The sequence below is a fragment of the Timaviella obliquedivisa GSE-PSE-MK23-08B genome, from assembly GCA_019358855.1.
GTDB lineage: Bacteria > Cyanobacteriota > Cyanobacteriia > Elainellales > Elainellaceae > Timaviella > Timaviella obliquedivisa.
Map to the genome: position 1 here is coordinate 630,233 of JAHHII010000001.1, position 47,121 is coordinate 677,353.

Annotated in this window: 48 protein-coding genes and 3 tRNA genes (1 of these 51 running past the window's edge); 31 read left to right on the forward strand and 20 right to left on the reverse strand. The window is 49.0% G+C overall.

Translation table 11 applies throughout. The features are described 5' to 3' along the window. Positions 1 to 78, forward strand: the 3' end of a protein-coding gene (locus KME11_03170) for a hypothetical protein (protein MBW4514209.1). The gene continues 609 nt to the left of window position 1, outside the view; 78 of the gene's 687 nt are visible here — the last part of the coding sequence; its start codon lies beyond the left edge, outside the window; it ends in the stop codon at positions 76 to 78. A gap of 90 nt (positions 79 to 168) precedes the next feature. Here KME11_03170 and KME11_03175 read toward each other — a convergent pair. Continuing rightward, a tRNA-Leu gene (locus KME11_03175) sits at positions 169 to 251 on the reverse strand. Positions 252 to 341: 90 nt separating this feature from the next. Beyond that, a complete protein-coding gene (locus KME11_03180; protein ID MBW4514210.1) occupies positions 342 to 869 on the reverse strand; it encodes a porin family protein in 528 nt (175 codons plus the stop codon). Positions 870 to 1,272: 403 nt separating this feature from the next. Between KME11_03180 and KME11_03185 the strand changes: the two genes are divergently transcribed. Together KME11_03185 and KME11_03190 are read left to right on the forward strand one after the other, a co-directional pair. Continuing rightward, positions 1,273 to 1,842: a hypothetical protein gene (locus KME11_03185; protein ID MBW4514211.1), complete on the forward strand. Its 570-nt coding sequence runs from the start codon at positions 1,273 to 1,275 to the stop codon at positions 1,840 to 1,842. 100 nt (positions 1,843 to 1,942) lie between these two features. After that, positions 1,943 to 2,779: a hypothetical protein gene (locus tag KME11_03190; protein ID MBW4514212.1), complete on the forward strand. Its 837-nt coding sequence runs from the start codon at positions 1,943 to 1,945 to the stop codon at positions 2,777 to 2,779. Between the two features lie 106 nt (positions 2,780 to 2,885). Here the strand turns inward: KME11_03190 and KME11_03195 are convergent, their stop codons facing one another. Further along, positions 2,886 to 3,632, reverse strand: coding sequence for a hypothetical protein (locus KME11_03195; GenBank protein MBW4514213.1), 747 nt, complete (start codon positions 3,630 to 3,632; stop codon positions 2,886 to 2,888). A gap of 261 nt (positions 3,633 to 3,893) precedes the next feature. Between KME11_03195 and KME11_03200 the strand changes: the two genes are divergently transcribed. Beyond that, a complete protein-coding gene (locus tag KME11_03200) occupies positions 3,894 to 4,757 on the forward strand; it encodes a DNA-formamidopyrimidine glycosylase (GenBank protein MBW4514214.1) in 864 nt (287 codons plus the stop codon). 13 nt (positions 4,758 to 4,770) lie between these two features. Here KME11_03200 and KME11_03205 read toward each other — a convergent pair whose 3' ends face one another. Then, positions 4,771 to 5,667: a LysR family transcriptional regulator gene (locus KME11_03205; protein MBW4514215.1), complete on the reverse strand. Its 897-nt coding sequence runs from the start codon at positions 5,665 to 5,667 to the stop codon at positions 4,771 to 4,773. A 311-nt stretch (positions 5,668 to 5,978) separates the two neighbouring features. Between KME11_03205 and KME11_03210 the strand changes: the two genes are divergently transcribed. Next, the gene (locus tag KME11_03210; GenBank protein MBW4514216.1) at positions 5,979 to 7,127 is read left to right on the forward strand and encodes a hypothetical protein; all 1,149 of its coding nucleotides are present in this window, start codon (positions 5,979 to 5,981) and stop codon (positions 7,125 to 7,127) included. A 110-nt stretch (positions 7,128 to 7,237) separates the two neighbouring features. Here the strand turns inward: KME11_03210 and KME11_03215 are convergent, their stop codons facing one another. Beyond that, positions 7,238 to 7,396, reverse strand: coding sequence for a PCP reductase family protein (locus tag KME11_03215; protein ID MBW4514217.1), 159 nt, complete (start codon positions 7,394 to 7,396; stop codon positions 7,238 to 7,240). A 167-nt stretch (positions 7,397 to 7,563) separates the two neighbouring features. On the opposite strand from KME11_03215, the gene KME11_03220 reads away from it, so the two are divergent. Together KME11_03220 and KME11_03225 are read left to right on the forward strand one after the other, a co-directional pair. Further along, a complete protein-coding gene (locus KME11_03220) occupies positions 7,564 to 8,694 on the forward strand; it encodes a UDP-N-acetylglucosamine--LPS N-acetylglucosamine transferase (protein ID MBW4514218.1) in 1,131 nt (376 codons plus the stop codon). 72 nt (positions 8,695 to 8,766) lie between these two features. Further along, on the forward strand, positions 8,767 to 10,299 hold the full coding sequence (locus tag KME11_03225; protein ID MBW4514219.1) for a family 1 glycosylhydrolase: 1,533 nt from the start codon (positions 8,767 to 8,769) through the stop codon (positions 10,297 to 10,299). Here the strand turns inward: KME11_03225 and KME11_03230 are convergent. The 3 genes from KME11_03230 to KME11_03240 form a co-directional block, all read right to left on the reverse strand. Continuing rightward, entirely contained in the window at positions 10,296 to 11,051 is a 756-nt protein-coding gene (locus KME11_03230) for a phosphoadenylyl-sulfate reductase (protein ID MBW4514220.1), read from the reverse strand. The two genes, KME11_03225 and KME11_03230, sit on opposite strands and share 4 nt — an antisense overlap. 267 nt (positions 11,052 to 11,318) lie before the next feature. Then, positions 11,319 to 11,462: a hypothetical protein gene (locus KME11_03235; GenBank protein MBW4514221.1), complete on the reverse strand. Its 144-nt coding sequence runs from the start codon at positions 11,460 to 11,462 to the stop codon at positions 11,319 to 11,321. A gap of 32 nt (positions 11,463 to 11,494) precedes the next feature. After that, positions 11,495 to 12,901 carry a Rieske 2Fe-2S domain-containing protein gene (locus KME11_03240; GenBank protein ID MBW4514222.1) on the reverse strand — a complete coding sequence of 469 codons (1,407 nt, stop codon included), beginning with the start codon at positions 12,899 to 12,901 and terminating at the stop codon, positions 11,495 to 11,497. A 221-nt stretch (positions 12,902 to 13,122) separates the two neighbouring features. Between KME11_03240 and rfbC the strand changes: the two genes are divergently transcribed. The 6 genes from rfbC (at position 13,123) to KME11_03270 (ending at position 18,608) form a co-directional block, all read left to right on the forward strand. After that, positions 13,123 to 13,668, forward strand: a complete 546-nt coding sequence (gene rfbC, locus KME11_03245; protein MBW4514223.1) for a dTDP-4-dehydrorhamnose 3,5-epimerase — start codon at positions 13,123 to 13,125, stop codon at positions 13,666 to 13,668. 157 nt (positions 13,669 to 13,825) lie between these two features. Beyond that, positions 13,826 to 15,169 carry a nicotinate phosphoribosyltransferase gene (locus tag KME11_03250; GenBank protein MBW4514224.1) on the forward strand — a complete coding sequence of 448 codons (1,344 nt, stop codon included), beginning with the start codon at positions 13,826 to 13,828 and terminating at the stop codon, positions 15,167 to 15,169. A 64-nt stretch (positions 15,170 to 15,233) separates the two neighbouring features. Continuing rightward, positions 15,234 to 15,830 carry a nicotinate-nucleotide adenylyltransferase gene (locus KME11_03255; protein MBW4514225.1) on the forward strand — a complete coding sequence of 199 codons (597 nt, stop codon included), beginning with the start codon at positions 15,234 to 15,236 and terminating at the stop codon, positions 15,828 to 15,830. Beyond that, complete coding sequence (locus KME11_03260) at positions 15,788 to 16,522, forward strand: NUDIX hydrolase (protein MBW4514226.1); 735 nt, start codon at positions 15,788 to 15,790, stop codon at positions 16,520 to 16,522. Before KME11_03255 ends, KME11_03260 begins: the two co-directional genes overlap by 43 nt. 9 nt (positions 16,523 to 16,531) lie before the next feature. Continuing rightward, on the forward strand, positions 16,532 to 16,846 hold the full coding sequence (locus KME11_03265; GenBank protein MBW4514227.1) for a nucleotidyltransferase family protein: 315 nt from the start codon (positions 16,532 to 16,534) through the stop codon (positions 16,844 to 16,846). Positions 16,847 to 16,934: 88 nt separating this feature from the next. Continuing rightward, complete coding sequence (locus KME11_03270; protein ID MBW4514228.1) at positions 16,935 to 18,608, forward strand: NAD+ synthase; 1,674 nt, start codon at positions 16,935 to 16,937, stop codon at positions 18,606 to 18,608. A 340-nt stretch (positions 18,609 to 18,948) separates the two neighbouring features. Here KME11_03270 and KME11_03275 read toward each other — a convergent pair whose 3' ends face one another. From KME11_03275 to KME11_03285, 3 genes are all read right to left on the reverse strand, one after another. Continuing rightward, positions 18,949 to 19,293 carry a carbon dioxide-concentrating mechanism protein CcmK gene (locus KME11_03275; GenBank protein ID MBW4514229.1) on the reverse strand — a complete coding sequence of 115 codons (345 nt, stop codon included), beginning with the start codon at positions 19,291 to 19,293 and terminating at the stop codon, positions 18,949 to 18,951. Positions 19,294 to 19,424: 131 nt separating this feature from the next. After that, positions 19,425 to 19,736 carry a BMC domain-containing protein gene (locus tag KME11_03280; GenBank protein ID MBW4514230.1) on the reverse strand — a complete coding sequence of 104 codons (312 nt, stop codon included), beginning with the start codon at positions 19,734 to 19,736 and terminating at the stop codon, positions 19,425 to 19,427. 75 nt (positions 19,737 to 19,811) lie between these two features. Next, entirely contained in the window at positions 19,812 to 20,234 is a 423-nt protein-coding gene (locus tag KME11_03285) for a DUF1232 domain-containing protein (GenBank protein ID MBW4514231.1), read from the reverse strand. A gap of 254 nt (positions 20,235 to 20,488) precedes the next feature. Between KME11_03285 and KME11_03290 the strand changes: the two genes are divergently transcribed. The 4 genes from KME11_03290 to KME11_03305 all read left to right on the forward strand — a co-directional run bounded on the left by KME11_03290 (position 20,489) and on the right by KME11_03305 (position 22,457). Then, positions 20,489 to 20,836 (forward strand): hypothetical protein, encoded by a 348-nt coding sequence (locus KME11_03290; protein MBW4514232.1) that lies wholly within the window; start codon positions 20,489 to 20,491, stop codon positions 20,834 to 20,836. A gap of 180 nt (positions 20,837 to 21,016) precedes the next feature. Next, positions 21,017 to 21,157 (forward strand): hypothetical protein, encoded by a 141-nt coding sequence (locus tag KME11_03295; GenBank protein MBW4514233.1) that lies wholly within the window; start codon positions 21,017 to 21,019, stop codon positions 21,155 to 21,157. 35 nt (positions 21,158 to 21,192) lie between these two features. Continuing rightward, the gene (locus KME11_03300) at positions 21,193 to 21,582 is read left to right on the forward strand and encodes a tetratricopeptide repeat protein (protein MBW4514234.1); all 390 of its coding nucleotides are present in this window, start codon (positions 21,193 to 21,195) and stop codon (positions 21,580 to 21,582) included. A 95-nt stretch (positions 21,583 to 21,677) separates the two neighbouring features. Beyond that, entirely contained in the window at positions 21,678 to 22,457 is a 780-nt protein-coding gene (locus KME11_03305; protein MBW4514235.1) for a sulfite exporter TauE/SafE family protein, read from the forward strand. 7 nt (positions 22,458 to 22,464) lie between these two features. Here the strand turns inward: KME11_03305 and def are convergent, their stop codons facing one another. Further along, positions 22,465 to 23,004 (reverse strand): peptide deformylase, encoded by a 540-nt coding sequence (gene def / locus KME11_03310; protein ID MBW4514236.1) that lies wholly within the window; start codon positions 23,002 to 23,004, stop codon positions 22,465 to 22,467. Positions 23,005 to 23,101: 97 nt separating this feature from the next. Here def and KME11_03315 point away from each other — a divergent pair, with 97 nt between their 5' ends. Next, a complete protein-coding gene (locus KME11_03315; GenBank protein MBW4514237.1) occupies positions 23,102 to 23,749 on the forward strand; it encodes a molybdenum cofactor guanylyltransferase in 648 nt (215 codons plus the stop codon). A gap of 5 nt (positions 23,750 to 23,754) precedes the next feature. Here the strand turns inward: KME11_03315 and KME11_03320 are convergent, their stop codons facing one another. Together KME11_03320 and KME11_03325 are read right to left on the reverse strand one after the other, a co-directional pair. Further along, on the reverse strand, positions 23,755 to 24,264 hold the full coding sequence (locus tag KME11_03320; protein MBW4514238.1) for a hypothetical protein: 510 nt from the start codon (positions 24,262 to 24,264) through the stop codon (positions 23,755 to 23,757). Positions 24,265 to 24,305: 41 nt separating this feature from the next. Further along, a complete protein-coding gene (locus KME11_03325) occupies positions 24,306 to 25,058 on the reverse strand; it encodes a hypothetical protein (GenBank protein MBW4514239.1) in 753 nt (250 codons plus the stop codon). 192 nt (positions 25,059 to 25,250) lie between these two features. Between KME11_03325 and KME11_03330 the strand changes: the two genes are divergently transcribed. The 9 genes from KME11_03330 to KME11_03370 all read left to right on the forward strand — a co-directional run bounded on the left by KME11_03330 (position 25,251) and on the right by KME11_03370 (position 32,896). Continuing rightward, positions 25,251 to 26,504, forward strand: a complete 1,254-nt coding sequence (locus tag KME11_03330; protein MBW4514240.1) for a 4-hydroxy-3-methylbut-2-enyl diphosphate reductase — start codon at positions 25,251 to 25,253, stop codon at positions 26,502 to 26,504. Positions 26,505 to 26,818: 314 nt separating this feature from the next. After that, positions 26,819 to 27,937: an NADH-quinone oxidoreductase subunit NuoH gene (gene nuoH / locus KME11_03335; GenBank protein ID MBW4514241.1), complete on the forward strand. Its 1,119-nt coding sequence runs from the start codon at positions 26,819 to 26,821 to the stop codon at positions 27,935 to 27,937. Positions 27,938 to 28,020: 83 nt separating this feature from the next. Then, positions 28,021 to 28,620 carry an NAD(P)H-quinone oxidoreductase subunit I gene (gene ndhI, locus KME11_03340; GenBank protein ID MBW4514242.1) on the forward strand — a complete coding sequence of 200 codons (600 nt, stop codon included), beginning with the start codon at positions 28,021 to 28,023 and terminating at the stop codon, positions 28,618 to 28,620. A gap of 75 nt (positions 28,621 to 28,695) precedes the next feature. After that, the gene (locus KME11_03345) at positions 28,696 to 29,292 is read left to right on the forward strand and encodes an NADH-quinone oxidoreductase subunit J (protein MBW4514243.1); all 597 of its coding nucleotides are present in this window, start codon (positions 28,696 to 28,698) and stop codon (positions 29,290 to 29,292) included. 31 nt (positions 29,293 to 29,323) lie between these two features. After that, complete coding sequence (gene nuoK, locus KME11_03350) at positions 29,324 to 29,629, forward strand: NADH-quinone oxidoreductase subunit NuoK (GenBank protein MBW4514244.1); 306 nt, start codon at positions 29,324 to 29,326, stop codon at positions 29,627 to 29,629. 76 nt (positions 29,630 to 29,705) lie between these two features. Continuing rightward, a complete protein-coding gene (locus KME11_03355; GenBank protein MBW4514245.1) occupies positions 29,706 to 30,623 on the forward strand; it encodes an NAD(+) kinase in 918 nt (305 codons plus the stop codon). Between the two features lie 64 nt (positions 30,624 to 30,687). Beyond that, positions 30,688 to 30,759 (forward strand) — tRNA-Lys (locus KME11_03360). A gap of 104 nt (positions 30,760 to 30,863) precedes the next feature. Further along, positions 30,864 to 32,318: a glutamate--tRNA ligase gene (locus KME11_03365; GenBank protein ID MBW4514246.1), complete on the forward strand. Its 1,455-nt coding sequence runs from the start codon at positions 30,864 to 30,866 to the stop codon at positions 32,316 to 32,318. A 134-nt stretch (positions 32,319 to 32,452) separates the two neighbouring features. Next, on the forward strand, positions 32,453 to 32,896 hold the full coding sequence (locus KME11_03370) for a hypothetical protein (GenBank protein ID MBW4514247.1): 444 nt from the start codon (positions 32,453 to 32,455) through the stop codon (positions 32,894 to 32,896). Positions 32,897 to 32,912: 16 nt separating this feature from the next. Here the strand turns inward: KME11_03370 and KME11_03375 are convergent, their stop codons facing one another. Beyond that, on the reverse strand, positions 32,913 to 33,281 hold the full coding sequence (locus KME11_03375) for a hypothetical protein (protein MBW4514248.1): 369 nt from the start codon (positions 33,279 to 33,281) through the stop codon (positions 32,913 to 32,915). After that, positions 33,278 to 34,345: a ParM/StbA family protein gene (locus KME11_03380; GenBank protein MBW4514249.1), complete on the reverse strand. Its 1,068-nt coding sequence runs from the start codon at positions 34,343 to 34,345 to the stop codon at positions 33,278 to 33,280. The genes KME11_03375 and KME11_03380 overlap by 4 nt, the downstream gene beginning before the upstream one ends. 517 nt (positions 34,346 to 34,862) lie before the next feature. Between KME11_03380 and ftsH2 the strand changes: the two genes are divergently transcribed. After that, positions 34,863 to 36,755: an ATP-dependent zinc metalloprotease FtsH2 gene (gene ftsH2, locus KME11_03385; protein ID MBW4514250.1), complete on the forward strand. Its 1,893-nt coding sequence runs from the start codon at positions 34,863 to 34,865 to the stop codon at positions 36,753 to 36,755. A 174-nt stretch (positions 36,756 to 36,929) separates the two neighbouring features. Here ftsH2 and KME11_03390 read toward each other — a convergent pair whose 3' ends face one another. After that, positions 36,930 to 37,397 carry a GNAT family N-acetyltransferase gene (locus KME11_03390; protein ID MBW4514251.1) on the reverse strand — a complete coding sequence of 156 codons (468 nt, stop codon included), beginning with the start codon at positions 37,395 to 37,397 and terminating at the stop codon, positions 36,930 to 36,932. 291 nt (positions 37,398 to 37,688) lie between these two features. Here KME11_03390 and KME11_03395 point away from each other — a divergent pair, with 291 nt between their 5' ends. Next, positions 37,689 to 39,971 carry a DUF4347 domain-containing protein gene (locus KME11_03395; GenBank protein ID MBW4514252.1) on the forward strand — a complete coding sequence of 761 codons (2,283 nt, stop codon included), beginning with the start codon at positions 37,689 to 37,691 and terminating at the stop codon, positions 39,969 to 39,971. An 11-nt stretch (positions 39,972 to 39,982) separates the two neighbouring features. Here KME11_03395 and KME11_03400 read toward each other — a convergent pair whose 3' ends face one another. Beyond that, positions 39,983 to 41,452, reverse strand: a complete 1,470-nt coding sequence (locus tag KME11_03400) for an aminotransferase class I/II-fold pyridoxal phosphate-dependent enzyme (GenBank protein MBW4514253.1) — start codon at positions 41,450 to 41,452, stop codon at positions 39,983 to 39,985. Positions 41,453 to 41,624: 172 nt separating this feature from the next. Here KME11_03400 and KME11_03405 point away from each other — a divergent pair, with 172 nt between their 5' ends. Both KME11_03405 and KME11_03410 read left to right on the forward strand, forming a co-directional pair. Further along, the gene (locus tag KME11_03405; protein ID MBW4514254.1) at positions 41,625 to 45,236 is read left to right on the forward strand and encodes a HEAT repeat domain-containing protein; all 3,612 of its coding nucleotides are present in this window, start codon (positions 41,625 to 41,627) and stop codon (positions 45,234 to 45,236) included. A 124-nt stretch (positions 45,237 to 45,360) separates the two neighbouring features. After that, positions 45,361 to 45,434 (forward strand) — tRNA-Asp (locus KME11_03410). A 166-nt stretch (positions 45,435 to 45,600) separates the two neighbouring features. Here KME11_03410 and psbC read toward each other — a convergent pair. Then, positions 45,601 to 46,986, reverse strand: a complete 1,386-nt coding sequence (gene psbC / locus KME11_03415; GenBank protein MBW4514255.1) for a photosystem II reaction center protein CP43 — start codon at positions 46,984 to 46,986, stop codon at positions 45,601 to 45,603. Continuing rightward, on the reverse strand, positions 46,970 to 47,121 hold a 152-nt coding region (locus KME11_03420; protein MBW4514256.1), incomplete at its 5' end, for a photosystem II D2 protein (photosystem q(a) protein). The genes KME11_03420 and psbC, both read right to left, overlap by 17 nt.

Sequence of the window (47,121 nt, forward strand, 5' to 3'; positions counted from 1 at the left end):
CGTGATCATCTACGCAGTGCCTACAGTCGCGTCATGTTGCACCCCGATCGCCCCAAGCCACCCAAGCCACTTGCCTAAATTTTGCCTAAAAATGGGCGTTGATTCTAAAGCCTTTCTGGGCAAGGGTTACAGCGGTACTGCTACACCCTAAAACCCTCAATTGACCAATGGGGGCGGAGAGACTCGAACTCTCACGACCTTGCGGTCAACGGATTTTAAGTCCGTTGCGTCTACCATTCCGCCACGCCCCCGTCATTGGGCTGCCTCTATTAAGCTGCAGCCTTAACTATTCCATCACTTAATTGCATCATTAGTTGACTCTTAATGCAACCCCGGCAGCATTAACGCTGACCAAAGTTCCATCCGAGACCACCTTGAATAGCGGCAGCAGTACCTCCACTGTCGCGGTAAGCATCAAAAGCAATTACAGCATTGCCAAACACCACGAGGTCACTATTGGGAACTACATAGTCAATGCCAGGTTGAATAGCAAAGCTCGTTTTGTTGCCGACAGGAGAACTCGAAGTATCACTATTTTGAATAGCAACACCTGCCCCAATGTAAGCGGTTGTTTGCCAATTCAGGGGAATATCGTAAGAAACAGTCGGGACGATCGCCGTTACATCACTAACCAGAGCCTGTGCCCGCAAAGAGATAGGCAGTTCTAAAATGTTATATCGAACCGCCACGACCCCACCACCCCGTCTAGGCTCAACGTCTTCTGTGCCATCTGTAAGCCCTAAGGAACCACCAACACCGATATAACTTCCATAAGCAGCTTGAGCAGAGGCATGAGAAGCATTGAATAGCGCGACAATAGTGGCGATCGTGCTCAATGCAAGCAATCCTATTGGTAATCCCATTGGCATCCAACGTTGTCTGTTTTCTAGAAGATTCATCGCTCTACTCCTCCCTTTCCACAAAAAATTGACGCAACGTAAGCCATCAAACAATAGCTCAGTTATTATCAGAATGCCACAATCTCTTTACGTCTCTTCAGTAGATTGAAACTACAGCCCACAAAGCTTTTAGCGAATGGAGTTCTTGAGTAGAAGCCATAGATAGAAAGGACATGAATGCATCTATCCAACTCCACTCTGACTCCGCTACAAATGATAGAGAAATCCCTGAAAAATTCTAAATCAACTTTTAAGAAAACTTCATCACCTTCCAGAGTAATTGATAGCTACTCCTGAAATCAGGGCATTCTACCAATGCATATTTGGTTAGCAATAGACTCCTGTAGGCACCTATCCTGCCATGTTAAACATCTTGAGATCGACCCTTATTCTTCCACTTGCACTGCTGCCATTATTAGTCGCTAGCACTGCACCGACCTTCGCACAAGAGCGACAAGGCTGCTTTATGATCAACGCTTCAGGACGACTCATTAACCTAGGCGAAATGTGTTCAGAACAAAGCTTAGGGACTGGCGATATCCAAGTCACCTTAAAGTGGTCAACGGCGGATGACCTTGATTTAGCAGTGACCGATCCTAGTGGCGCGCAGGTCTGGTATCAAAATCCTCGGGTTGCCTCATCAGGCGAATTAGATGTTGATGCCAATGCAGGATGTCAAGCCGATACCGCAGTGCCGATTGAAAACGTGTTTTGGCCCGAAACCCAAGCGCCTATGGGTGACTACACTATTGCAGTTAATCTATATCAGCGATGTGGCGGAACTTCTGGGGCTGTCCCTTTCACCATTACTTTACTAAATAAAGGAAATACCCAAACTTTACGGGGTGAAGTAGCTGATTCAGATACACCTATTGAATTTCCATTCTCTGTTTCGTCGCAGTCCAATTCATCTCAAGCAAGTTCAGGGAGACCTGCTCCTTAAAGTTGATCAAAACCGAGTTTCTTAGAATTACATAAAGAGAAATCTCTCACTTTGTTTGCTTGCATTATCTTTGAAGTACTAGCTTTTTGGGGAGGGGGGAATGCGCCAAGTTTCGTTCATTACGGCTTCAGTGGGTCTGGCTTTGTGTTTAAGTGGATGCGGCTTGGTGGGGGGAGGGGATTCTGTGTCTCAGCAATCTCCTACCGTGTCGCCTGAATTAAGTCCTGGCATGGCAGAGCGATCGCTTAATGCTCAGCCTTTTTCTCAGTCTACGGGTAGGGGGCAAACTCAACAGAACAGACCGCGAGGCATTATGCCACCAGACTTAATTAGCTCCACGAACCCCGATCAGCGGCTCAGAGGTATTCAAAGTGCACGTCCTGATCCTTTTGCTTTAGTTCCTGTTGCTCCTTCCGTAACGATTACGAGAGATAGCCAAGCTTCGTCAGGCGCTGGGCAAGGTGCTAACTCCACAGGAGGCGGTACTCCAGGACAAGGGCTTCCGGTTCGCAGTTCTTCAGGTGGTGGCTCACTCAGAATACCTTCTGGAACACAGGCACTGCTGCCCCAGCCTATTCCTGTTTTGCCTGATATTCCCCGCTTGCCTCGAGCGCTCCCGGCTGCGCTACCGCCTCAGCCTGAGTTGGCCAGGGCTGTGAATGTATCGGGAGTAGTACAAATTGGTAGTACAATTTATGCGATTGTAGATGCACCCGATGAACCGAGCAGTCGCTATGTTCAGGTAGGACAGAGGCTCTCGAATGGGGAGATTTTGGTAAGACGAATTGATTTTAATGGTTCTGATTCATCGGTGATTTTAGAGCAAGCAGGAATGCAGGTGGTTAGAAGAGTCGGTGATGTTCCAGTAGCTCCGGTAGCGCCAACTGCTCCAGCAGCGCCTAGTGCTCCGGCTGCGCAACCAGCAGCGGCAGCATAGAAGCATCCTAGTCACTGTCAAAATTTATAAAAAAGGAGTGCTTGAACAAATCACGCACTCCTTTTTTTATGGCACTCTTTTTTATAGATTGTTCTAACCGGATGAGTTAGCTGTCTCCATGACGGATGAAGACATCGCTACGGAATTCGCCCTCGAAGCGCCGTCCATTTTTCCAGGTGCGAGTGCCTCGACCTTCTGCCATGCCGCCTCGCATTTCGCCCACATAGCTTTGAACAGAAGAGCTACGAGGATAGCTACAGGTTGCTTCGCCAGCCAGGGTGCTGTCGTAGAAGGTGCCTTCGCAGCGCACACCATTGTGCAATGTGACACCACTGCCATTGATTTGACCGTAGCGAAACTCGCCGACATAGCGAGCAGCAATCTCGGCGAATACGAAGGTTCCTTGTCCATGGGGCTGTCCGTTGTGAAAGGCTCCGGTATAAGAGTCGCCGTTGTTGTAGGTGAATGTGCCCTGACCGTTGAACTTGCCTGTGCTAAAGCCGCCCTCATAGCGATCGCCATTTGAGACAAAGAGATACATACCGTTGCCATTCGGTAAGCCGTTGCTAAATGCGCCTTCGTAGCGATCGCTATTGGCATAGACCAGCACGCCTCTCCCTTGAGGTCTGCCGTTTCTAATTTCGCCATCATAGTAGTTGTAAGGGCTGCCCGATTCTGAAGCCCGCTCGTAGAGACAGAGTCCGCGTCCGTCCCGCCCATTGAATGAGCCTGTGCATTCTGCACCATCTGTTAAATTAAGGTAATCTTGCGCCAATACTGGGAGATTTAATCCGGCAATTAAGCCCATGGACAGTATTGCGCCAATGCTCAACCGTTGAGCGAAAGAAACCATAGCTAAACGCTCCAGGTTTTAGTGATTTTTTGATTTGATGCTTTAATTTGCAGAATTCCCGGTTTTTGAAGTCGGCTAACTTGGCAACAACTTGCTCCTTATTCTTTACTTTTGGTAACAAAACTTAAGAAGATGAGTAGATCACCTGTCTGGTCTAGGAAATAGGCTGAAGGGTAATTCTTGTTCGCTCCTTCTGGTAAGGGTTTTAGGGTTAGTCAAAGTAACAGCAAGGGCTGAATAGGTTATTGAAATATTAGGAGAATGCCTGAATTACCTGAGGTTGAAACAGTTTGTCGGGGTCTAAATCAGATGACTCTGAATCAAGAAGTAAGAGGTGGGGAAGTGTTGCTAGAGCGAACCATTGCCCACCCTTTTTTGGCGGCTGACTTTTTGGCGGGGCTGACGGGGGTGGCGATCGCCCAGTGGCAGCGCCGAGGAAAATATTTGTTGGCAGAGTTAACTCGTAGCGCTCCGAAGACTACGCTAGAACCTGCGGGCTGGTTGGGCGTTCACCTCCGCATGACAGGGCAGCTTCTTTGGATGTCGCAGGATGAGCCGTTGCAGAAACATTGCCGAGTGCGATTATTTTTTCCAGGTGGGCAAGAGCTACGATTTATTGATCAACGCACGTTTGGGCAAATGTGGTGGGTGCCGCCAGAGAAGCGCCCAGAGGAAGTTATGAAAACCCTGGCGCTCTTGGGCCCTGAGCCGTTTTCGCCAGAGTTTTCGGTGCAGTATTTTGCAGGGTGGTTGGGCGATCGCCAACGCCCGATTAAAAATGCGCTTTTAGATCAAACATTGGTTGCAGGTATCGGCAATATCTATGCAGATGAGTCGCTTTTTCTCAGTAAAATCAACCCCAAAACCCGTTGTGCTGACCTGAAACGCAAGCAAATTCAGAAGCTCCACGCCAGTATTATTCAAGTCTTACAAGACAGTATTGGTGAGGGCGGCACAACGTTCAGCGATTTTCGAGATATTAAGGGCATCAATGGTAATTATGGGAATGTTGCGTGGGTATATGACCGGGAAGGATTGCCCTGTCAGGTTTGTGGAAGTTTAATTGAGCGGGTAAAAATGGCGGGGCGATCGGCTCATTTTTGCCCCCGGTGTCAGCAGCTTTAAAGTATCAGCGGCTCTAGATCCAGTTTTCTGCTTCGGTGACTTGTCTAACAATCTCCAGAAATCTCTGAACTGATGGAGCAGGATGATTACGATAGATGAGGGCGATCGCGGTTTGGGGGGATACTTCCTTCAAGGCGCGATAGACAACCCCAGTCCGTTGCAGATTTTGCAAAGAACCTGGCACGATCGCAATGCCCAATTCTGCGGCGACTAAGCTCACGATCGTTTGCATCTGAATCGCTTCCTGCACCACATTGGGGCTAAAGCCCGCCTGCTGACAAAGACTAATAATTTGGTCATAAAGTCCAGGCGCTAACGTCCGAGGAAAAATCACAAAAGACTCTCCTACTAAGCTTTGCAACGATACCTGCACCTCTTTTGCTAGAGAATGAGCTTCGGGTAAAGCCACAACTAGCGGTTCCCGAAAAATCGGTTGGAGCGTAAAAGCATCTTCTTCCACCGGAGGGCGCAAAAAGCCAATGTCCATGCGGTTTTCTTGAAGCCATTGCAACTGCTGATCGGTAGTTAACTCGTGCAGTTCAAGACTCACTTCCGGCACACAAGTCCGAAAGGTACGTAAAATTTTGGGTAGCACATTGTACGATGTCGAACTCACAAACCCAATTACCAGTTGCCCGACTTCGCCTCGGCTGACCTGCCGCCCCGTTTGAATCGCCTGATCAAGCTGCCGAAAGAGGCGTTGGCATTCTGAAAAAAAAGTCTGTCCTGCTTCAGTTAGCTTGACGCTGCGTTTGGTGCGGTAGAAAAGCTGAAAGCCTATCTCTGCCTCAAGCTGGCGAATTTGCTGACTTAGAGGGGGCTGAGCAATGTGCAGCCGTGCAGCCGCCCTGCCAAAATGAAGTTCTTCTGCAACTGCCATGAAGTAACGCAGATGCCGCAGTTCAACCATGGGATTGTCCGAGAAGGTAAGCCATTTTGATCCACTTTAAAAGCTGTCACAGGGTAGATAAGCACAAAACTCCATTGGCTACATATTTGTAAATGTGAGGAGCGAGAGTTTACACAAAAGCCTTTGGAGTCGAAACACGGACAGACGCCCAAGGGCTTTTGTATTTTAAACTTGTGTTGTTAAATGCTTGTACTGTCGGAAGCGATGTTCCTAAGTTTGTCACCAATTTTGTAACGGTGCTAAGTTTCAGGCTGAGCATCGTTAAGGTAAAACAGTTCTTACATCACTTCATAAGTTCTGGGATTACAATTATGTTTCGCTACAAACTTAGCCCTAAAAAACTTTATCCATCTCAACGGTTTTTTACATTGGCTTTGCTGAGTGCATTATTAGTCAATGGAGCTTTAGAGCAAACCGCGATCGCGGTATCGGCAAAGCAGCCCACATCTTCAGTTTCTTCTATCCCATCCATTGAACTGAGCCAAGCTCGCCCCAACCCTCGCCCATCTCGGCAAATCATTCGTCGAGTCCGCCTAGATTTATCAGAGCGCTTCAATGTTCCTCGGCAGTCGTTAAAACTGATTAGTTTTAGCCGCGAAACCTGGTCTAACGGCTGCTTAGGGCTAGAAGCACCTAACGAGCGCTGCACTGGTGCACTGGTAGAGGGTTGGCGCATTGAAATGACGGATGGGCAGCAGAACTGGGTTTATCGGACTGACTTGACTGCCCAAGTGATTCGTCCCGAGATGACTGTCGATGCAGCAGAGATTCCGCCTGATGTGAGCGAAACAGTGTTAACGACGATCGCCAAGCAAGTCCGTGCCCCGATCGCCACTTTGCGAATTACCGAGAGCAAAGCAGCAACCTGGGATGGCTGCATGGGCATCTATGAACCGGGCAGAGCTTGTACTTTTATTGCCATTCCTGGCTGGCGGATCATTGTGGCAGGAGCCAAGCAGAGTTGGGTCTATCACATTAACCAGGATGGGACGCAGATTGCTCAAAATGCTACTGCCAGCAGTAGTATGGTGCCCTCGTTTGCCACTGCCGATGAATCGCCCTACGGTCAGCCCGAGTCAAATATTGTGTTTCGTGCAATTGAGGCAGGCGGACTGGCAGGTAGAGTGACAGAACGAGTTTTAACGTCGGATGGGACGCTGTATCGTCAGGTAAAGCAGCCAAACCAGGGACAGGCGGGCTCTTCGGGAAACCCACAAGGAGTTGCTCCTGTGATTGAAAAGCGCCTCTCAAAAAATCAAGTGCAGCAGTTTCAGCAGTTGCTTGAAGCTCAACGATTCCCCAATCTCAATAACCTTAGATATTTGAGCGATGCAGCTTTTGCTGATTATCCAACCCTGACGTTGCAGGGTATGGGCAGTTCGGTGGAGTATATTGACTTAGAAATTGATCGGCTGCCGACCGCATTGCGATCGGTGATTCAGGCTTGGAATGGGTTGTAATTTTAGAATTACAACCCTTTGTTATTTACTCTAACGATAGTCCTTAAAGCAAGGGTGGGAGGGGCGATCGCTCCAAAATCTTGGCGGCAAAAAGTCTAGGGTTCGCTATATTAAGAGCCAAACTTCTTCTTTGCCTCCTCATAAACCTCGATTGTAATTTGCGTCGCCCCCACCTCCTGCGCCAACTTCTCAATTTTTTTACGGGCAGCCGGACGGACAAAAAACGGAATTTCTTTTAGACGAGCTTCAGCTTCGGTAGTCCACTCCACAGCATTTCTCCTTTTACCCTAAGACGTTATTCACTTTACCTTGTCTCTCAATATCTAGCAGAGCATAAACAGAATCTGCCCTTGGTAAGATTAAGCAACGGTATACTATCGGGGTAATTAAGCTGTATCTTTCTAAAAATTTTTCACTCCATACCTCACCATCCCGTATGACACGAATCCTTATCCTCTATGCTTCACTGGGTTCAGGTCACGTTAGCGCCGCCAAAGCACTTTGCGAAGCCTTCAAATGCTTCTCTAATGTAGAAGTTCAGATAGAAGATGCTTTTGAATTCGCCAATCCTATCATTCGAGAAACCTTAACCAAAATCTACGAACGGTTAAGCGAAAATGCACCGCAGCTTTACCGCGTCATCTATGAAGGCAGCGATGTTAGCGACCTTGATGGGTCTAATAGCGACAACATGCTGTACGCCAAAATTGAGCGTCCCTTCCTACGAGATTTAGAGCGATTTGTTAAAAATAGCCAAGCCGATGCCATTATCTGTGTTCAGCAGATTCCTAGCCGACTGCTGCAACTTTTAGACCGTAAAGGCGAACTGCCTCAGCCCCACTATGTCGTCGTGACTGATGTTATGGCGCACAGCACCTGGCTTAATCCTGGCGTAAAAGGCTACTTCTTACCCAGCGATTTAACGGCTGAAGTACTCACCCAACGAGGGGTTGAACCATCTCTGATGCATGTTGTCGGCATTCCCGTCAAACTAGAAGTGACCGAGCCCAAAACAAAGGAAGAGATGCGGGTACGCCATGGCTTGCCTTTAGATGTGCCAGTCATTACTTTGTTTGGCGGCGGTTTACAGAATAAGCGCGTGCGTCTGATTGTCTCGAAGCTGTTAGAGAGCCATACTCCTAGCTCGTTGACTATAGTTGCCGGACGGAACGAAACCTTGCTGGAGTACTTGGCAGATTTAACAAGCGGTTCTCACATGAAACTCCGCAAACTTTCTACCATTAATTACGTGGATGATTTAGTAGTTGCCAGTGACTTAATTATTACTAAAGCAGGCGGCTTAATTACGAGCGAAGTACTGGCAAGAGGAACCCCCATGATTATTATTGATCCGTTTCCGGGTCAAGAGGAATGGAACGCAGATGCTATTTCGGCAATGGGGGCAGGTATTCAAATTCGGCTGCCGGGGATGGTGCCTCCGGCAGTAACGCATCTCTTGAATCATCCAGATCAGTTAGCATTTATGCGGCAACAGTCTGAAAAAATGGGACAGCCCCATGCAGCGCGTAAAATTGCTGAAACGATTTTGGGCAAGTTGCAGTCCTAAGATGCGTCCAAAGTTAGGATAATCTGTCCGTTCTATACAGTTCCTGTTTACCTCATTCCTGCATTAATACTTATGCAAACGAATTTTGACTGGTCGGAATCAACGGATCCTTTTCTTTGGGGAGTGGCGACATCGGGTTATCAAAGTGAAGGTGGATATAACGGATTAGGACAGCCGCAGAACAATTGGTCACTAAGTGAACAGCGGCGATCGGTGATGCCTGTGGGTAAAGCCGCCGATTTTTGGAATTGCTACTCAGAAGACTTTCAGAACTGTCGGGAGATGGGGCTGAATTCTTTTCGGCTGGGGTTGGAGTGGGCAAGAATTCAACCTACTACCGAGACTCATCCAGCGGCTCCACCTGCGTTTGATTGGGTGGCTTTGGATGAGTATGGCGATCGCCTTGCCGCTTGCTATCACCAGGGCTTAGAGCCATTAGTCACTCTCCATCACTTCACCCATCCTGCCTGGTTGGGGATCGATGCCTGGCTGTCCTCAGAAACCGTTGATCACTTCCTCACCTACGTTCGCACCACGGTTACCCATATCAACCGCCGCCTAACCGACCATCACCGCCTACCGCCAATTCACTGGTTCATCACTATCAACGAGCCGAATATGCTGGTGACCAGTAGTTACCTCAGCGGTCAGTTTCCTGCGGGTGCAGCACGGGGATTAGGGGTGATGTTGCGGGCATACAATCATCTTTTAACTGCCCATGTCCGGGCTCATCAATGTATTCATGATCTTTATGTGGCTGAGGGTTGGGCAACGCCCAAAGTGTCCCTCAACACCTATTGCAGCGATGTGTATTGGTCAGAAAAAGCGATTTGGGATTTGCTAAATTTGCCAGAACGCCACATTAAGCCCACTGAAGTACGGGAGTACATTCATGGTAAAGCGAGGGATTTGGAGTTAGCAATTCAAGCGGCAAATTTACCCTTTCGTCATAATTTGCCTTATCGAGCAGGACGATTGGCGCAATTTGTGACCGATTGGTTAGGCTATCGATATTTTGATACGAAGTGCTTTGAAACGTATTTACGGGCATTGAACGAGTCCGATCGCCCTTCTGTGTTTGATTATGTGGCGATCGATTATTATGATCCCTTCGTGGCGCATTCCTTCCGTATTCCTTCATTTGCAGATTTTGAGTTCAAAAACAAAAACTTCCGGGCTTGGTTAATGAGCGGCATCACGAGTAAGTGGTGGGACTGGCGCAGCTTGCCAGAAGGACTGCATTTTTTCTGCAAATACTATTCAGAAGATTTAGGCGATCGCCCCATTATGATTGCCGAGAACGGCATGGCGCTCCGTCGCAAGCCCGACAACAGCATTGCCACTCACCGCTCGGATCAGCTTCGGCGCAGCGATTTCCTCAAGCTTCACCTGCACCAAGTCAAGCGGCTACGGCAAGAGGGCGTGCCGCTAATTGGCTATATGCATTGGTCACTAACCGATAACTACGAATGGGGATCGTATACGCCTCGGTTTGGATTATTTAGCATTGACTTTGAACAGGGGACTAAGAGAATAGTAGAGGATTATTTGGGCGATCGTCCTTCAGAAACCTACGCCAAGTTGATCAAAGAATCGCGGATCTAGAGCAAGCTCGAATCTAAACTTTTCGACTCTTCCAAAGTCTGTGGCAAATGAATCCCACATTCTTGCTTAAGTCCATTAAAGCGAGTATCTCGATCGTTATCATCCAGTGCCGTCAGCGGGCGGCTAGAATGCCAGTCGCCTACTGTGACATAGCCCTCATCAAAGAGGGGATGATAGGGCAAATCATGCACTATTAGGTATTCATAAACGGCTTTTGAACTCCAATTCAGAATAGGCAAAATTTTGTAGAGTTCGCCTTGAAAACTCACAGGCTCTAGCGTTTTGCGGTGCTCGGTTTGATTACGACGCAACCCAGCCAGCCAAGCCGTGACCTGCAACTCTTGAAGCGCCCGTTGCATTGGCTCAACTTTGCGGAGTTGGTCGTAGCGATTAAAAGACTCTATATCTTCTGCCCAAAGCTTTCCCTGTAGGGCTTCCATGCGTGCTGGGCTGACAGGCGACTGATAGACCTTGAGATTGAGGTTGAGGCGTTGGGTTAATTCTTCAGCAAACACATAGGTAGTAGCAGGTAGGTAACCGGTATCTACCCAGATGACAGGAATTTGGGGCAAAACTTGGGTGACCATGTGCAGCATAACGGCTGAGTGAATGCCGAAACTGGTGCTCATTGCTAACCCTTCGCCAAAGGTTTCTACAGCCCATTTGACAATTTCGATCGCGTTGGCATGGGCAAACTGCTGGTTGATATCGTGAATATTGAATTTGGTTTGCTGTACTTGCAAGCTAGTCATTGAACTTTTTATCCAGATTTAAGTTAGCTGCACGGTCTTTGGCGTATCAGCAGCGTATCAGTTTTAAGCACTTTGAAACAACTGCTGCCTTAGCGAGAAACCTGTTGCTGACTGGGTTGCCGCTATTCGATACAAGTTAAAGACTGAGAATTGGAAAGCGATCGCTTTCCAGATTTACCTGGCTTTTGCTAGTTATTATCCTCGTGCGGTTGATTAATTTCCCAGTATCCTCCTAATTTATCATTCCTGACTATGATGAAACCCGTATTAGGGGCAGCGGGAAGGCACCTCTTGTGGGTATCTTGAACGAGGATGGCGATCGGGCGCGTGGCGGGGAGGGTTGGGCAGCTTCGCTGCGATCTGGGGAACTTCCCCCCATACCCCAGCATTGTAGGGGACTAACTCCCCCATGCCCCCCGAAAGGGTTTTGGGGTAGGGTGGCGTTATTTCTTGGATGGTTTTTCGGGGAGATTGCGGAGAGGGATAGATTTGCCTTGATAGAACTGAGATTCTAGTCTGCCTAAACTTAGCCAGGTGGCGGCGGCGGCGAATGGTATGAGCGTGATGAGAAACGGCAGGGTTAAGGTTAGAGAGGTCAGGAACAGGATGAGGGGAAGCAGGAACCAGGCGATCGCTCCTCCAATGACTGCTGCTTGCCTAATTTTTTTGATGTTGGCGAGTGCGCCTCGGCAGCTAGCGCAATGTTTGGTATGGGAATGGTAGCGATCGAGCAAATCTTCAGGTTCCATCCTGGTAGAGAGGGGTTCTCCTGGGAAAGGATCAGCCTCGAATTGGTTGACCCATTTGCGTAGCTCCGTCACAAATGCATCGGCTCTCGTGGGCAAGTAGAACGCTTTGGAAAACATCGTACTGCCTCCCTTTGCAGCTAAAGCACGCTCTTGGTAGTGCAGAAAAATTTGGTCGTCTTCCAAAATGTTGTTGTTGCGGAGATGGGAGTACCATTTCGGCGTTAGTTTGATGAAGAAACCTGGCAGTTTTGAGGAAAACTTGAAGGGAAATCGAGCAAATAGCCGACATTCGCCTTTACGAATGGGGGTGGCATAAACGACGGTCATCGTCCGACCAAATTGCTTGGAGGTCAGGTCGTGCCACATCAGGTTAGGGGCAATGAAGCGAGTGTGCTGTTGCCCTAGGGTGCCTTTGCGAGGACCTTCTGCCCAAAAGCCTGTAAAGCCTTGCTTGCTAGATTCCACGACCTCTAACTCTACTGGGGCAGCGTTGGAGCGATCGCCCACAGAGCGATGATGGGTAAAAGGAACATGGCTGGAGTCGAGAACATTCTCTAGCAGAGTCAGAGCATCGTAGGGTAAATCTCGAAAGGTGTTGAGGCAAACCCATTCCTCTGGCGTTTCCTCTAAAGCAGCAATGATAGGAATTTCCACGCGATCGCCATTTTCGGGTTGCCCCGCATACACAAATAACAAGCCTTGCCGTTCTGCCGTAGGCAATGAGGCAACACAAGCCCGTTTTGACTGGTGGGCAGCAGCTTCAGCGGTTTGCTGAGGAATGCGATCGCAACTACCATCTCCTTGAAAAGCCCAGCCATGATACGGGCATTCCAATAAGCCATCGGCAGCGATTCTGCCCTCAGAAAGGGGCGCTAAGCGATGAGGGCACTGATCTTCAAACACGCGCCAACAGTTTGCCTGACGATCCCACCAAATCACTAAATCTTGTTCTAACAGCGTGAACCGCGTCAACTGAGACTTATCTAAATCGGTAATATAATGAACCGGATACCAAGCTTCTTTGCAGTCAAACTGATCCGGATCGCTTCCCCCTGCGAATAACTCATCAATTTGACTTTGGAGGCGCTCTTCAATTTGCATTGCTAAAACTTGCCTGGATTGCAAAGGAATTCTTCACAAATCTTAACAAAATTTCGGCAACCTTTGGAGCTTTAGTTCTTCAATCTCTCCTGAATCTTTGTTAAACAGTCAGGTGGACAATCTTTCTCTAAAAGGCTATCTAGCGAAAGGTTCCTCGACCAACCCCTTGATTCAACGTAAAATTTTGACTGGTGAACTCCAGCAATTATTAGGAAAGATTCATGAACATCACCCCAACCGAAATTGCTGACGTTTTGATCCTCGAGCCTCGTGTTTTTGGTGACGATCGCGGTTTTTTCTTTGAAAGCTTTAATGAGCAGACTTTCAACGATAAGACCGCAGCGGGCGTGCATTTTGTCCAAGACAATCACTCTTGCTCTGCCCAAAACGTATTGCGCGGTTTGCATTACCAAATTCAGCAACCTCAGGGAAAGCTGGTGCGAGTTGTGGCAGGAGCGATTTTTGACGTAGCGGTGGATATTCGCAAAAGTTCTCCGACTTTTGGGCAATGGGTAAGTTGTATTTTAAGTGCCGAAAACAAAAAGCAACTGTGGGTTCCTGTGGGTTTTGCCCATGGTTTTGTGGCACTTTCTGACCAAACAGAAGTGCTGTATAAAACCACCGATTACTATGCACCTGCCCATGAACGCTGCATTGTGTGGAATGACCCAGACTTGGCGATCGCTTGGTCGATCGCTTCTACGCCAATCATTTCAGCAAAAGATCAAGTCGGAAAACCGTTTCAAGAGGCTGAAGTTTTTCCATAAATTTTCTAAATAGAAACTTCCTGATTAAATGAACAGGGCAAGCTATCCTCGCGGTGTCTGCAAAGCCGCGCATGTCTTTCTTACTATATTTACTAAAAATACTTGCATATTTTTGGTAAATGTAACTATAATTAGGCATCCCACACCTAACCCCACTATGGAAGCTCAAGCTATCTGTTTAGAAGACTACAGCTTGCTGACCGACCTCTATCAATTGACCATGGCGGCTTGCTATGTGGGCGAAGGCGTTGACCAACGACGCGCCAGCTTTGAGCTATTTGTCCGTCATTTGCCGCAGGATTTTGGTTATTTGGTAGCCATGGGGCTCTCTCAAGCTTTGGAGTATCTGGAGAACTTTCGGTTCACCGCTTCTCAAATTGCGGCACTTCAAGCCACTGGCATTTTTGAGCAAGCCCCGGCGCAGTTCTGGGAGATTTTAGCAGAAGGTCGATTTAGTGGCGATGTGTGGGCAGTGCCCGAAGGTACGGTTGTCTTTGCCAACGAACCCTTGCTGCGGATAGAAGCCCCGCTGTGGCAGGCGCAAATTGTGGAAACCTATCTGCTTAACACCCTCAACTATCAAACCCTCATTGCCACTCGTGCGGCTCGTTTGCGTGATGTTGCAGGGGAAACTGCCCAGCTTTTAGAATTTGGCACTCGTCGGGCATTTAGTCCCCAAGCCTCTCTGTGGGCTGCCCGAGCAGCGATCGCAGGCGGATTGGATGCAACCTCTAATGTGTTGGCAGCTTTGCAATTGGGTCGAAAACCCAGCGGTACAATGGCTCATGCCTTAGTGATGGCGTTGTCTGCTTTGGAAGGAAGTGAAGATGAGGCATTTGAAGCGTTTCACCGTTACTTTCCGGGGGCGGCACTCTTGATTGATACCTACGATGCGATCGCCGCTGCCCAAAGACTATCTCTACAAGTTCAAGCCAATCAAACAATTAATGCAGTCCGGCTAGATTCTGGCGATTTAGTTAGTCTTTCCCAACAAGTCCGTCAGCTTTTGCCCGACACCCTAATCTTTGCCAGTGGCGACTTAGATGAGCAAGAAATTGTTAGATTACAGGCAGAAGGTGCAACCTTTGATGGGTATGGGTTTGGCACTAAGTTGGTAACAGGAACGCCTGTCAATGGGGTTTATAAACTGGTTGAAATTGATGGTGTTCCGGTGATGAAAGGATCAAGTGGCAAAATGACTTATCCAGGGCGTAAGCAAATTTTTGAGGGAACAGAGCGTCGATTAGGGTTAATGAGCGAAGTATCCCAGCCCGGAGAGACAGAGCTATTGAAGCAAGTTGTGCAAGACGGACAGCGGTTATTGCCAGATGAAAGCTTGGAAGCGATCGCCCAGCGGACGCGAAACTCTGTGACGGTGCTGCCGCCAGCTATTCGGCGAGTCCAAGATCCTGACCTTTTTTCTGTCCAAATTTCTCCTTCACTTCAAACTCTAACAACTCAAACGCAGGCTCAAATCAAAAAAATGATCTCGCCGCCCTAATAGCGGTGAATGCGTTAACCTCCTGATTTTCTGGTTTCTTCCCATTTACCCATCTCTGACTTCCATGCCTACTATTGCTCTTTTTGGAACCAGCGCCGATCCTCCAACTGCGGGTCATCAGGCTATTCTGACTGGCTTAGCCCAGCAATTTGATGAGGTTGCAGTCTGGGCTGCCGATAATCCGTTTAAATCGCACCAAACGCCGCTAGAACATCGGGAACGCATGTTGCAGCTTTTGATTAATGAGTTGCCCCAAGATAATATTCATCTTTATGCCGAACTGAGCCATCCTAGAGCTTTAATTACGGTCGATCGGGCTCGACTCCAGTGGGCAAATGCAGAACTGACCCTGGTGGTTGGAGCAGACTTAGTAGCTCAACTGCCTAAGTGGTATCAAGTCGAAACGCTACTGCATCAAGTCAATTTGCTGGTGGTGCCTCGTCCAGGGTATGACCTCAGCGAGGCGGTGTTGACTCCTCTACGGCAAATGGGAGCAACAATAGCGATCGCCAATCTTTCTGCCCCCGCCGTCTCTTCCACCGCTTACCGAGAGGCTGGCAACCTCGAAGTCATCACACCGCCTGTCAAGGCATATATTCATCGAGAGCAACTGTACACATGCCAGCCAAAAAAAACGCTGACCCTACCCAGGCAGTCTTAGCAGATTTCAAAGTTGGCGTTGACAACGCCATTTTCTCAGTCGATATTGCCCTTAATCGCCTGCTAGTTCTGCTGGTCATGCGGCAAGAAGAACCCTTCTTAGGACATTGGTGCTTACCCGGAACCCTGGTACGGCAAGGCGAATCTTTAGAAAGCGCCGCTTATCGAATGTTGTCAGAGAAAATTAAGGTCGAAAATCTTTATCTAGAGCAGCTTTACACCTTTGGCGGACCTCACCGCGATCCTCGCGAGGCAAAAGATAGCTACGGTGTGCGGTATCTCTCGGTCAGCTACTTCGCCTTAGTGCGCTTTGCCGAAGCCGAACTGATTGCCGATGGCGTTTGCGGCATTGCTTGGTATCCGCTGAACCAACTGCCTAAGCTCGCCTTCGACCATGACAAAATTCTAGAATATGGCTATCGTCGCCTTCGCAATAAGCTAGAGTACAGCCCAGTTGCCTTTGATGTATTACCCGAACTCTTTACTCTCGGTGACTTATATCAGCTTTACACCACTGTTTTAGGCGAAAGCTTTTCCGACTATTCCAACTTTCGGGCACGGTTGCTGAAGCTAGGGTTTCTCTATGACACCAAAGTTAAAGTGACGCGCGGAGCCGGAAGACCTGCCAGTTTATATCGCTTTGATGCAGAAGCATTTGCACCGTTTAAAGATAAGCCGTTGGTATTTATTTAACAGAAATTCATGGACATTCAGGAATTATTACAGGAAAAGCGCGAGGAGATTTTGGCGCCCCTTGCGGTATCTGCAAAGCAGCACGCTGCCAAGCATGGAGCCTACAATGTGCGCGTTTTTGGCTCCGTGGCACGAGGCGAGGCGAAGGAAGCGAGTGATATAGATTTCTTAGTCGATGTGGGTCAACGTCATAGTTCTTGGTTCCTCGTAGGACTCAAGTTAGATCTCCAGGATTTGTTAGAACGAGATGTCGATGTTGCAACTGAAAATGCCCTTCACGTTCTTATTCGTGAACGAGTTTTAAATGAAGCCGTACCTCAATGAAAGATGACCGATTGAACATTGCATACATCGCTGAGTGTATTCGGAAGATTTAACTCTTTGAAGTAATTTCTCAGAATTCAGGAACCTTATGAAAATAGCGATCGCCCAACTTAATCCCACCATTGGCGACCTGACTGGCAACGCCCAGAAAATCCTGGCTGCGGCCCAACAAGCTGCGGCTAAAGGCGCACGGTTGATGCTTACGCCCGAACTCGTCCTTTGTGGCTACCCGCCCAAAGATTTGCTCTTAAAACCTGCATTTGTCGAGGCAATGGCAACAACACTGGCGCAATTGGCACGCGATTTACCGCCCACATTAGCTGTGCTAGTCGGCACAGTAGAACCCAATGTGCGATCGCCCCAAACTGGCGAAAAGCCCTTGTTCAACAGTACCTCACTGCTTGAAGGCGGCAAAGTCCAACAAATCTTTCACAAGCGTCTTCTCCCCACTTACGATGTTTTTGATGAAGACCGCTACTTTGCATCGGGGCAAGATAGTAACGTTTTTCTGATCAAGTTTGCTTCTCAAGATGTGCGTGTGGGTGTCACTATCTGCGAAGACATTTGGAACGACGAAGGCTTTTGGGGCAAACGAAATTATCAAACCGATCCGATCGCCGATCTAGCAAACCAAGGCGTAGATTTAATTGTTAATCTTTCTGCCTCACCCTACAGCGTGGGTAAACAGCAGTTCCGAGAAGCCATGCTCCGCCACGCTTCTGTTTACTATCAGCAAGCAATTTTGTACGCGAATCAGGTTGGTGGTAATGACGACTTAATTTTTGATGGCAACAGCTTTGGCGTTAACCGCCAAGGCGAAATAGTTTGTCGCGGCAAAGCTTTTGATACCGATCTGGTAATCGTCGATTACAACTTGGAGACACAAGATTTTACCGGGACAACGCAAACTCAACCCCAAAATGAAGATGCCGAAATTTGGAATGCTCTGGTGCTAGGGCTGCGTGACTATGTGCGCAAATGCGGTTTTTCTAAGGTGGTACTGGGGTTGAGCGGAGGGATTGATTCGGCGCTGGTAGCCGCGATCGCTGCTGCTGCCGTTGGAGCCGAAAACGTTTTAGGGATTCTCATGCCTTCTCCCTATAGCTCTGATCACTCGGTCAAAGATGCCTTAGATCTCGCTAATAATCTCGGCATTCAAACCCAAAAGTTACCGATTGGCGATCTGATGAAAACCTACGATCAAACGTTTTCTGAACTCTTTGCAAACACAGAGTTTGGAATTGCAGAAGAAAACCTTCAGTCACGGATTCGGGGAAACTTATTGATGGCAATCTCTAACAAGTTTGGACACTTATTGGTTTCTACAGGGAACAAGTCAGAGATGGCAGTGGGATACTGTACCTTATATGGCGATATGAATGGAGGATTAGCGGCGATCGCCGATGTTCCTAAAACTCGCGTCTATTCTATTTGTGAGTGGCTAAACCGCCACACCGAAATTATCCCTACCCATATTCTCACCAAACCTCCTAGCGCTGAACTCAAACCTGGACAAGTTGATCAAGACTCTTTGCCTCCCTACGATATTTTGGACAACATTCTCGACCAATTCATCTTAGAGCACAAGTCTCCTGCCGAAATCATTGCTTCTGGACACAACTCTGGCACCGTAGAGCGCGTAACAAAACTAGTCACCCGTGCCGAGTTTAAACGGAAGCAAGCTGCACCAGGGCTAAAGGTCACCGATCGCGCTTTTGGTACAGGATGGCGGATGCCCATTGCGAGTAAGCAGGTGTTGTAAGCCAAGCACCTACCAAAACTAGCAGCAGCTATAGCCTAGAAATGGGCTTAACGGCTTAGGCTATGGCGATCGCCCAGCTTAGGCAGTCTCTTTTCTTACAATTTGTTTTCTTGCATAAGGCGTATCTCGAAAAAAATGGAGGCTTTTGACCTCCATCTTTTTTCAATGCTTTAGAACGACCAAGAGAGTTGCGTGAAAATAAAACCCCAGTGGGATGCATTAACTTTCCAGTCCCCCAAATCGCCCATTCCGGGAGACTTCCGAACCTTTCAAAGTCTTCTAGAATGGAGGATTGAGGGGGCGATTCAGGGCGTTATTTAATTGCAACTCTCCAACAGAACTATCTCTGGCTAGGCAAGCTGCGAGGCGATTCTACAGATTCCCGGAACCGTTCAACAGCATCGGTATAGGCGATCGGCAGCACTGCCTCCACATTTTCATGAGGGCGAGGAATAATGACCCAAGACTCTAACACTCCGCCATAAGCCTTTTCTACAGCATCAACCCCTGCTGCCATTGAGTTCTTAACCTCAGAAACATCCCCCCGAATAACGACAGCAAACCGAGCACTACCGCACCGCAAATGCCCCACCAGGGTCACCCGACCCGCTTTAACCATTGCATCTGCGGCTGCAAGGACTCCAGGGAAACCTTTCGTTTCAAGTACTCCGACTGCGACAGGCATCGCTATCTCCTAAGATAATTAATTCGTATGTGGTGAAGCCACCCATCATTGTACGGGCGTTTCCCTTAGTTTTATCTATTAAAACGATTTGTTCTACTTAAGGGTAAGATGAGCCAGATTCGCCTATGGGCTTACATCCATCGGAATTCCTCGCTGGTTTCGGTATATTGCAGCGGCAACACCTCAATGACGTTTTCAGGCGGATTTGGCACGATGTAATGAGTCACAAGCTTGCCGTTGGGAGGCGTTTCTGCTGCTGCGATGCCTGCCGCCATAGCGGGTTTAACCTCAGAAATAGGGCCGCGAATTGCCACAACTTGTTCGCCGCTCTCAGCAATGTCGTAATACACAATCACAACTCGACCTGCCTTAACCATGGCATCGGCGGCTGCCAGCACTGACGGAAAACTAAGTGTTTCAATAACACCGACTGCATCTGGCATGGTTATTAAATCCCTGGGCTAATTCATTTCTCTTAAATCCTACTATCGAACTGCTATTACAGGATTCGATATGACTTATTCAATGTCAATTACCCGAATTGGATCGTTTTCTTGAGGAGTGCTGCGCGCTGCTTCCCAGATACCGCTAGGGTCGCTAGATTGCTGTGCCCCAAACCAACTATCAACGGTTTGTTTGGCAGAAGCTTTAACTTCCGGGGTAATGCTCATAGTCACAGTACCCAAAGCCATAACCAGGGTTCCTAAGTCATCGGCATAGCCTGATAACGGAATAAAGTCAGGAATTGCGTCAGTCGGCAAAATAAAATAGGCAAGCGCCGAATAAATCACAGTTTTCGCCCAAAGCGGCGTTTCAGGGCGTTGAGCCGTAAAAAATAAAACTAGGGCTTTCTCAACCACTTCTCTGCCTGCGTAGGTAGCAAAGTCCCTAATTTTCTGCCAAAAATTTTGCTCCGAGAACTCTCCTGAATTATTCGCCATAGCTCGCCGCCTTTTGTAAATTACCATCCTTAATTTAGCGTAGGGCAAAGCCTGTGGGTGGCTGGATTAGAGACGGATTTTGAGAAAAAAGCGATCGGATTGCCCTACCTATCCTCAGTTTTCTCAGTAAACGATTAAGAGTTTCTCAGCTTTGGTTCACAGGAAACTCAGGGGCAGGCGCGATTCTATATATCAAGCGAAAGAAACGCAGAACACGCTACTGACAACTCAAGTTCCCCAAAGGATTTAACACCATGAAACGTATCATTCTTGCTGGCTTAACCATTCTCACCCTAGCGGCGGCGGCTTCACCCGCTAGTGCTCTCAGTCCCCGTTTTAGAGATGCCCATCGGATGCACAACGATGTTGCAGGCAAGGCATTTACCCCAGCGTTATCCACAGAAGCAAATCTAAATCAACGGTTCAGAGAGGCACGGGATGCCCATCGCAATAACAAGCTCAACCCGCGATTTGAAGAGGCACGGGATGCCCACCGCAATAACAAACTTAATCCGCGATTTGAAGAGGCACGGGATGCCCACCGTAATAACAAACTCAACCCTCGGTTTAAGGCAGCCCGCGATCGCAACGTCTACAACTAAGAGGATGTCTGAAGAAGTATCAAAGATTCTCACACTCGCCCCCCAACCCCCCATTTTGGGGACTTCCGAGCCACTCCTTCTTCAAAGTCCCCCAAAATGGGGGATTTAGGGGGCGGATTGGATAGCAACCTAGACTTCTCAGACAACTTCTAAGCGATCAATTAAGTAAGTGATAAGTAAGTGAGCAATTCTCCTCAAGCTCCTATTAATCGCCTCCTTGTCGGGGGCTTTTTGATTTGTGTAGACGCAACCAGTGAGCGCCGATCGCTTTTTGTAGAGAAATCCTCCCCACACGTTCTTGCTGACTATCTTCACAATTAAAAAAAGCTACGAAGAAAAGTCACAAAAATTTCATCATGAACGATCAAAACAGTTCAGAGTTTTGGGATATGCACGGCTGTAAACTGTGTGAGCAGGAAGATTATCAAGAGGCAATTGTGTCTTTTGACCGAGCGATCGCCCTCAATCCTCAGTACTGCAAATCTTGGAGCAATCGCGCCAATGCCCTCTGTGCCCTAAAGCGCTACGCCGAAGCATTGGATTCCTACGATCGAGCAGTCACCCTACAGCCGCACTATCATCAGGCTTGGTTCAACCGAGGGTTATTGCTGTCAGAAATGATGGCGTATGGCAATGCGATCGAGTCCTATGACCGAGCGATCGCGCTTCACCCCGACCCGCTCTACATTCACGCCAAAGCCGAAATTGGACTGAAGCGAAAGTTAATTGCTTTTGATGCGCCCTAAAAACGCGACCGGCCTTCAGAATCCCTGCTGAAGCCGTAAGATGCTAGGTAGCGTTTACAGCCAGTGAAATAATGCTAGAAACCCCTGTGGGTTGGATGCTGCTGTGGGTTCTAGGAACTTTTACGGGGACATTATCAGGTTTGCTAGGCATTGGAGGCGGCTTGCTGATGGTGCCTATTCTAACGATGTTCGGCGTGCCTTTGGTAGAAGCGACGGCAACCAGCTTAGTCGGAGTCTTCCTTAGCTCGGTTTCGGGGAGTATCCGGAATTTGAGCATGAGGGAGTTGCACTGGCAAGTCTCGCTAGTGTTGGCAGCATTTGGCGTTTTTACGGCGCAAGCAGGGGCTTGGTTGGGCGATCGCGTTCCTGACCAATGGCTTTCTATTGCCTTCGCCGGACTGCTGCTGCTCACCATCTATTTAATAAATTTGCGGCAATCTCTTAAGAATCGGCAGGTTGCAACCAGTGCCCAGCCAGAAACGGTGGGCAGACCTGTGCCATCGCCCCCAATTCGGTTTACCCCCACGGCTGGCATTGGTCTTTTAGTCGGCTTGCTCTCTGGACTGTTTGGGGTTGGGGGTGGGCTGGTCATGGTGCCGTTACAAATGTTGTTGTTGAATGAACCGATCAAGTCGGCGGTGCGGACAAGCTTGGGCGCCATTGTGGCGATCGCCATTTCGGCTTTGGCACAGCACGCTTTGAACGGAAATGTTTTGTGGATACCGGGGTTATGTTTGGGATTAGGTGGAATGATTGGGGCACAGATTGGGACTCGATTGTTGCCGAAGCTTACTGACCAAACCGTGGGTTGGATGTTTCGCTGGACGTTGATGATCTTGGCGGCTTACATGGTTGTTAGAGTTCTATTTCGCTAAAACTCACTCAAGAGCCAACCTGCTCGATCGCAATGCGTTTGAGATATTCCTGGTCAGTCACAATATCCAGATTAGTTTCCAGGCGATCGAGAAAAACCATGCCGTTCAGATGGTCAAGTTCGTGCTGAAAGATGCGGGCAACAAACTCAGTAAGATGTTGCTGTTGAAGTTTGCCTTGACGATCGCAATACTCAACAGCGATCGCGCGATGTCGGGGCACCAAACCCCGAATTCCAGGCACACTTAAACAGCCCTCCCAGTCTTTAAGGATTTCATCAGAAGCAGTAATAATGCGTGGGTTGATCATCACAGTCGGCTGCATTTCTGGCGCGTTTGGATAGCGAGGATTGGGGCGCGAGGCAACAATGAATAAACGATAGGATGCAGCAACTTGAGGAGCAGCAATACCAACACCGTTAGACTGAAGAAGAGTTTCCATGAGGCTGTCAATGAGGGCTTGAATCGGCTCATTGAGGCGATCGACAGGCTGAGCAATCTGGCGAAGAACAGGATTGCCGACTTGCGAAACTTCTAGTAACTCAGCCATGATGACTCCCAGGATGACAACAAAATCTAAACTGAGCCTAGCTTATCAAGCTGTAACCTGCCCGCTCCTATAACCTGCCCGCTCTTAAGCATCTGCCATGGACCACTCACTCAAGACTCAACTCAGTGCCCTAGTTTTAGCAGGTGGACTAAGCTCTCGGATGGGACGAGACAAGGCGTTAATTGAAGTCGATCAAGTCCCGTTGCTTTGGAAAATTTGTCAAATTGCTCTGCAATGCGCTGACTCGGTTTATGTGGTAACGCCCTGGATTGAGCGGTATCGGGCAGTAGTCGATCGCCAGGTTCAGTTCATTCAAGAAGTACCACTGTCGAATCAGCCGGATGAGCCAAACGGAGCATTGGTGGGATTTGTGCAGGGCTTGGCAACCGTGCAGACAGAGTGGGTACTGCTGCTAGCTTGCGATTTGCCAGGACTCCGGGAAGAAGTACTGCAAGATTGGGCAGCCAAAGTATTAAACGCAGAAGGCGCGCGCTGCGAAGCAGGTACTGCAAGGGTCGCTATGTTGCCAAAAAACCCTGATGGCTACTGGGAGCCGCTATGTGGGTTCTATCGCCAAGACTGTTTGCCCAGTTTAAAAGCCTACGTCGCGAAGGGAGAGCGATCGTTCCAAGGCTGGATCGCTCAACAGCCCATCCAAGCTGTTCAGGAGCTTTTGACTAGCGATCGCCAACTGCTGCTGAACTGCAACACACCCGAAGACCTACAAACTTTTCGTACAAAGTAAATCCTCTATCGCCGTCCCAGCCATTGCCGCAACCGAATCCGGTTAGCCACATAGAGAGAAAACTGATAATGTTCTGCCAACAGCCAACTCACCATTAGCAAATGAATGCCAAACGTGCAGCCCACCCAAACGCCGGGAAACCAAGCCCACATACTTCCGGGTAAAGGCGGAAATAGATAGGAACAGAGCCAAACAATCGCAGCAGGCAAGGTCACCAAAACGATCGCCACCATCCAAACAATCATAGTCAAGCTTGGATCATCCCGATAAGCTGACTGCCAACTTCGCCCATTCCAGCGCCAGGTCATCGGTTGAGAACTATCTACCACCTGCACCGATTGGTTGCTTAAATTTGCTGTAAAAATGTGCCGACAAAAATTACAGGCAAACGCATCCATCAACGTAATTCCCTCGATCTGTCCATGGCGACAGATTGGACACAGATACGTATCGTAATAGCTGAGACTTTGGGACTCGCTGTGGACAACAGGGGTAGCTTTGGGACTGAGATGCATAGACTCACCAGAGGGCTTAGTACAGGCTTAAAATTAGAGGCTTAAAGGGTTCCTAAGCTACCCGAACCCACGGGTTTAATAAATTCGGCACCATCTTGTTCTAGCACCACTACGGGTTCTGCGCCTTGCATCTCAATCCGCTTGACTAAAACCTTGCCATTTGCTAGGTAGTCGCCCACAACCGCAGAGCGGCTGGTCGTTTCGTTGGGAACTTGAACAATGACGCTGGTTTGGCTTCCGGCTTGGACTACGCCGCTGACCGCGATCGCTTGCGCCAGAGCCAGGGTAGGTGCAGATGGGACGGACGCAGGCAAATCGGCTGGAGGCATCACTGACGGTGCTGAGGCAGGCACAGTAGACCCTGGCACAACAGATCCTGGCACAGTAGTTGCCGGAACCGTGACCGTGGGCAACGAAGCAGCTTGCTGGACAGTGGCGGCACTAGAGGGTGAAACGCTAGGAGCGATCGGGATAACCATTGGAGTTGATGGAACCGCAGAAGGTCTGGCTGCAACAGGATTTTGCTTAATGACAACGGTCGGAGTCAAGGGTAAAGCTGAAAAAGGATCAGGGCGACCGCCAATGCTTCCTGCTGTGGGCAGCGCACCGACTGGCGGAATCAGCGAAGGAACGGGCAGTGCTGAAGGGCGGACGGGCAATAGGCTGGATGTAGCACTCAATGAAACTGGAGGCTTCACTGTTAGCTGCTCCCCAGTTCCTAAGCTTGTTTTAAGACCACAGGCTGTCATCAACCCAGCGACCCCAACGCAACTCAATATTAAAAGCTTGCTCATCCTGATCTGCTCCTTAAACCATATTCTCAGGGATAGTCCTGAATTTGCCATGCGATACCAAATGATAAACATCTTGAAACAGATCGGCTTATCAAGTTTGAAAAGAAAATTAAACAGATGATGTTTTGGTAGGCTAAACACAGAACCTCGATTCTGGACTCTCTCCGAAATCTAAAATCCGAAACAGACCCCATGGATACAAAAGCATTTAAGCGATCGCTCAATAGTTCCGAAAACTATCACCGCAAAGGGTTTGGGCACGAAGCCGAAGTTTCAGGACAAATGCAATCGGAATATCAAAGCGACCTGATTCAGCACATTCGAGACAGTCAATACATGCTCAAGCAGGGCAACGTTACCATCCGCCTTGCCGAAGCCTTTGGATTTTGCTGGGGCGTAGAACGCGCAGTGGCAATGGCATACGAAACTCGTCAACATTTTCCCACCGATCGCATTTGGATCACCAATGAAATTATTCATAATCCGTCTGTGAACCAGCGGCTCAAAGACATGAACGTCGGCTTTATTACGGTTAAAGAAGGTCAAAAAGATTTCTCAGTGGTCAACCCAGGCGATGTCGTGATTTTGCCTGCCTTCGGAGCCAGCGTTCAAGAAATGCAGATCCTCAACGATCAGCGCTGCACGATCGTAGATACGACCTGCCCCTGGGTGTCTAAGGTCTGGAACACTGTAGAGAAGCATAAAAAAAATAGTTACACCTCGATCATTCACGGTCAGTACAAACATGAAGAAACGGTTGCTACTAGCTCTTTTGCTGGAACTTACTTAATTGTTCTTAATCTGGAACAAGCGCAGTATGTTGCCGACTACATTTTGAACGGGGGCGACCCTTGCGGTAACGGCAAAGCCGATCGCCAGGAGTTTCTCACTCGGTTCAGCCGAGCCTACTCCGAAGGTTTCGACCCCGATCGCGATTTAACTGCCATTGGCATTGCCAACCAGACCACCATGCTCAAAGGCGAAACCGAGCAAATTGGCAAGCTGTTTGAACACACCATGCTGAAAAAATACGGCCCTACTCAAATCAATCAGCACTTCCTTAGCTTCAACACCATTTGCGATGCCACCCAAGAGCGGCAAGATGCCATGTTTGAATTAGTGGAGGAAAAGCTGGATTTGATGGTGGTCATCGGCGGCTACAACTCATCCAACACGACCCATTTGCAAGAAATTGCCGTTGAGCGCAATATTCCTTCCTATCACATTGACAGCGGCGATCGCATCGACTCGCACAACCGCATTGAACACAAGCTGCTTCATGGCGATTTGCAAATGAAAGAAGACTGGTTGCCCGATGGCGAGATTGTGGTCGGGGTCACCTCTGGCGCTTCAACTCCTGATAAAGTAGTGGCAACCGTGATTGAGAAAATATTTGCGCTGAAAGGAGTCACCTCTTCCGGGCATCTCGAACACGCTAGTCTCTAAGATTTTTCTAATCTATTGCATTGCGATCGCTCTATAGATCGCAGCTAGATCTAGGTTAATTTCCTCAAAAACCATAGACTTACGACAGATCTACAGCCCAAATTAACGACGGCTTATCAGAAACAATAGAATTTCTTGTCCTGACGGTTACAGCAGAAAAAACAGGCAACGGTATACTATGGCTGGAGGATTGGTGAGAGATCCTTACTCTAGTTCGTCAAGAAACGCTGACCTAGGAAACGCGAGTCAGAGCGGACTATGGTTAAACCCCGTGGCACTCACTGCGGCAACTTTTGTAGCGCTTACCAGAAAACATGAACTCAGGAATCGATTTACAAGCAAGTTTCGTAGAACTCCTGTCGGGGCTAGGACTATCCGCCGAGGTTGCAAAAGCCGTCTGGCTGCCCCTACCCATGCTCCTCATCGTGGCAGCAGTCACGGTTTTAGCGCTCGTTTCGACTTGGTTAGAACGAAAAATTTCTGCTGCTGCTCAACAGCGGATTGGTCCCGAATTTGCGGGGCCTTTGGGGATATTAATTCCCGCTGCAGACGTGATCAAGCTGCTGTTTAAAGAAGACATGTCGGTTGCAAAAGCTGATCCCTGGTTATTTGCGATCGCACCCTTCCTTGTCTTTACCCCCATTTTTCTGTCCTACATCATCGTCCCCTTCGGGCAAAACCTGATCATTACTGACTTGGGGATGGGCGTGTTTATGTGGATTTCTCTCTCCAGCATTGCCCCTATCGGGCTACTGATGGCAGGTTATTCTTCTAACAATAAATACTCCCTTTTAGGCGGGCTACGGGCTGCGGCACAGTCTATCAGCTACGAAATCCCCCTCTCCTTATCGGTGTTAGCAGTCGTCATGATGTCCAACTCCCTCAGCACCATCGACATTGTTAACCAGCAAGCCAGCTACGGCATCCTCAGTTGGAACATCTGGCGGCAACCTGTTGGCTTCATCATCTTTTGGATTGCAGCCCTAGCTGAATGCGAACGTATTCCCTTTGATCTTCCCGAAGCTGAAGAAGAGCTAGTTGCAGGCTACCAAACTGAGTACAGTTCGGTTAAGTTCATGCTGTTCTACGCAGGCTCCTACGCAAACCTTGTCCTCTCTGCCCTGCTGGTCGCTATCTTGTACTTAGGCGGCTGGGAATCTCCTATCCCAGTTAGCGGACTCGCCAATTTGCTCAACGTCAGCGAGACAACTCCCTGGCTGCAACTCATCACAGCCAGCCTTGGCATTGTGATGACCCTCTTCAAGGCTTACCTGATGGTGTTCATCGCCATCTTGTTGCGCTGGACTGTTCCCCGTGTGCGAATTGACCAATTGTTAGACTTAGGCTGGAAGTTCCTTCTACCCGTGTCTCTCGTCAACCTCCTGCTAACCGCAGCCCTCAAACTCACCTTCCCTGTGGCATTTGGGGGCTAATGTTCAGGATTGGGACTGCCTCAGACCAAGCAAGCTGATTTAATGCTGATTTAATTAAGAAGACAGAGAGAGAACCTAAGATGCTGAAGTTTCTAAAGCAGGTCACTGATTACACCAAAGAAGCAGTTCAAGCTGCAAAGTACATTGGTCAAGGCTTGTCTGTTACCTTCGACCATATGCAGCGCCGCCCCATCACCGTCCAATATCCCTACGAAAAGCTGGTTCCTTCTGAACGCTTCCGAGGACGAATTCACTTTGAGTTTGACAAGTGCATTTCCTGCGAAGTCTGCGTACGCGTCTGCCCAATTAACCTGCCCGTCGTCGATTGGGAGTTCAATAAAGAGACTAAAAAGAAAAAGCTCAATCACTACAGCATTGATTTTGGAGTCTGCATTTTTTGTGGCAACTGCGTTGAGTACTGCCCTACCAACTGCCTCTCCATGACCGAGGAATACGAACTTTCGACCTACGATCGCCACGAACTTAACTACGACAACGTTGCTCTCGGACGGTTGCCTGTTAACGTCATGAGTGCCGACCCAATGATTACGCCTCTGCGCGAACTGGTTTACCTCCCTAAAGGTGTGCTCGATCCTCATGATCTTCCTGCCAACTCTCGTCGTCCGGGCAAGCTGCCTGCCGAGATTCTTGAAGAAATGGAAAACGCCGAGGCTCAAAAGTAAGCCCTGTCGAAAAATCAGGCAAAGCTCAATGCTGACCTGAGCGGCTCTGTAACTTAAACCGAATTGAGGATGGACATGAATTTAGCGGATGGAGTTCAACTAGTCTCGTTCATAGTGCTAACAGTCATGATGCTGGGAGGCGCTTTGGGCGTAGTCTTACTGTCGAATATTGTCTACTCGGCGTTTTTGCTGGCATTAGTGTTCATTAGTATGTCGGGGCTTTATATTTTGCTGAATGCTGCCTTTGTCGCAGCAGCACAAATTCTGGTTTATGTAGGAGCCGTCAATGTCTTGATTCTGTTTGGAATCATGTTGGTCAATAAGCGCCAAGACTTTACTGAAGTGCCCAAAGCTTGGATTAGCAAAGCTTCAACCGCTGCGGTCTGCCTTGGGCTTTTTGCCTTGCTTAGCACGATGGTAGTCACAACACCCTGGGCAATCTCTGCGGTTACCCCTATTGGCGATGGCGCGATCGTGGCGATCGGCAAACACTTCTTCACGGATTTTCTTTTACCCTTCGAGTTAGTCTCGGTGCTGTTATTAATCGCCATGGTTGGAGCGATCATTATTGCCCGTCGCGACTTGCTGCCCAATGAAATCGCTGGAGACGAGCAGCCTGCCCTAACTCTCCCTGAGCGCCCCAGGGAATTGGTTTCGGGTAGCCAAAAATAATTTTATAAACGAGTATTTAGAGCAAACTATGCTGCAACTTCAATATTTTCTCATCATTGCTGCTGCCCTCTTCTGCGTGGGCATCTATGGTTTAGTCACGAGCCGCAATGCCATTCGGGTGTTGATGTCAATTGAGCTATTGCTTAACTCCGTCAACCTCAACTTAATGGCATTCTCTAATTTTCTTGACCCAGAAGGAATTCGAGGACAGGTATTCGCGGTTTTTGTCATTACCATTGCAGCGGCAGAAGCAGCCGTGGGATTGGCGATCGTTCTGTCGATTTACCGCAATCGAGGCACAGTAGATATGGAGCAATTTAACTTGCTGAAGTGGTAGGCGCTCAATCTTCTATTTTTGGGTTTTAGAGTGAATCTAAAATTCAAAGCTCAATATTCTTCTTATCGTTGCCATTGTGCGTTTAGATCAGGTCATCATTATTCACAAGGCGGGCGATGCGCTGAGCAAACGCTGCGCTGAACAGTATGCTCACGAGCTAGAAAAGCGCAATTGCAAAGTTCTTCTAGGGCCTAGCGGTCCGAAGGATAACCCTTTCCCCGTCTTTTTAGCCTCTGTACACGCAATTGACCTGGCGCTAGTTTTGGGTGGTGATGGGACGACGCTTTCGGCGGCGCGGCATTTAGCACCTGAAGGCATTCCCATTTTGGCGGTTAACGTGGGTGGGCATCTGGGGTTTTTAACAGAGCCTTCTGATGAACTTCAAGACTCTGAGGCAGTTTGGGATCGACTATTGGAGGATCGGTTTGCTGTGCAGCAGCGAATGATGTTGCAGGCAAGGGCGTTTGAGGGCAGTCGATCGAACCTGGAACCCATGAGCGATCGCTACCTGGCTCTCAATGAAATGTGTGTCAAACCTGCCTCCGCCGATCGCATGATCACTTCCATCCTTGAAATGGAAATTGATGGAGAAGTGGTCGATCAGTACCAGGGCGATGGGCTGCTGGTGGCAACTCCCACTGGCTCTACCTGTTACACCCTGGCGGCAAAAGGCCCGATCGTCCACCCTGGCATGGATGCCATTATTGTCACTCCCATTTGCGCCCTCAGCCTTTCCAGCCGCCCGATCGTTCTGCCTGCGGGTTCCGTTGTCAGCATTTGGCCTCTAGCCGATCGAGAACTGACCACTAAGCTGTGGATGGATGGCGTTCTTGGCACTTCTATTTGGCCGGGTCAGCGGGTCGATATTCGCATGGCAGACCGCCCTGCCGAGTTTATCGTCCTTCGCCAGAGCCACTCGTACTACCAAACACTTCGAGAAAAATTGCAGTGGGCTGGAGCATTAGTTCGGTACGATAATAATCATCGAAATTAATTGCAATACTTTGCACGTCTTATGCTAACTTAGTAGACGGCGTGCGAAATGCATCCCAACTTAGGGGTCACTAACTCAATGGTAGAGTACTCGGCTTTTAACCGATTTGTTCCGGGTTCGAGCCCCGGGTGACCCATTTTTTCTAGATAGATCTTTTAGATCCGCTTCACTATTGCAATAACTGCGTTGAGCGTCTCCATCACCCGTTAGAATTTTAAGGGCGAAAAAATAGGGGAAGCTATGGCTGTTGGGGAAAATTCTGTTCGGGTTCGTATTGCACCCAGTCCAACCGGGAAACTTCATATTGGCACTGCCCGGACTGCCGTTTTTAATTGGTTGGTTGCTCGTCATCATGGCGGCACTTTCGTTTTACGCATTGAAGATACTGACGTAGAGCGATCGCGCCCCGAATATACCGAGAACATTCGTGAAGGCTTAACCTGGCTGGGGCTAACCTGGGATGAAGGACCCTTCTTCCAAACCGAGCGCCTGGAGCTTTACCAAAAATCCATCCAAACCCTTTTAGATAATGGCTCAGCCTATTTCTGCTTCTGCACCGAAGCCGAGCTAGAAGCTCTGCGAACCGCCCAAGAAGCCAACGGACAAGCGCCCCGCTACGACAATCGCCACCGTCACCTCACGCCTGAGCAGCAGCAAGCCTTTGTTGCTGAAGGACGGCTCCCTGTGATCCGCTTTAAGATTGACGACGATCGCCAGATTACTTGGAAAGATCAAGTGCGCGACGAAGTCACCTGGACGGGTACTGACTTAGGGGGCGACATGGTGATTGCCCGCCGTGCGCCCTTCGGCGAAATTGGTCAACCCCTCTATAACTTTGTCGTTGTTGTAGATGACGTGGACATGAAAATCACCCACATTATTCGGGGTGAAGATCATGTTGCCAATACTGCTAAGCAGATTTTGCTGTACGAAGCGCTGGGCGCGTCAGTCCCTTTGTTTGCCCATACTCCCCTGATCCTCAGTCCCACAGGGAAGAAACTCTCTAAGCGGGATGGAGTCACCTCCATTGAAGACTTCCGCAAAATGGGCTATCTACCGGATGCTATGGTCAACTACATGACTTTACTGGGTTGGTCGCCCCCTGATGCCCAGGAGCGTTTCACTTTAACGGAGGCGGCTGAACAATTTGGCTTTGAGCGAGTCAACAAAGCCGGGGCAAAGTTTGACTGGGACAAGCTGAACTGGCTCAACAGTCAATATATTCACGACATGGCGATCGATCGCCTCACAGATTTGCTCATTCCCCTTTGGCAGGAAGCAGGCTATGAGTTTGACCCACTCGATCGCTCCTGGCTCGAACAACTCACCGCTTTAATTGCCCCTAGCCTCGTCCGCCTAAATGATGCCGTTGATATGAGCCGCTATTTATTTGTGCCAACGATAAAATATTCCGAGGAAGCGATCGCCCAGATCAAACAAGAAGGCGTTGCTACCGTACTGCAAGCGTTGATCAATATCCTAGATACTGATTCACCCTTGGTTGAGACAGGAGCTCAAGAGTTAATTCAGCAAGTCGTGAAAGCTGCGGGGGTCAAGAAGGGCGTTGTGATGCGATCGCTCCGGGCTGCTCTCACCTGTGACATGCACGGGCCCGATCTGATTCAATCCTGGCTGCTCCTCCATCAGCACAAGCTTGATCTCTCTCGGTTACAACGAGCCCAAGCCCAAGCATGAGGAACTAAACTCTTATTCAGGTCGTCTCCAAAGCTCTAACCGCTCTCATCCGAATATTCATCAAGCTCATGCAAACTTGGCTATCTTCAGGTACGAGAATTCTCCCAGCATTCATGACTTTAATAGTTGCTGGAATTGGTCTAAGTCTTCTGGCACCCACTCAGACCCAAGCTCAAACTCGGGTTAACACTATCTTTGAAAATATTACTCTTAGCCCTGGCTTTTCCCCTGATCCTTCAACAGTTCGAGGCATTAGTGGAGGCGATTTGAGCGCCAGCGATGTGGCAACCCGTGCCGAAACTGCTACTGGAGCTTGTACTGGCTTTGTTGATGAGCAGCCTGATCACACTATCGTTCTATCGGGCGTGTTCAACTTCCTTAATCTTCAGGTTGAAAGCCCAGAAGACACAACGCTCATTGTGCGAGGGCCCGGTGGTACTTGGTGCAACGATGATTACATCGGAAAAAATCCTGGTATTGCAGGACAATGGCTATCAGGAACTTATCAAATTTGGGTAGGGTCTTATCGACAGAGCGAGTACAGCCCTTATGTAATTCGGATGACTACGAAAAAATAACGCCTTCAAGCAGATGCTAAAAGTCTTCTAGCAGCAGAGCCAAGCGGCTTAACAAGGGGTCAACTTCAGGGGGCGGCTCAGCTTCGGTAGACGATGGGAGGGAAAGCGGCTCCGCTGAAGTAAGGCGATCGCTGATTGACTCTAGCTTTGCTACACGTTCTTGTAACTCCACAATTTGTGCCTGCATGACTGTTGGCGAAATTACCTGAGCATCTTGATCAGGAAGCAAAAAATGCCAAAGCGCCTGCTTACACAAAGCACTAAAGTTACCGTGGAACTGGTTCTCTAATGCCTTTTCGACCGCTTGCAGCAAAGTTTGGTCTGTCTCGGTAGGGACAAACCGCACGACTCGCCTAATCGATCGCATGTGGGGACTAGAAGTCATTGTGCCGTAGCGGACAGCTTGCTCTTGAGAGCTACAATCTGTGCTTCACCATAAATGTATTGCCCTAAAGCATTAGCTTGACGAGAAGGTTTCGCTAAATGTCCTTTGAGCCGCGCATCTTTTAATAAAGGGCGAAAATCGTTCCAAAAGAACTCGCCGCCACCGCCGCTAACGACAACATCTGTCACTCGTTCTGGCAACCATGCCACCAGTAGATCGGACAACTCACGGGCAAAGTTTTTGCGGAGGCTGGGCAAAAAATCATCTAAGTTGGTGGGCTTTGTGGTGCCTCTGGGTCTAAAAAAGCGCTCTCCATCAGGACGATGCACGGCTTCGATCAGCGATAGCGACTGACTGTCTGCTCCCTGAATCTGTGCGGCAACCTGTTCATAAAATTGGCTCATGGCAAAAGGTTCGCTCTTAGACGCACCCCGGGAAAACCGGAAGCGATCGACCATTAAGAAATCTGTCGTTTGATGCCCAATATCGACCACGGCGATCGACAGATTAGGGAAATCAGGGCTAGAGGCTTTTTTGTCCTGCGCTTCCGACCAGATCAGGCTGCCAAAACCTTCTGGCATCACCCAAACCCGCTCGATCTCCACTGCTACAAATTCGCCTCGATAGCTCATCACGTGGGGCGATCGCAATAAGCTCGTAATCTGTTCCTTCTCCCGGTCAAACTGCTCCTGGGATAGATATGGCAGCCCCAACACGACAGAAACTTTCCCACTTAAATTGAAATAGCCCACACAGGCAAGCACTTTAACCAAGGCATCCTCAACTTTAGATTGACCCACGCCCAGGTTGGCTCCAAAGTCTGCTGCCAGTTGACCGATCGCGTAACCATTGCCTTGAAACTCTAACCAAATATCCACGAGTGGGTCGGTCGCTAGCGACTCAAACCCCCCTCTTCGAACTTGTTCAACCGTTAGATGAGCCACATTTGCTGGAATGAGAACAACCTGATCAGGATGACGACTCACACAAGTTTTGGTGGAGGTGCGCCCCAAATCGACACTCAAAACAGTCTGTGATGCAGCGGAAGAATGACTGACTGCCATGGACTCCATAACCTCTCTAATAGCTAATAGCGATGTGAATGACTGTGCGCCGTTAATTTCTCCCGCAACGCGGGGCTTTGCTCAGTACATGAGTTCTACCACAATACGCTTAAATAGTACATGGGAACTAAAAACATCTTTATGTTCTCAGGATTTAGATCTTTCGTGAGTTGAAGGTGTGACGCGTAGACGGCAGATTAGAGGAAGGAGCGATCGCCACAAATCCTACTCCTATTCAGCTTTTACATTCTGATAAATTAATAGTCGGTTGTTCAAGTTCCCCAATTTAAGTTAAATTTAATTAAGATTCGTTCTCAGATAATGAAAGTATCCGCTTCACCGTCTGAATCAACGTGGGTAGCAGATTAGAGTCAACAAACTTTTCAGCAGAGTGCCACGCACCCATCCGTAAAGTCTAGTTAACAACAGCAAATTTGTTTGTATCGGAGAACGCAAGGGTTTATATTTTTGCCCGTAAACTTCGGTCGCATCAATCTTTTAGAGGCAACTTAAGACTATGAAACTTTCCTGGAGAGTTGTCCTACTGTGGACGTTACCCGTTTTGGTTATTGGCTTCTTTGTTTGGCAAGGAGCTTTTCCAACCGCCAGCCTTAACATGGGCGGCGCAAGTAACACAGCCAGCACCCGCATGACCTATGGTCGCTTCCTCGACTATTTGAACCAAGGTCGAGTGACCAGCGTTGACCTGTTTGAGGGTGGACGAACCGCGATCGTGGAAGCCACTGACCCTGAACTCGACAACCGCGTTCAACGCCTCCGGGTTGACCTGCCCGGTAATGCGCCTGAGCTAGTCTCCAGGCTGAGAAAAGACAACATTAACTTTGATGTTCACCCACCCCGAGGTGACGGTGCCATCTGGGGATTAATTGGCAACCTCATTTTTCCGGTCTTGTTAATTGGGGGGCTATTCTTCTTGTTCCGTCGCTCTAGTAACGTTCCGGGCGGCCCAGGACAAGCTATGAACTTTGGTAAATCCAAAGCTCGCTTCATGATGGAAGCTAAAACAGGGGTGATGTTTGATGATGTGGCTGGCATTGAAGAAGCTAAGGAAGAGCTTCAAGAGGTCGTCACCTTCCTTAAAAAGCCCGAGCGCTTTACCGCAGTCGGAGCAAAGATTCCTAAGGGCGTATTGCTGATTGGGCCTCCGGGAACGGGTAAAACCTTGCTAGCAAAAGCGATCGCGGGTGAGGCAGGTGTGCCCTTCTTCAGCATCTCTGGTTCAGAATTTGTCGAAATGTTTGTCGGCGTAGGGGCTTCTCGAGTCCGAGATTTATTCAAGAAAGCTAAAGAAAATGCGCCTTGCATCATCTTTATTGATGAAATTGACGCAGTCGGTCGGCAGCGGGGCGCAGGCATTGGTGGCGGCAACGATGAGCGGGAACAAACCCTCAACCAATTGTTGACCGAAATGGATGGGTTTGAAGGCAATAATGGCATCATCATTATTGCAGCAACAAACCGGGCCGACGTATTGGATTCAGCCCTGCTCCGTCCCGGTCGCTTTGACCGTCAGGTCATGGTCGATCCGCCCGATATTAAAGGTCGGTTAGAGGTGCTACAAGTACACGCTCGCAACAAGAAGCTGTCGGAAGAAGTTTCTTTAGAAGCGATCGCTCGACGCACCCCCGGTTTCACGGGCGCAGACTTGGCGAATTTACTCAACGAAGCCGCCATTCTTACTGCTCGTCGTCGCAAAGAAGCCATCACCATGCTAGAGGTTGATGATTCTGTCGATCGCGTTGTTGCAGGAATGGAAGGCACGCCCTTGGTAGACAGCAAGACTAAGCGCCTGATTGCGTACCACGAAATTGGACATGCGATCGTTGGCAGCTTGATTAAAGACCATGACCCTGTACAAAAGGTGACGCTCATTCCTAGAGGGCAAGCCCAAGGCTTAACTTGGTTTACCCCAACCGAAGATCAAGGTCTGATCTCTCGTGCCCAAATCATGGCGCGAATCTCTGGCGCATTAGGCGGTCGGGCAGCCGAGCAAGAAGTCTTCGGCGATGCTGAAGTGACGACGGGCGCAAGCGGCGACCTGCAAATGGTCAGTGGTATGGCACGTCAAATGGTGACCCGGTTTGGGATGTCTGACTTAGGGCCTCTGTCGCTAGAGAGCCAGCAAGGCGAGGTGTTCCTAGGGCGCGACTGGATGAATCGCTCTGACTTCTCTGAGGAAATTGCCACTCGGGTTGATGCCCAAGTCCGCTCTATTGCTGAGCATTGCTATGAAATTGCCTGCAAGCTAGTTCGAGACAATCGAACAGCGATCGATCGCCTGGTTGACCTGCTCATTGAGAAGGAAACGATCGATGGTGAAGAGTTCCGGCAGATTTTAGCAGAGTACACCGTGGTTCCAGAAAAAGACCTGTATGTGCCTCAGCTATAAGTCTTGAGTTTCCTTAAGTTTCTAACTGAGTTAGTTAGTCTCAATGGCTCCAAACAAAGCCTCTTGAGTTCCGGAGAATTCAGGGGGCTTTGTTTTTTAGTCTTAAAAGAGAGTTATAGAAGCGATCGAACTGAAGAGGCGATCGCATTGAGATGACCCTAAGGAGTCAATTTTCTACTTACAAAGGTACTTTTCCATTGAAAAATTGGTCAACACTACATTATTTCTGGTGATCTGATTTTCATGTAAAGTTTGAAACCCCAGTTGTTCAAAAAATGGCTGAGCAGTGATGCTGACTTCTACAAAGAATCGCGCTAGCTCAAGGGAATTAGCTTCTTGCTCAAGACGTTGATAAAGCTGTCGTCCTACGCCCCGGCGTTGATAGAGGTGGTGGCAGTAGAAGCAATCCATATGTCCATTCGGTTCTAATTCCGCGAAACCTGCAATTGCCTCGCTATCGTCGGCAACAAAAACAACCCGATTCGCGTAACGCGATAACCAGGTCACTTCATTTGGAATAACGGGTGCCCATGCAGTGACTTGCTCTAGCGTGAAGTCAGCACAATTGACAGTGTGGATAGTCGTGTAAAACAACCTTACTATTTGTCCAATGTCAGCAGAAGAAAAGCAACGAATTAGCATTGCCTGATTTCTTTTTATACTTATCCCACTGCAAAAATTAGTTGAAGTTTTGTATAAAGCTTTAAAAAGGCATTCAAAGCGTACGTATTTACACTGAATAAAGATGTTTCTCAAATCACTTCATGTAAAGCTTTGCCTAAGATTAATAGTTTTCTGTAAGAAGATCTACTGAACTCAGTGTTTAATATCTGAAGGAATCAATGCTTAATACCTAAGTCATTGTCTTAAAATATTCAACTCTTTGTCTAAAGTCCCTTGCAAAACCTTCCTATTCGAGTAGGCATATCAGTCATGAATTTTCACTTAGCTACCAAAGTTCTGGTTGTTGATTCGGCAGTAACCGACTATCAAAGCTTGATTGAAAGCGTCGGTACAGATACCGAAGTGATTGTGCTTGAAGCCGAGCAGGATGGCGTAGCGCAAATAACTCAGATTTTGGACGATCGCCAAAATATTCAAACTCTGCACATTCTCTCGCACGGGGAATCTGGGTCACTGAAGTTAGGTAATGTCAGCCTCAATTTGCAGTCTCTCAAACGCTATGCTTCAGCCATTCGCAGTTGGGCAACCGCTTTGGCAGAAAACGCCGATATCTTGCTGTATGGCTGTAAAGTTGCTGCCGGTGCCTGGGGACAACACTTTGTTGAGCAGCTTAGCACCCTCACTGGGGCTAACATTGCCGCTTCTACTAACCTGACAGGCAGTGCAGCCCTGGGTGGCGACTGGCATTTAGAATTTACGACGGGAAAATTGCGATCGCCTCTAGCATTCCAGCCCGAGGCTATGAATGCCTACGAAGCAGTTTTAGTCACGTTTCTCAACGAAACTTTTACAGGCAGTGATGTTACCGATCGCAATTGGTTGTTTGGGGTTGATCAACCTGGTAACCAATCTCGCGCTAACCCTTTTCTAACAGCAAGCCCAACCGTTACTGCACCTGCTGGAGGGCTAGCAGGCAACCCAGGCACGCTTGATCCAGTAGGGCAAGGTGTGCTACGGCTCACCAATGTCAGTAATGATCAAGCTGCCTTTGTGCTTTACAATCGCGCTTTACCAGCTAACGCTGGACTCAGCATTACCTTTGACCTGTTTGCCTATGGGGGCACAGGAGCAGACGGACTCAGCTTTTTCTTAATTGATGGAGCAGCATCTCCTACAACCGCCGGAGCATTTGGTGGCTCTTTGGGCTATGCCAACCGAACCGATGCCACAGCTTCTCCAGGGGTACAGGGCGGCTTTATTGGCATTGGCTTTGATGAATTTGGCAACTTCTCAAATCCGAATGAGGGGCGCATAGGAACAGCACCTGGCAGCGGTTTCGTCAGCGATGCCATAGCCATTCGCGGAAGTGAAGCATCAGGTTATACCTTTCTCACGAACAACCAACTTGCTTTTGGTATTGATACTCCTGGGGCTGGAGTAACCCGAGAGCAAGCTCGCCGAAGGGTACGGATTGACATTACGCAGGCAGGTTTACTGTCCGTTCAAATTGACAGCAATCAAGACAATGACTTTAATGATCCGGGTGAGCGTCCCATTACTAACTTTAATGTTTCTAACATCAATGGTCTAACGCCTGCAACTCTCAAATTCGGCTTCGCTGCTAGCACGGGTAGCCTTACTAACTTCCATGAGGTCCGGAACTTATCAATTACTGACGACACCACCGATCCTCTTGTGCCACCGATTGTGCCACCGCCAGTCGTGCCACCGCCAGTCGTGCCACCGCCAATTATCAGCCCGCCGCCAAATCCAGGTGAGCGCGACCAAGGCTGTTTGCCAGGAGAAAAAATTGTCGGGAACAATCGAAACAACCGGCTCAGGGGCGTAGCGTTTCGGGAAGATCCGATCTTTGGACGACGCGGTAACGACAATATCAAGGGTTTGAGCTGTTCAGATAATTTGAATGGTGGCTTGGGGGATGATAGGGTTTTCGGCGGTTCTGGCAATGACTTAATTAGAGGGCGACGTGGGCGCGATCGCCTGGTCGGTAATGATGGCAGAGACAGGATTTTGGGTCAGCAGTCTGATGATGTTATCCGAGGAGGAAAGGGCAATGATGTCATCGACGCTGGGCTAGGCAACGATCGCGTCAACGGCGGACAAGGCAACGACATTATCCGGGGTCGCCGAGGTCGAGACATTATTAGAGGTGGCAACGGCAATGATATTATTCGGGGTCAAAAGAGTGCCGATAAGCTCTTAGGCGGTAATGGCGATGACATAATCACTGGCGGTCAGGGCGATGATTTGATTACGGGTGGACGTGGAAAAGACCTGTTGAACGGCAGAGGTGGAGCCGATCAATTTATCTATCGCAACTTCAACGAACGGAACGATCGGATCCGGGGGTTCGAGGTCCGTCGCGATTTAATTGTCATCGGTCAAATTTTCTCTGGAGATAACTACCCCAGTTCTCAACCCTTTGCTGACTATGTCCGACTCTCTCGATTAGGTTCTAACACCATTGTGCGAGTGGATACCAACGGCAGTGCTGCAGGTGGCTTTCAGGCGTTGACGAGGCTAGAGAACATTGATCCCTCCAGCCTCAGTGAATCTAACTTTGTGTTTTAAGCCGCTACATTTTAAGCCGCTACAACGTTGAGGGTGTGCAGATGGCGATCGGCGCACCCTGTGACAGTGCCCCCTGCTGCCATCACTTGCTGTAAATAAGCGATCGCCCCTTCTGTCACCACTTCTCCCGGAAACAGAACAGGAATTCCGGGTGGATAGGGACACACGAGTTCGGCGCTAATGCGGTTAGGCGTTTGCTCAATCAGCAAAGTTTCAGCTTTTGCAAAAAAGGCAGAGCGGGGCGTTAAAGGAGACTTTGTTGAAGCGATCGGAGGGAAGGGTCTAATCTCTATCCGACCGATCGCTCCCTCTGTTGAAGCCCGGTCTGCTAATTTTTTGAATCCGTTGATCAAGCGATCGATATCCTGTTCAGTATTTCCCAAAGTCACAATGAACATAAGGTGCTGAAGCCCTGGTAGCTCTGCTGTCACACCCAAAGCTTGATGCAAAATTTCATCTGCTTCAAATCCTGTTAGTCCCATCTGAGTGACATCAACCGTCAATCGCGTTGGGTCAAATGCACCGCATCCTGCAGTTGAACCGGCAGGTTGTAACACTGAAAGTCTAGGAATTTGGCTAATCTGAGTTCTCGCCCTATCAGCCAGTTCCAGAGTTCGGCTCATCAAGGCTTGTCCCTGGGTTGCCATCTGCTGTCGAGCTGCATCTAAAGATGCCAATAATAAATAGCTGGGGCTAGTAGACTGAACTAGCTGTAACGCTCTGCTGAGGCGCTGCCGATCGATGCGGCAGCCTTGAACATGCAGCATAGAAGCTTGGGTAAGCGCTGCCAAAACTTTGTGCGTCGATTGCACAGCAATATCGGCTCCCGCAGCCAGGGCAGAAATTGGGAAGTGGGTATGAAAGACAAAATGAGCGCCGTGAGCTTCATCGACCAGCAGAGGAATGTGGTAATGGTGGGTAATTTGAGCGATCGCCTCAATTTCTCCACAAGCACCATAGTAAGTTGGGTAAACTATCATCACGGCTTTGGCATCGGGGTGCTGCTCTAGGGTAGTCGCCACTGCCGCCGCCGTTAGGCTATGGGCGATCCCCCAGTTTGAATCATAGGCAGGCTCAACAAAAATCGGCACCGCGCCCGACAGGATTAGCGCGGCGATCACGGCTTGATGAGCATTTCGAGGCAATATTAGCTTTTCGCCCGGGTTGCAGGTTGCTAACACCGCTGCCTCAATGCCACAGGTTGTTCCATTTGCCAAGAACCAAGTTTGTTCAGCCCCAAAGGCTGCCGCAGCCAATACTTGTGCCTGAAGAATTGCCCCCTCTGGCGCAAATAAATTATCAAGCTCTGGTAATTCGGGCAAGTCTGCCTTAAAGACCGCTGCCCCCAGCAGCACTTTTAATTTTTCTGGCGCACCTTTCCCATGCTTATGCCCCGGCGTATGAAAGGCAGCATGAGGGTGGTCTACTGCTACCTGAAGGGCTTCTAACAATGGTGCAGTCGTCTGTGAGATTAGAGTCATCATTCATGCTTTTTACAGAAATTATCCATCCTTCTATAAAGTTCTTCTATAAATTTTTCTCTATGCTTAAGACTTTATGTGTCAGAACAATCATTTCGTAGACCCATAAGGTTAGGTGTAAAGTAGTAGCTTGGCAAAAATGGAGATAAATTCCGGAAGTAACCATTCCAGCATGACTCTTGCCCCAGACTTTAAAGATTACCTGCGATCGCTCTCTAGCACCTACGAAGATTGGTGGAACCTGTACACGCTTTTCGACTTCGGATTAACAGTACAAACGATACAGCCGAAGCAAGCCGATGGAGTTCCTTCCCAAGAAAAAAACGAACGGCTGCCTGTGCTGGAAGGGATTCGCAAGTACGCGGCAAACCATGTTCTACTTATTGGACGACCCGGCTCAGGAAAGTCTACTGCCTTAGTAAGGCTTTTACTAGAGGAAGTTAAGCAGACTAGTGTTTCTAGGGAGTCTAATCTTAGCGCTTCTAAGAAAGCAAAGCTGACCGAATCTAGAATTCCAGTCTTGGTAGAGTTGAAATATTACCAGACATCAATCTTAGACCTAATTCAGGAAGTTTTTAAGCGGCACGACCTGCTGCTAAGTATTGAGCAAATTGCAGAATTGTTGCGCGATCGCCAGCTTCTTCTCATGCTTGATGCTCTCAACGAGTTGCCTTCAGAATCTTCCAACAGCGACCTTGCCGCGTTTCGCAAAGTCTATGCGGACACGCCAATGATCTTCACAACCCGCGATTCGGGCTTGGGTACTCATCTAGGCATCGAAAAACGCCTTGAAATGCAGCCCCTTACGGAAGCTCAAATGCGCGACTTCGTGCAGGCATACTTGCCTAACTGTAGTGAACAGCTTTTGCAACGTCTCAAAAATCGCCTCCGAGAATTTGCTCAAACACCCCTTCTTCTCTGGATACTCTGCTCCCTCTTCCAACAAGCTGGCGATGTTCCCCCAAACTTAGGCTTAGTCTTGCGCCAGTTCGCTCAGGGCTATGAGCGCAATTTAGCAGTTAGAAACTACGATCTAAGCGCACCTGAGGTTAGATCATGGTGGACACCTATGCTGCAACATCTAGCCTTTGCCATGATGCAAGGCTCACGAACCGAATTTCGAGCCGCCATTTCTCATCATGAGGGAGAAACTATCCTGACAGAATTTCTGCAAGGGCGGTGTCACTCGCCTCACGAAATTGCTCATCGCTGTCTTAAAGACCTGCTTGCTCATCACCTCATTCAGGCAGGACGAGGCAATCACATTGAGTTTCGCCACCAGCTACTTCAGGAGTATTATGCGGCAGAACTTCTTCTGGTTCAGTTGCCCAATCTTAGCCAACAGCAACTTCAAACCCAATATCTTAACTATCTTAAATGGACACAGACTGTGTCCCTCATGCTGTCATTAGTAGACAGAGACAGTATAGCCCTTGAGATTATCCAATCTGCCCTACAGGTCGATCTCAAGTTTGGTGCCAAGCTGGCAGGCGAGGTGCATCCGTCATTTCAACAGCAAGCTATTCAACAAATTGTACAACTGGATCTGCCTCAACTCCTCAAGACCGAGCTTTTGGGCAGCACCCGCTCAGAATATGTCATGCCAGAACTGCTTAAGGCATTAGAAACAACAGATGCTGTAGTCCGTAGACGCGCCGCTTCTGCCTTAGGGCAACTCAACAGCGAGGCAGCGATCCTAGGATTGCTAAAAGCCTTAAAGGATCGAGATGCAGGGGTTCGATGCCGCGCCGTGTACGCCTTGGGGCAAGTGGGCGGCGAAAGTGCAGTTCCAGGACTTCTAAGGGCACTCAAGGACTCGCAGTTGGAGGTGCGGCGGAACGCAGTCTATGCACTAGGAAAACTGGGGACTGAGGCGGCGATCGTCGGTTTACTCAAAGCGCTCAAAGATTGTGACTCTGAAGTTCGAGGCAACGCCGCCTCTGCGTTAGGAAGGCTAGGCAGCAAAGACTCCATCCCGCGTTTACTCAGAGCCTTAGAGCACGAGAACCCAAACGTGCGCCAGAGTGCTGCTGAAGTGTTGAAACAGCTAGGCAGCGAAGTTGCCATTCCTGGATTACTGAAAGCTTTAGCAGAACAAGAGCCTGCGGTACAAGGTCATTTTTCTCGGCATTTGAGCAGTGAAACCACCATTTCAGAGTTGTTGAAGGCGCTAGAGCACCAAAACTCAAATATTCGCTGGAAAGTTGCTGAGGTGCTGGGACAACTGGGCAGCGATACCGCAATTCCCGGCTTACTTAGAGCTCTTGAAGATCAAGATCCTTCGGTTCGAGAAAGTGCGGCTGAAGCTCTTAGCAAGTTGAGTAGTGAGACCGTTATTCCCGGACTCCTGAATGCTTTAAAGAGTGAATACTCTAATACTCGTCGAAGTGCTGCGGAAGCATTAGGCAGATCAGGCAGTCTGGCAGCCATTCCAGGCTTACTCAATGCTCTTGAAGATGCCAATCTGATTGTGCGCGGGCGATCGGCTTCGGCTCTTGGAAAATTGGGCTGCGAGGAGGCAATTCCTGGACTGTTAAAAATCCTTAAGCATCCTGACTCCAATATTCGCTGGACTGCGGCTTCAGCGCTCAGTAAAATTAGCAGCAAATCTGCTATCCCTGGCTTATTGAAAGCCCTGGAGCACTCAGACTGCAACATTCGCTGGACTGCGGCTTCAACGCTTGGCAAAATTAGCAGTAAATCTGCTATTCCTGGCTTACTCAAAGCCCTCACCGATCCCGATCTTTACGTCCGGATGGCAGCCGCCTCTGCACTTGGCAGACTCGATGATAAAGCTGCGGTTTCAGGTCTTCTACGTGCGCTCTCTGACCCCCACCTCGCCGTCCGCCGCAGCGCCGTAGAGGCCTTAGGGCAACTCAATCATGCGATCGCTATTCCAGCCCTACTCAAAGTTTTGGAAGAAGACCCACACTTAGCAGTCCGGCGCAGCGCAGCGACAGCCCTAGGCAAGCTAGGCAGTGAGGAGGCAATTCCTGGATTGCTGAAGGCGCTAAAAGACCAAAACCCCGATGTCCGCCGTAGTGCAACGACAGCCCTAGGCAAGTTAGGCAGCGAGGGGGCAATCCCAGCATTACTGAATGCCTTAGAGCATCAAGATTTTGTAGTTCGGCGCAGAGCCGCATCTGCTTTAGGGCAATTGGGCAGCGAGGCAGCAATTTTAGGCTTACTGAAAGCCCTGAAAGACCAAAATCCTGAGGTACGTCGGAGTGCAGTCTATGCTCTAGGCAGACTAGGTAGTGAAGCCGCGATTCCTGGTTTGCTAAGGGCGCTCCGAGAAAAAGAACCTGATGTACGGAAACGAGCAACGGTTGCTTTAGGTAGGCTAAATAGTGAAGCTGCAGTTCCAGGTCTGCTCAAAGCACTGCAAGATCCAGAACCCGATGTGCGGAGACAGGCAACCGTTGCCTTGGGTAGGCTGGCGAGTGATATTGGAACGCCTAGTCTGCTTAAAGCTTTGGAACATCCAAATATAGAGGTGCAACGGAGCGCAGCAGATGTGTTGGGGCACTTGGGTTGCAAGGCTGCTGTGCCAGGATTGCTGAAGCTACTAGAGAAAGCTAATACAGAGCTTTACCAGACTGCCGCTGAGGCGCTGGGCAAAATGGATTGTCCTGAGCTACTCTCTCACCTTTGGCAAATACAGTTGGAGAGAGAAGTGTATTTAATGTCAGCGATCGAGACAATTCAAGTCTGCTGTAAGTTTTACAACTACGAGCTAGCTCAAAACCCTTTGCTCGTAGATCAAAAGAGCCAATCAACTTAAAGGTAGCTTCTAGGAGAGGTCTGAAGAACGATATGAAAATAAAAGCTTTATACCTTAGATAAAATTCTCTGGATGTTTGACAAAAGTACCATTCATCAGCACAATAGAAGTTGCCTAGAAACATGGGACTGTAGTTCAATTGGTTAGAGCACCGCCCTGTCACGGCGGAAGTTGCGGGTTCGAATCCCGTCAGTCCCGTAAGATTTGTTAGAAATAATACACGCGTAGCTGGAGGAGTAGCCTCTTGGTTAATGCTTTTTTCAGGATTTTCAACCCTTTAAAGATAGATAAAGGCTCTTACATTGATGTAAGAGCCTTTATCTATGAGGTCTAAATTTAAGGATACCTAAGCTTAACGCTCGCTTTAATCAAGGTCAGGCATTGACAACACTGCCTCAGTCTCGCGATCGATTCCTTTCTCAAAACCAGCCGCCGCTGCCCGTGCACGACCTGCGTGCCAGAGGTGACCAATTAAGAAGAAGAAGCCCAGAACGAAGTGAGAAGTAGATAACCAAGAGCGAGGAGAGACAAAGTTCACCGAGTTAATTTCGGTTGCCACACCACCTACCGAGTTCAAAGAACCCAAAGGCGCGTGCGTCATGTACTCAGCTGCCCGACGAGCTTGCCAAGGCTGAATGTCATTCTTAATTTTGTCGAGATCCAAACCGTTGGGGCCGCGTAAAGGCTCTAACCAGGGGCCTTGGAAATCCCAAAAGCGCATGGTTTCACCACCAAAGATGATCTCACCAGAGGGCGATCGCATCAAATACTTACCCAAACCTGTAGGCCCTTGGGCAGAACCTACATTTGCACCCAAACGCTGGTCACGAATCAAGAAGGTCAAAGCTTGAGCCTGAGACGCTTCAGGACCAGTAGGTCCATAGAATTCGCTCGGGTAAGCCGTGTTGTTGAACCAAACAAAACAGGCTGCAATGAACGCCATCATCGACACAGCACCCAAACTGTAGGAGAGGTAAGCCTCACCTGACCAGATGAGGGCGCGACGTGCCCAAGCAAAAGGCTTGGTCAAAACGTGCCAGATGCCACCGCCAATGCAAATCAGTCCTAGCCAAATATGACCGCCAATAATGTCTTCCATGCTGTTGACGCTGCAAATCCAGCCTTCCCCACCAAAAGGAGCCTTGACCAAATAGCCAAAGATCACCAAAGGGTTCAGGGTTGGATTAGAGATGATGCGAACATCGCCGCCACCGGGTGCCCAGGTATCATAAACACCGCCAAAGAACATAGCTTTGAAGACAAGTAGAAAACAACCCACACCTAAGAGGATAAGGTGATACCCAATGATGTTAGTCATTTGGTTCTTGTCTTTCCAGTCGTAGCCAAAGAATGCCGAATATTCTTCTAGCACTTCAGGACCACGAATTGCGTGATAAATCCCGCCAAAACCCAGTACTGCCGACGAGATAAGGTGCAAAACACCAACCACGAAGAAGGGGAAAATATCGGTGACTTCACCGCCAGGACCTACGCCCCAACCTAAAGTTGCAACGTGAGGCAATAGAATCAAGCCCTGCTCATACATGGGCTTCTCAGGAACAAAGTGAGCGACCTCAAATAAGGTCATTGCACCTGCCCAAAACACAATAAGACCCGAGTGCGCAACGTGTGCACCCAGCAGCTTACCGGACAAATTAATCAGACGAGCGTTACCAGACCACCAGGCAAACCCGGAGGATTCTTGGTCACGACCGCCTGCCATAATGGAATTATTAGAGAGCGTTACCACGTGGCAGTACCTCTTCAGGGAAGATAAAGTTTTCGTGAATCTGGTCTTGAGGTGCCATCCAGGCCCGGATGCCCTCGTTTAACAAAATGTTCTTCGTGTAAAACGTCTCAAACTCCGGATCCTCGGCCGCCCGGA

What these genes read in the sequence shown, in the direction of transcription:
- KME11_03180 (MBW4514210.1), bottom strand. Translation starts at nt 869, where the DNA reads ATGCCAATGGGATTACCAATAGGATTGCTTGCATTGAGCACGATCGCC.
- KME11_03190 (MBW4514212.1), top strand. Translation starts at nt 1,943, where the DNA reads ATGCGCCAAGTTTCGTTCATTACGGCTTCAGTGGGTCTGGCTTTGTGT.
- KME11_03195 (MBW4514213.1), bottom strand. Translation starts at nt 3,632, where the DNA reads ATGGTTTCTTTCGCTCAACGGTTGAGCATTGGCGCAATACTGTCCATG.
- KME11_03200 (MBW4514214.1), top strand. Translation starts at nt 3,894, where the DNA reads ATGCCTGAATTACCTGAGGTTGAAACAGTTTGTCGGGGTCTAAATCAG.
- KME11_03205 (MBW4514215.1), bottom strand. Translation starts at nt 5,667, where the DNA reads ATGGTTGAACTGCGGCATCTGCGTTACTTCATGGCAGTTGCAGAAGAA.
- KME11_03210 (MBW4514216.1), top strand. Translation starts at nt 5,979, where the DNA reads ATGTTTCGCTACAAACTTAGCCCTAAAAAACTTTATCCATCTCAACGG.
- KME11_03220 (MBW4514218.1), top strand. Translation starts at nt 7,564, where the DNA reads ATGACACGAATCCTTATCCTCTATGCTTCACTGGGTTCAGGTCACGTT.
- KME11_03225 (MBW4514219.1), top strand. Translation starts at nt 8,767, where the DNA reads ATGCAAACGAATTTTGACTGGTCGGAATCAACGGATCCTTTTCTTTGG.
- KME11_03230 (MBW4514220.1), bottom strand. Translation starts at nt 11,051, where the DNA reads ATGACTAGCTTGCAAGTACAGCAAACCAAATTCAATATTCACGATATC.
- KME11_03235 (MBW4514221.1), bottom strand. Translation starts at nt 11,462, where the DNA reads ATGGGGGAGTTAGTCCCCTACAATGCTGGGGTATGGGGGGAAGTTCCC.
- KME11_03240 (MBW4514222.1), bottom strand. Translation starts at nt 12,901, where the DNA reads ATGCAAATTGAAGAGCGCCTCCAAAGTCAAATTGATGAGTTATTCGCA.
- rfbC (MBW4514223.1), top strand. Translation starts at nt 13,123, where the DNA reads ATGAACATCACCCCAACCGAAATTGCTGACGTTTTGATCCTCGAGCCT.
- KME11_03250 (MBW4514224.1), top strand. Translation starts at nt 13,826, where the DNA reads ATGGAAGCTCAAGCTATCTGTTTAGAAGACTACAGCTTGCTGACCGAC.
- KME11_03255 (MBW4514225.1), top strand. Translation starts at nt 15,234, where the DNA reads ATGCCTACTATTGCTCTTTTTGGAACCAGCGCCGATCCTCCAACTGCG.
- KME11_03260 (MBW4514226.1), top strand. Translation starts at nt 15,788, where the DNA reads ATGCCAGCCAAAAAAAACGCTGACCCTACCCAGGCAGTCTTAGCAGAT.
- KME11_03265 (MBW4514227.1), top strand. Translation starts at nt 16,532, where the DNA reads ATGGACATTCAGGAATTATTACAGGAAAAGCGCGAGGAGATTTTGGCG.
- KME11_03270 (MBW4514228.1), top strand. Translation starts at nt 16,935, where the DNA reads ATGAAAATAGCGATCGCCCAACTTAATCCCACCATTGGCGACCTGACT.
- KME11_03275 (MBW4514229.1), bottom strand. Translation starts at nt 19,293, where the DNA reads ATGCCTGTCGCAGTCGGAGTACTTGAAACGAAAGGTTTCCCTGGAGTC.
- KME11_03280 (MBW4514230.1), bottom strand. Translation starts at nt 19,736, where the DNA reads ATGCCAGATGCAGTCGGTGTTATTGAAACACTTAGTTTTCCGTCAGTG.
- KME11_03285 (MBW4514231.1), bottom strand. Translation starts at nt 20,234, where the DNA reads ATGGCGAATAATTCAGGAGAGTTCTCGGAGCAAAATTTTTGGCAGAAA.
- KME11_03290 (MBW4514232.1), top strand. Translation starts at nt 20,489, where the DNA reads ATGAAACGTATCATTCTTGCTGGCTTAACCATTCTCACCCTAGCGGCG.
- KME11_03300 (MBW4514234.1), top strand. Translation starts at nt 21,193, where the DNA reads ATGAACGATCAAAACAGTTCAGAGTTTTGGGATATGCACGGCTGTAAA.
- KME11_03305 (MBW4514235.1), top strand. Translation starts at nt 21,678, where the DNA reads ATGCTGCTGTGGGTTCTAGGAACTTTTACGGGGACATTATCAGGTTTG.
- def (MBW4514236.1), bottom strand. Translation starts at nt 23,004, where the DNA reads ATGGCTGAGTTACTAGAAGTTTCGCAAGTCGGCAATCCTGTTCTTCGC.
- KME11_03315 (MBW4514237.1), top strand. Translation starts at nt 23,102, where the DNA reads ATGGACCACTCACTCAAGACTCAACTCAGTGCCCTAGTTTTAGCAGGT.
- KME11_03320 (MBW4514238.1), bottom strand. Translation starts at nt 24,264, where the DNA reads ATGCATCTCAGTCCCAAAGCTACCCCTGTTGTCCACAGCGAGTCCCAA.
- KME11_03325 (MBW4514239.1), bottom strand. Translation starts at nt 25,058, where the DNA reads ATGAGCAAGCTTTTAATATTGAGTTGCGTTGGGGTCGCTGGGTTGATG.
- KME11_03330 (MBW4514240.1), top strand. Translation starts at nt 25,251, where the DNA reads ATGGATACAAAAGCATTTAAGCGATCGCTCAATAGTTCCGAAAACTAT.
- nuoH (MBW4514241.1), top strand. Translation starts at nt 26,819, where the DNA reads ATGAACTCAGGAATCGATTTACAAGCAAGTTTCGTAGAACTCCTGTCG.
- KME11_03345 (MBW4514243.1), top strand. Translation starts at nt 28,696, where the DNA reads ATGAATTTAGCGGATGGAGTTCAACTAGTCTCGTTCATAGTGCTAACA.
- KME11_03365 (MBW4514246.1), top strand. Translation starts at nt 30,864, where the DNA reads ATGGCTGTTGGGGAAAATTCTGTTCGGGTTCGTATTGCACCCAGTCCA.
- KME11_03375 (MBW4514248.1), bottom strand. Translation starts at nt 33,281, where the DNA reads ATGACTTCTAGTCCCCACATGCGATCGATTAGGCGAGTCGTGCGGTTT.
- KME11_03380 (MBW4514249.1), bottom strand. Translation starts at nt 34,345, where the DNA reads ATGGCAGTCAGTCATTCTTCCGCTGCATCACAGACTGTTTTGAGTGTC.
- ftsH2 (MBW4514250.1), top strand. Translation starts at nt 34,863, where the DNA reads ATGAAACTTTCCTGGAGAGTTGTCCTACTGTGGACGTTACCCGTTTTG.
- KME11_03390 (MBW4514251.1), bottom strand. Translation starts at nt 37,397, where the DNA reads ATGCTAATTCGTTGCTTTTCTTCTGCTGACATTGGACAAATAGTAAGG.
- KME11_03395 (MBW4514252.1), top strand. Translation starts at nt 37,689, where the DNA reads ATGAATTTTCACTTAGCTACCAAAGTTCTGGTTGTTGATTCGGCAGTA.
- KME11_03400 (MBW4514253.1), bottom strand. Translation starts at nt 41,452, where the DNA reads ATGACTCTAATCTCACAGACGACTGCACCATTGTTAGAAGCCCTTCAG.
- KME11_03405 (MBW4514254.1), top strand. Translation starts at nt 41,625, where the DNA reads ATGACTCTTGCCCCAGACTTTAAAGATTACCTGCGATCGCTCTCTAGC.